Here is a 56,880-nt window from a genome sequence, read left to right on the forward strand (position 1 = left end):
TTGGCAGCGTGAAGAAAGTCAGTAGCACGGGCAATAGTATCACTAGTACCAGAAAACAGGTAAAAGGCTGCTACATGGGCATTGGCGATCGCACAAGTTGGATCTGCCTCAACTGCCTTCAGGATAACTTGGGAATCGTTTCCAACACTGAGCAATTGCTCAAAAAAGCCATTGATAGCATTTACCGCCTCTAATGAGTCAGTGGTAATTTCTAGTTCTTGAGAATCTGTTAACATCGTTTTTTCTGCACGATTCCACGATTATTGCTACTGGGTTCTCGATCCCTGAGTTTAAATTTACTTATAATTTATCAATTTACCGTATTTTATATTAATTTAGATATTAATTTCGCATAGCCAGCTGTGAAAAGCAAGCAATTGTACATAAGTCTACATAGAATTCCTGACTTTCCTAAAGTTAATATTATGCTAATCTAATATTACGCAAACAAATTATTTACAATTATAAATTATACAGGGGAGGCTAGACATTGTCACAATTGCAAGCACAACCTCTGACTTTGTCAAACCCTCAAAAAGTTTGGGTGTTAGTTGGTGTCGGACTTGGGGTGTTCATGTCAACTCTTGATGTGGGCATCATCAATGTCGCTCTGCCTTCATTAGTTCAAACCTTTCACACTGACTTTCCTACAACCCAGTGGGCTGTCTTGAGTTACCAGTTAGTTAGTTCTGGTTTAGTCTTGGGGGCGACTCGATTAGGAGATATGTGGGGTAAAAAGTATCTTTACCTGGGGGGACTCATTATCTTTACCTTGAGTTCTTTGTTATGTGGTATGGCACCTGGGATTGGATGGTTGATCGGCTTTCGAGCATTACAAGGGTTAGGTGGTGTCTTCATTTCAGGGCTAGGTTTGGCGATCGTCACAGAAATCTTTCCTTCTTCAGAAAGAGGTCGGGCTGTTGGTATCATCGGTAGTGTAGTATCATTAGGAATTGCTCTAGGTCCTTCTGCTGGAGGATTGTTACTAGATTGGTTCGGCTGGCGGACTATATTCTTAATCAATATACCTTTAGGGATTGTCACTAGTTTTCTCATAGCCCGAGTAGTCCCACCTTCTGGACGCATCGCAGGTAACCAAAAATTTGACTATTTTGGAGCTATGTTGGCTGTGTTGACTTTGGGCAATTTTGGGATAGGCATGACCTTTGGGCAAAGTCAAGGTTTCAGCAGCGTTAACGCACTGGTGTTACTGTCGGTTGCCGTTCTAAGTTTTCTGAGTTTTTTAGTAGTTGAGTCTATTTTAGAACAGCCATTGTTAGAACTGAACTTGTTTCGTAATCTCCATTTGAGTATGGGTTTACTCACTGGTTGGTTAACATTCACTGTCATTGGTGGAGCACTACTCATTACTCCATTCTTTTTAGAGCGGGTTAAGGAATATCCAACAGCAAAAGTCGGACTATTACTAGCGGTGTCGCCTGTACTGAGTGGGTTAATTGCCCCACTGGCTGGTTTACTTTCAGATCGGTTTGGCTCTCGGTTAATTAGCTCGGTTGGGTTAGCGTTGATGATTGGTGGCTGTCTGGGGATCAGCACCTTTGATGCTCAACTGACTGAGTTGGGTTATGTACAGCGTTATTTCATTTACGGCATTGGACTGGGTTTATTCCAATCACCGAATAATAGTGCTGTTATGGGAGCAGCGTCTCGGGAGCGTCTCGGTATTGCTTCTGGGCTATTATCTTTGTCGCGAACCTCAGGGAATACCGTAGGAGTTTCTCTGATTGGGGCAGTCTTTGGAGGGTTAATCGCCAGTGTAGCCGCAGGTGCAGATGTATCGGTTGCCCCTCCTGTTGCGATCGTTACTGGGTTTCAAGGAACCTTTCGCTTCGCAGCCCTGATACTATGTATTGCTGCTATTGCATCTGTTTTGAGGTTTGAGAAGCGGAAACTTTAACATCTTCAAGATAAGGCTGTAAACATTTTTTCTCTGGTCAAACACTGATATTGAAAGTTTTAATTTATATATAAATGTGTTGTAAAAATCCTTGATTACACAACGTTGTAAAATGTCTCTGAATTCCTTGTGAGAAAAATCCTTAAATTAAAACATGACCAATCTGATAGAATACGAAAACAGTACCGATGAAGTGCGTGCAATTTATGATGATATCCGTGCCACGCGCTCCTCTGACTATATCAACAACTTTTGGAAAGCCTTAGCCAATCATCCTCCCACCCTACGGCGAACTTGGGAAACGCTAAAGGAAGTCATGGCAGGTTCTGGAGAAATAGATCCATTGGTGCGGGAGTTAATTTATATTGCGGTGAGCGTCACGAATGGTTGTGAATACTGCATTGCCTCACACACGACTGCGGCACGCGCTAAAGGAATGAGTGATGATGTGTTCGCTGAATTGATGGCGATCGTTGCTACCGCAAACATGACTAATCGTCTCGCCAACGGTTATCAAATTCCAGTTGACGACAAATTTAAGACATAGCAGTTTTTCTGTCTTGTCAAACTGCGATATGGTTTCGGTTCTCTACAAAATTAGAAGAATCCTCGTTGCGGCAATGGTGTGCCGTTAATTTCGTAGTCGCCGATCGCACGAGCCTTAAAGTGATTTGGATTATGTGAGGACAAGGTGCGGGCGTTGCGCCAGTGACGATCCAAGTTGGCGCTTTTCTTGGTTGTGGAAGCCCCACCAACTTCAAACAACAAGGTAGCCGAACGTAATGCCAAATCATCAACAATCAATTTAGCCTTGGCTGCACTGAGAGAAGTTGCCAATGCCTCTGCTGTTTCTGCCTCCTCTCCCAAGGCTTTGGCAGCAGGAAGGCGATCTAGACCATCAGCTGCTGCTAAAACAATTGCCTCGGCGGCAAAGGCATTGGCGGCAATCTGTCCAACAGTCTGCTGTATAATTGGATCTTCTGTTGCTTGCTCGCTTACGGCATGGTAGAAAGTTCGGGGTCTAGTACGGACAAGATCTGTTGCATCACGCAGAATGTTGCGAATAATGCCAGCGTTAATTGCTGTTAGGAATAATTGCGGAATGATGTTGTATGGCAGGTAGTCTTTGTCTGTGTCTGTCTCAAAAATGACTTCATCTGCCTCTACACGGACATTAGTGAATGTAGTCGTTCCCGTGCCTGTAAGTCTTTGTCCGAAGCCATCCCAGTCATCCACAAGGTCAATCCCTTCTTGTTTGGTAGGAATGAGTATAAAAGCTGTATCGCCATCGGGTACTAGCACACGCACGAAAATTAAGTCCGCATAAAGGCTACCAGTGCTGTAATATTTCCTCCCATTCAAACGATAGCCGTTACCATCGGGTGTTAATTTTGTATTCACGACTTGACCGCCACCAGCCCGCTTGACTTCTAGCTCGGTGAAAGCGAGTCCAATAATTGCACCATCAGCAACAGCCTTGAGCCATCGGCGATTCCTTTGAGTGCGATCGGAACGCAAAATCCGCTCTGTTATGGAGAAATGATTCCGCACAATGTGAGCGACATTTGGATCGGCATCCCCCAGTTTAATCACTACCTCAAATAGTTCCCGTGCGGTGCTACCACCACCACCTTCAGCTACGGGGATTCGCAATGCACCTAACCGAGAACGTCGGATTAATTCAACCACATCAAAAGGCAGGATACGATCGCGATCGCGATCGCTTGCCCCCAAAGCAATAAAATCAAAAAGCTGTTGGAGTTCCGGTGAATTTGCTCTCACAGGAGCCGAAAACTGAATTGTGGTATCTGCAAGTTTCTCTAGACTTTTAATCATGAGTTTCTATCTCCGAATATACTGTGGAAAATCTATGTTGGTGAATGATGAGGCAATTGCTATTTCTGGTTGACGCCATGGCACTACAAAGTTGAAGAATGTTTCCAGCCTTGAGGCGATTACATCTAGTAACATATTCAAGCCATCGACTGCACTCGACAAAAACTATTTCTCTGTAAGGGTTTTAGATGTATTTAAGTTTTCTTAAGTACCAAAAATTTACCGGATTACCGTAATTTTATACTCCCAAATTTTCCCTAAGTTGTCAATCTGTTTACAGTGCTACTTGATTAAAAGTAGTTCTTAACTGACTTCTTTCATCTGTCATGTGTTTGTAGTCATACCATAATTTGACAAATGCTTAAGGCTTAACATCTATTGGAGTAAAAGCAGCATACTGTTCAGCCGAGAGAGTCGCATCCTTAACGTTGATGTTCTTTGTGATAAATTTTTGCTGATAGAACAAGTCAGCAATCTTCTGCTGTCCTGATAAAACTTCTTCACCCAGGGGTCTGAGAGTGTAACGTCGCCGCTTTGCAACTAATTCCAATGTAGGAACATCAATTTTTGCTTCAGGTGAAATTAGTTCGGCAACCTCTCGCGGGTTGCTTTCAGCCCATTTACCGATATTGTTAATCTCTTCCAAAATAACTTTGACTAGCTCAGGGTGCTTTTTAACAAAGTTACGTGAACCTAACCAGTAGCCTCCTTGAGTAGTAATATTTTTACCATTGCGGAGAATACGAACTCTAGCAGTTTTTTGAAATACAGCCAAATGGGGATCGCCAATCACTGCCGCTTCAACACTCTTACGTTCAAATGCTGCACGAGTTTCTAATGGTGTAAGGTTAATGTGTTTAACATCACTAAGTTTTAGTCCGGCTTCTTCTAAAACCTTGACAACGAAGTATTGTTGTGCTGTGGCTCTTTGAAAAGCTAGTTCCTTACCTTTTAAGTCAGCTACAGTCTTGATAGGAGAGTCTTTCTCCACTACAACAGCAGTTCCTTCACCAGTACCAGGTTTAGTACTAGCAACATAGACGAAAGGAACACCAGAGGCTTGAGCAAAGATAGGTGGAGTTTCACCAACAGAACCGAAATCCACACTTCCTACATTCATTGCTTCTAGAAGTTGCGGACCGGCGGCAAATTTCGACCACTCTACAGAAATACCAAGTGGGTTTAAACGCTTTTCTAGAACTCCTTTAACCTTGACTATATCTCCAGCCGACTGATAGCCCATTTTTAATACTTTAGTCTTGATATTATTAGAGGCAACAGCGGTTTTCTCTGTAGTTTGTTGGCTACAACCAACTAGGTTTGTAGACAGGGTAAATACTCCCGTCGCTAAAAACATTAGAAAGCTGTGTTTTTTAAATATTGCTACCATATTAAAATACGGGTACGATCGTCCCCTTGTAGTTGGTGTTGATAAAATCCAGGACTTACGCATTGACAGAAAATTGACTATGTGCATTCAAGCCTACCTGTTGTTTAAGGTGTTCTAGAATGAAGTCACGAGCTACGTGAAGAGACAAATTTCTCTGGACTTCGTACCAGTTTTCAATTAACTCTTCTATTCTCATTAATTCTAATTGGGTAAAGGCGCGGATAGCACTAAAAAAGTGAGTTCTAATTGCCGCAGATGTCCTCACCATAAATCGCTCAATTCCACACACTTGTTTAATAGCTCGATGGTAGCATTCAATTCCCCAATGAATTGAATGTAATTCTTTAAACTCTGCCATAGATATTGAAAAAAGTGCATCGAGGTCAGGTACATACATGATGTAATATCTGTGAGCTTCGTTTTTGAAATCTCTCCGAAATACTTTCACTTGCCCAAACTTTTTCAGATACACTATTAAACCAGTTTCGGGAATTTCTAGATTTTGGACTTGGATAAAATTTTTACCATCGACTGAACAGGAACGATTTTTAGCTATCCCAGTTAAAAACCCTAATTCCTGGTTTTTTAGGAACTTCAAGTTTTTCTGACTGGAATACCAAGCATCAGTAGTCACTATCTTTGGCTCCAATCCCCACTCCAAAACCTCAGTAATCATTTCTCGTAAGTAGTCATTTTTTGTTTTACCATCTTGTTTGTTATAAATGCGATAATTTACTGGTACAGACTTACCCGACACATCGGTGTAATACAAGGTAATTAGCTGAATTCCTTTGACTGTACGATGATGCCGCTGGTATCTCTTTAATTTGAATGTTTTTGGGATTTTCAATAATATCTTTAGGACTCGCCGGACGGACATTTGGCTTGAGTTTGATAAACCCTGATTCTTCCAACACTTTTAAAGCGCGATGGGCATTGCTAACATCATCAGGGATTGTGACTAGAGCTTTATTAGGTACATCTTTAAGAGACTTATATTTTTTAGAAAAAATGCCCACTGGATTTAAATGAATTTGGGGAGTAAAAGCATACATCTCAAAATTATGTTTTTTGCCATAGTCTTTCATAAAAGGGATGTGTTGAAAATAGTTAGCATCAATTACCCCATCTTTCAAAGCAGTATTATTCTGCACAAAGTCATTGAAAGTAATAATTTCGATATCTAGCCCAGCGTCAGGTGCTAAATTCTTTTTGACAAACTCTAAAATTTCTCCAGATGGAACTGGTGTGACACCAACTTTGATTTTGTCTTTGGCTACAGTTGTAGTTGTATTAGCAGCTGGGGTTGCTGATGGATTTGCAGTTGTATTAGCAGCAGAACTATTTTGAGGTGAACTACAGCTAGAAAATACTGTAGAAGCCGCAAAGGATGTAATGGCTATTAAAAAGAATCGACGGTTAACATTGATGATATTCATGCGATCGCCTACTATAATCAATAAAAAATGAACAAATATTAATATTTTATAAATTACGAATTATCTCGATTTACCACTTTTGCTCGGAAACCCAGTTGTAATTTTTATCTTTAACATCAATTTTTTTAGGAATAATTTTGAGTTCATAGAAGGTATCTGCCATACGTTGTAATCCACTCAGAATTTCATCTGTTACAGGTAATACTTGACGTTTACCACCACGTTCTTCTACAGTTTCCATTGTTTTTAAATCAATTTTGTACAGCTTAGAAAGGAGTTTGGCTGAATCATGATAGTTGTTTCTAGACCAAATTCCAGCCTTTTCTAGCTCTTGTAAAATTGTCTTTTTTCTAAACTTCCTTGCGCTTTTAAAATATTCAACAGCACCATCCCTTTTTGATGCCCCATTTCAGCACTATTAATTTAGGGACTTGCGGTTTTTGTGCTGGCGCATCAGTTGAATTACTGGGAGTGCAAGCTGCGATCGCTAAACTCAGCCCCACACCAAGAGCTTTTTGGCTCAACTGCCAATGGGTTCATTACCCCGCAGTTGCCGTAAACAGGAATCCAAATCCCATAGCGTGGTTTAGACATAGCTTTCTAGAACCTTTGTAGTCAGCACTAAAACTTTACTTTTGTAGCTGTTTTACTACTATAAATCGCTCAATTTACAGTAGTATTTTATGAGATTATCGTACATGAGGAGAAAAAACAAGGGTATATCTAAAATTCTATATCTATCTATTTCTCACTTAATTTGGAGGTAAAAATGTCACAACCACGCTACGGTATTTGGGCACCTGTGGGCGGTAACTTCGGTCCTCTCAATACGCCAGATGAACCGATTGATGCTAGTTATGAACGCACGCGATCGCTAGTATTAGAAGCAGAACGTTTAGGATATGTCACAACCTTAGTAGCACAGCACCTTGCTAACCCCCGCAGTCTAGAGTTAGATCAGTTAGAAACTTGGACAGCTTGTGCAGCGTTGGCTGAAGCTACAGAAAGCATAGAGATTATCGCTGCAATTAAACCTTTATTATTTCATCCAGCCGTCCTAGCCAAGATGTCCTTAGGAATTGATGCTATCAGTCGCGGACGTTTTGCCATAAACCTAGTTAGTGCTTGGTTTCGCCCAGAAATGGAGCGTACCAATATTCCCTTTCCACCCCATGATGAACGTTATCGCTACTCTGGTGAATGGTTGCAGGTTGTAGTAGCTCTGTGGAGTGGTGAGAAAGTAAACTTCGAGGGAGAATATTTCAAAATTCAAGATTTGAACCTTCGACCCTTTTGTGTTGCTCAACCCTATTCTCGTATTTATCTAGGAGGAGCATCAGACTCAGCGCAAATTTTAGCAGCCCAACAAGCCGATGTTTATTTCATCAATGGTCAGCCAATTGAAGATGTCCGCAAAGTAATTAAACAAGTTTTCAGCCGACCCCGCTTCCTACCTCAACCAATCCGCTTTGATCTGTCAGCCTTTGTCATTGCCCGTCCCACAGACGAAGAAGCACAAGCAGAACTAGAACAACTCATGGCACTGCAAAAGCTCGAAGAACAGTATAAATTAAATGTTGTTAAAGGAGTTGACCCAGAAGCCGTCATGTTCCAACTCTTCGCCAAAAATCCAGCTGTTGGCGGCAATGGTGGCACAGCCGCAGGATTGGTTGGTAGCTATGATACAGTAGCCACTCGCGTTGCAGCTTTCGTTGATGCAGGTATCGATACATTCATGCTGCAATTTAATCCCTTTGTAAGAGAGATGACACGTTTTGCCCAAGAAGTTATGCCTCGTGTACGACGCTTGCAAAAAGTTGTTTAGTTGTTGAGTTTTTAACCAACAATCACCCAACAGAAGCCCGAGGAGTGCATTATCACCCCCTTGGATTGCCATTATCTATGCCTGATTCTACACGATCTCTTGTACAGTTAGAGCCAACTTTCTCAACTTTTTTGAGTTTTGAGAAACTGGCGGATAGTACTTTTCCCCAAACTTGTCCAATGGTCATAGACTCTTTTGGTTCATTTTGGAGAGCTTTGAACCAGAAAACCGCTACTTAGTCATAGCCGATCGCAATACTGGGCATTTGCCAAAAAGTCAAGATTCAGCGTATTTGGAAGGTTATCTCAAAGGAAGACCGGAAGGATTGGATGGGATCGTCCAGTTTTTTCCTTCCCTTGAGGCATACGTGCAATGGAAATTCAAAGATTCACAATCTCCAAAAACTTGAACCGATTCCCATCCAAATAGGAGAGCGAAAAATTTCGGGTTCTCCCTGACTTTTGATATTGTGTCATCTGATTTAAGTATATTACAGTAGAAAAGGAGAAAGAGATAAACAGTAAGAACAAAGATGATACTATCATTCTTTTCCATTTATCCCCTTCTCGCGTGAGGAGAAAGCGTAAATTATTTGTTAGATAGAGTAATATCGGTATCAAATACGCTTAGTGGATCGGTTAATAGCGCCTCAAAAATGTTGCGGCAAGATGATTTCCCCAGATTTCAGTAATTTTACTGTCTGCTTACTACCTGTTTCTGCTATCCATCCTACAGATAGTCCAGTTGGCTCGAGCAAATCTTCCAGCAAATTAGGCTTTCGGCTCAGGATAAATACTGAAAGGCTATGGGAATGAACACCAATGCGAATAGAATTAGTCATAACACGATCTCCCCAGTAATAAAGAGTAAAAGCATCTTCTATTACTAGTTAAGTACGTTAAGTCTATAGACTTAACGTATATTTATAGTTGTACTATGGCACAGTCCCGCAAAAAACACAAGACATCATCCAAAGCAAGACATTCTTCTATATTTAGTTAATCTAAAAGTTAGTATTACGTAATTTCAGGTTAACATATATTTTGTTTACAAAAAATTTGTATTTCGCCCAGTGTTATGTCACAATACAAAAGTAATCACCTGTTAATCGGTCAAGGAATAGTATTTTAAATTTGTCAAAGGATTTGCAGATTTAAAATTCTGAGAGTAACCTTCGCACAATTGGTAAAGCGAGGTTTTGTCAAATATATCTGCATTCGATGTCATGTGCTTTAATTTTGGGCAGTGTTCGCCACCGAGTATCTAGGTGTTAATCACATAATGAGTTACACAAACACAGGTAAATAATCATGACTATCGCACTGGAGCGTCCCAAGAAGAAAACACGTTCAGCAGAGATTCGCGCACAACTGGGGTATCCCATCATTGATACTGATGTACATACCCAAGAATTTCCCCCAGCATTCTTGGATTATTTAGAGCAAGTTGCTGGTAGTGCGATTGCAGAACGTTTCCAAGAACACTTACCTGGTTCATCCCGCTCTAAGTGGTTCAAGCAAACGTGGGAAGAACGTCGGGCTTACCGCACTACACGTCCTCCCTTCTGGACTCGTCCTACTGATAGTGCCTTAAATTTAGCCACCATTAGCTTACCAAAATTGTTGCATGAGCGCTTAGAAGAAGCAGGTACAGACTTTGCGATCGTGTATCCCAACTTGGCAACTATGGGTCCGCATATTAACAATGAAGAAATGCGGCGAGCAGTATGTCGCGCTGCTAACACCTACCACGCTGAAATTTTCCGTCCTTATGCTGACCGCCTCACACCAATTGCTTCAATTCCCATGTATACGCCCCAAGAGGCAATTGAAGAGTTAGAATATGCAGTGAAAGTTCTGGGATTAAAAGCAATTCAAATTCCCGGTCACATTCGCCGTCCAATTCCCGCCTTCGAGAAGTATGGCGAGGAAGTCGCGAATGAAGCTATCTGGATTGATACCTTTGGCTTAGATAGTAAATATGACTATGACCCATTCTGGGCGAAGTGCGTAGAACTGAAAGTTGTTCCCACTACCCACTCTAGTGGCATGGGTTGGATAAATCGCCGCTCCATTTCTAACTACCAATACAACCATATCGGTCACTTTGCTTCTGCTGGTGAAGCATTGTGCAAATCACTATTCTTTGGAGGTGTGACTTACCGCTTCCCCACTTTGAAGTTTGCCTTCTTGGAAGGTGGTTCGGCTTGGGGTACTAGCTTGTACGCCGATTTGATTTGGCATTGGGATACCCGTAATAAAGACCACTTGTTGGAAAATAACGATCCCGCCAAGGTGAATCGTGAAGAACTGCTAGAGTATTATATGCGCTACGGTGGCGAGCAAGTACACGGTCGTTTAGATGGACTAGGTAGTGGTTTAGGCTTCCATGCTGACTTGATATCTCCACTCGACCCAGGCGAACAGGATGAATTTGCACTAGCAGGAGTTAAGAGTCCAGAAGATGTGCGCGATCGCTTTCTCGATCGCTTTTATTTCGGCACAGAGTCAGATGATACCCGTGTAGCCCATGCCTTTAACCGCAAAGCCAATCCCTATGGCGTCCGGATTAAAGCCTTCTTAGGTTCTGATTCCGGTCACTGGGATGTACCTGATATTACTGCTGTGACTGCAAATTCATACTCCTTTGTCGAACGGGGTATTCTCACAGAAGAAGACCTGCGCTATTTCCTATCCATCCACCCATTAGAGTTGTACACCAGCCTAAACAGTGACTTCTTTAAGGGTACATCTGTGGAAAAAGCAGCTTCGGAGTATTTAGGGAATAGGGATTAGGGATTAGGGATTAGGAAAGAGTCTGACTAATACTTAGTACTCAAGCCCAACATATTAACAACAATTTGAACAATTAGGGTGAAATATCATGACTATTGCTCTAGACCGTCCGACACAAAAAACCAAGTCTGCTCAGATTCGGGAAAAACTGGGTTATCCGGTGATTGATACTGATGTTCATACCCAGGAATTTGAACCAGCAGTCTTGGATTATTTAGAGCAAGTTGCAGGAAGCGCAATTGTTGAACGCTTCAAAGAACATTTACCAGGAGCTTCTCGCTTTAAGTGGTATAAACAAACTTGGGAAGAACGTTTCAATTATCGCACTAACCGTCCTAACTGGTGGGGTCGTCCGACTAAAAATACCTTAAATTTGGCTACCATCAGCTTGCCTAAGCTATTACACGAACGCTTGCAAGAAGCAGGTACAGACTTTGCTGTCGTGTACCCCAATTTAGCAACTATGGCTCCAAATATTGGTAATGAAGAAATGCGAAGAGCAGTGTGCCGCGCACTTAACAACTATCATGCTGATATTTTCCGCCCCTATGCCGATCGCCTCACACCAATTGCTGCAATTCCCATGCATACGCCCCAAGAGGCAATTGAAGAGTTAGAATATGCGGTGAAGGTACTGGGACTAAAAACAATTCAAATCCCAGGTTACGTCCGTCGTCCCATTCCTGCTTTTGAGAAGTATGGCAAGGAAGTTGCAAATGAAGTGGTTTGGCTTGATAACTTTGGCATAGATAGCGAATATGATTACGATCCATTCTGGGCGAAGTGCGTAGAACTTAAAGTTGTACCCACTACCCACGCTTCTAGTCAAGGTTGGACAACTCAACGCTCAGTTACCAACGCTCAGTACAACCACATTAACCACTTTGCTTTTGCTGCAGAAGCACTGTGCAAATCTCTATTCTTCGGTGGTGTTACCCGTCGCTTCCCCACTTTAAAATTTGCTTTCTTGGAAGGTGGTTCAGCTTGGGGTGCTAGCTTGTATGCTGATATCATTTGGCATTGGGAAACCCGCAACAAAGAACATTTGTTAAAAAATAATAACCCCGCCAATATCGATCGCGAAGAACTGATGAGATTATATGCTCTTTATGGTGGTGAATTAGTGGATGGTCGCTTGGATAAACTAGGCAGTGGTTTAGGCTTCCACACTGATTTGATAGCTCCCTCTGAACCAGGCGAACTAAATGAATTTGCCGATGCCGGAATTGAGAAGCCGGAAGATGTTCGCGATCGCTTCTTGAATCATTTTTACTTTGGCACTGAATCAGATGATACCCGTGTAGCACAAGCCTTTAACCGCAAAGCCAATCCCTATGGCGTCCGGATTAAAGCCTTCTTGGGTTCTGATTCCGGTCACTGGGATGTACCCGATATCACCACCGTCACTGCTAACGCTTACGCTTTAGTAGAAGGGGAAATTATCACTGAAGAAGATTTACGCCACTTCTTGTCGATTCACCCATTGGAGTTGTACACCAGTCTCGATCAAGACTTCTTCAAAGGTACGGCTGTTGAGAAAGAGGCAGAAGAATATTTAGTGAGTGTTGGGCGTTAAGATTTCCAGTTAAGGGGCTTCCAAACAAAAAAATAATCAACTTTTTCTTGTGGTGCGGTGCTCACAGCCTGCCAATAGTAAGGGACGGGCGAGGACGCCCGTACCACAAGATTGAGTATTTTATTTCTTGGACATCCTAATGTGCAAATCAACTTGGCATCGTCGGTCAAACAGAATGTAGCGCCCCTAGTCGGCGTAATTCCGGCAGTAGCAAGGTCATGATTAACACAACAATAATCGTGCCAATTCCACCGCCAACGACAGCTAGAGTCGGTCCAAACAAAGCTGCTGCTAAACCAGATTCAAAACTCCCCAACTCATTAGATGTGCTAATAAACACGCTATTCACAGCCGAAACACGACCGCGTAGTTCATCTGGGGTACGCAGCTGTACTAAGGTGTGACGGATGACGACGCTGATGTTGTCAAAAGCTCCACTCAGTGCCAACATCAGTAGGGATAGCCAAAAAGAACGCGACAAGCCAAAGACGATCATTACTGCACCAAACCCAACAACTGACCACAATAAAGCAATCCCTGCTCTTTTCATTGGTGGTAGATGTGCCAAGGATACTGCCATTAACAATGCGCCAACTGCTGGTGCTGCACGTAACCAACCCAATCCAGTCGGACCAACTTGCAAAATGTCTTTAGCAAAGACGGGTAACAATGCCGTTGCTCCCCCCAACAACACAGCAAACATATCAAGAGCGATCGCAGCGAAAATGACTTTATTGTGCCAGACAAAATGCATTCCCGCGACTAAAGTTTTAAAAGAAGGTGTTTGCGGTGATAAACGAACAGTTTTACTGTAAGGGATAGCTGCAATTAAACCCATACAGATCATAATTAGTGCTCCGTCAATGATATAGATTCTAGTGGCACTTTTTTGTAGGGCGATGAGCGCTCCACTTAACGCTGGACCAAGTACAGCTGCTAGTTGAAAACCACTGCTATTCCATGTGGCTGCATTGCTAAATACTTCTAGGGGGATAAGTTGGGGTAGCAGAGCATTACTAGCTGGATTGTTAAAAGCTTTAGCAACACCACCTAAAAATAGGCAAGTAAAAAAGAGAAAAATAGAGCCGTGAGAATAAGAGAGGATTGCTAAACCAAAGGAGCACAAGGCAAGCATCAAATCGGTAAAGAATACAGTACGCTGGCGGTTCCATCTATCGGCAATATGACCTGCAGGTAATATCAGTAAAATTACTGGAATTACTTGTACCAAACCTACTCCACCTAAGATGAGTGCTGAACCAGTGCGTTCGTAGAGTTCCCAACCAATGGCTACACTCTGCATTTGAGTACCAAACAGGAGAAGGTTGCGAGCAATGGCAAAGAGACGGTAATTACGATAGCGCCATGCGGCATAAGGATCGTGAAGTTGTTGGGACATTCTAAATTGCTTTACAGTATAATTTGTTCGTCGAACAACCGACTAAAAAAGTGATTGACCAACCCACACGGGAGCTGGTTGACAGATTGCGTTAATCGATTAGTTTGTAATACTTAATGTTTGATTTACTAAATATTAGTATATAATAATTTGGTGATTAAGAGTACAGATTTTTTTGTATCTATTTAACTGACACTTAGATGAAAAGGCTTTAACCAAACGCAAATCAGCAAAAAGAAAAAAGCTTATGAGCCAAACACGCAAGTTTCGTTTAGGTGCGTTCATTCAAGCCACCGGACATCACGTCTCTGCTTGGCGACACCCCGATTCACAAGCAGATGCTGGTCTGAATTTCGAGCATTACAAGGAAATTACCCAGACTGCGGAACGCGGCTTGTTCGATGCAGTTTTCCTAGCAGATAGCCCAGGAGTCTGGGGCGATGCTCCAGAAACTCAGCATCGCAACGGTAAAGTCGTCCATTTCGAGCCGGTCACCCTCTTCTCAGCTTTGTCCTCGGTGACCCAAAATATCGGCTTTATTTCCACCGCCTCGACTACTTATGAAGAACCTTACACCCTAGCACGTAAATTTGCCTCCCTAGACTACTTGAGTAAGGGAAGAGCGGGCTGGAATGTAGTCACTACAGGCAATGAGAATGCCGCACGTAATTTCGGACTCGAGCATCACCCGGAACACAGCCAGCGTTATGAACGTGCTGAAGAGTTTGTGGAAGTGGTGAAAGGTCTGTGGGATAGCTGGGAAGACGATGCCTTCATCCGCGATAGAGAATCTGGTGTCTATTTCGATCCGAACAAACTGCATATACTAAACCACAAGGGCAAACATTTTTCTGTAAAAGGTCCTTTGAACGTTGGTCGTCCGCCTCAAGGCTACCCGGTGATCGTTCAGGCTGGAGCCTCGGAAGCCGGACGCGATTTGGCTGCACGCACTGCTGAAGTAATCTTCACCGCCAATCAAACCCTAGCCGATGCCCAAGAATTTTATGCTGATGTGAAAGGTAGACTGGGGAAATATGGACGCTCCCCAGACGATTTAAAAATCATGCCTGGTGCCTTCCCGATTATTGGGCATACCGAAGAAGAAGCTCAAGAAAAGTACGAATTCTTGCAATCGTTAATCCATCCTAATGTGGCCTGGAGTATTTTAAAGAACTATTACAAAAATGTCGATCTGTCGAAATATTCCTTAGATGATGTGGCTCCTGAACTGCCCAGCGACACCAACACCAACAAGAGTCGCCTCAAACTAGTCAGAGATTTGGCTACTCGCGGCACTCTGACACTGCGTCAGTTGTATCTCTCTCTTGCAACCGCACGAGGTCATCGCACCATACTTGGTACTCCCGAAACCATTGCCGACCAACTAGAGGAATGGTTTAACAACGGTGCGGCAGATGGCTTTAATATCATGCCGCCAATCCTGCCTACAGGATTAGATGACTTCGTTACCCTAGTCGTTCCTGTCCTACAGAAACGCGGACTGTTCCGTGTTGAATACGAGGGTAGTACCTTGCGTGAAAACCTGGGACTGCGCCGTCCAGGCAATTCTTTTGCCACCAAACAAGTGGATAAGACATTCGTGTTGGCGTAAGTAAATTACCTACTCTTGCCTGACAGGTGAGTGTTAGCAAAAACCTATAATTTTTTGAAGGAAAAAAACATGAGTGACTATAGCCGATTGAAAACCTCGCGCTCTGCCGCCGTCAAAGCAACCCTTGATTATCCGGTCATCGACACTGACGTTCACACCAATGATTTTACCCCAGATCTTGAGGATTACATCGCTAATTACGGCGGCGCAAAACTCGTGGACGAATTACGCAAGGCGGAATCCTCTCGTCTCAACTCAAAGAGCGGTGGTAAAGACTGGTATCAACAAACTCCAGAAGAACGTCAATACAACCGCACAATTCGATCGCCTTGGTGGGCGAGAGTTACCCGCAACACGTTGGATCTCGCGACTTATACCCTCCCAGAACTGTTCTATGAGCGTCAGGCGGAGCAGGGATCGGACTATTCGGTGCTGTTTCCGAACAATGTCCTCGCACCGGCAGGGGCAAGTCAAGAAAACCGTCAGGCACTGCAAAGAGCAGTCAATCACTATCATGCTGATATCTACCGCAAATATAGCGATCGCCTAACACCAGTGGCTGGCATCCCTACAACGACTCCGCTTGAAGCTATTGAGGAGCTAGAGTTTGCCGTGAAAACACTGGGATTGAAGGTAATTAATATCCTTGGTGGTGTGAAACGACCAATTAAGGCGATCGCTGATAAGTATCCGGCAGATAAATTTCCGGAAATTGTCAAGTATGCAAATTATATCGACTTTTACGGAATAGATAGTGAATACGACTACGATCCTTTTTGGGCTAAGGTCGTCGAACTAGGCGTACCTGTCACCACCCATTACGGTAGTCAAGGATGGACTGGACGCTCTTCCATCAGTAACTACATGAACAACCATATCGGTCACTTTGCTGACGGCTCGCAAGCATTTGCGAAAGCGCTATTCTTTGGCGGTGTGACCAAGCGTTTTCCACAGTTGCGCGTAGGTATGCTAGAAGGTGGTGCAGATTGGGGTGCTCACGTCTACATTCATTTAGTAGATCGCTTCTCCAAGCGCAATCTCAAGGCACTGCAAAACTACAACCCAGACTTGACAAATGCCTCCGAACTGTTCGATCTGTTTGAGCGCTACGGTGGCGAAATTACCCAAGGGTATTCCCTTAACAAAGAGGAATTGACCAAGAGTGTATTGGGTTCTTCCTTCACCCGTCATAGCCGACAGCCAATTGGTAGCGAATTGGAAGATTTTGCAGCGGCTGGAATTGAAACAATTGAGGATATCCGCGATCGCTGGGTAAACAGTTTCTTCTTTGGTTCTGAGTCTGACGATCGCACTATAGCAGCAGCATTCAACGACAAAGCCAATCCGTTGGGTGTCCAGATCAACGCGATCTATTCCTCGGATGTTGGTCATTGGGATGTGCCCGATCTTACCGCCCCACTCGCCGAAAGCTGGGATCTCGTGAAAGAAGGCGTCCTAACCGAAGCTGACTTCAAGTCCTATGTATTCGCTAATCCCTACAAGTTTTATACCGAAGCCAACCCAAATTTCTTCAAGGGTACGGCAATTGAATCCAAGGTAGGTAACATCCAATCTAAACAAGTGGACAAGAACCTGGTGGTAGCGTAACTCTCAAGAAACACATCCCATCGCAGCTTTATTTGGTAAGGGTGTTGCTATACGTACAAAGCCCACCCGAGTTTACCCTTGAGCACGAAGGGTGGGCTAAGCCAAATCAAGGGTTTCATAGCCCGCCGAGGCGGGCTATCACGATTGGCTAATGCGTTTTGCTGATGGTTACACAAAGTTTGTTGTAAAAAATTAGCAGGAAGGGTAAAATGCCCATTGGTAATAGCATTACGTAAAAAGCATTATGAGTATTAAAGTTCTTTGACAAAAAACCGATGGTTGATACACCATTAGCTATACCAACTTGTGAAGAAATCACAATAATTCCACTCATGGTACTGTGACGAACTTTAGGTAGATGACTAAATTTCCAGCTATAACTTCATCAACACCATTGTTAACTACTAACTGCAGAATAACAATACTCAAACTACTTGTAAATATAGAAAGTACAAAGTAGTTTAAGTATAATATTGTCTGAATTTTAAAAATTGACATCGGTTCAGTCCTTGAAATTTTTGAGAACCGCAGATGAACGCAGACAAACGCAGATAAATCTGTATTTCATTCAAGTGAGAACCGCTGTATTAATGTTCGCAGCTTATGACCAAGCGCGATAAGCCGGGTACGGCTTGCGCTTCGCGAACGTATTGCACGGGCCAAACTTTATCCTGTCCTAACTTTTTAGCAGCATCAGATGCCCAGTATGGATTGCGTAGAAACTCCCGCCCTATCAAAACAATATCGGCTTGACTCGTGCGGATAATATGGTCGGCTTGTTCTGGAGTTGAAATCAAACCCACAGTCCCAGTCAAAATATTTGCTTCATTGCGGATTCTCGAAGCAAACTGAGTTTGATAACCAGCACCAAAGGGAATTTTTATGTTTGGTAAAGTACCGCCACTCGAACAATCAATCAAATCTACGCCTAGCGATCTGAGTTTATCCGCAAGCGCTATACTTTGCTCGATGTCCCAACCATTTTCAGCCCAATCGGTTGCCGATATTCGTACCCACAAGGGGTATCCTTCTGGTAAAACTGCTCGTATTGATCGCACAACTTCTCTTAGCAGACGAGTACGGTTTTCAAAACTACCTCCATAGTCATCGTTGCGGTGGTTACTGAGAGGCGAGAGGAACTGGTGCAAGAGGTAGCCGTGAGCAGCATGAATTTCAATCACCTTGAACCCTGCTTCAAGAGAACGTTTGGCGGCTTGTACGAAAGCCGTGGTAATTTCTTGAATTCCAACAAGATCTAAGGCTTCAGGAACGGGATGATTTTCACTAAAAGCGTTCGCACTACTAGAAACGACAGGACGCCAACCACCGTTGGATTCATCTAATATTTTTCGCTCGAACCAAGGTGCTGCAGTGCTGGCTTTTCTCCCTGCATGAGCCAGTTGAATACCCGCGAACGCTCCTGAATTGTGAATAACAGTCACAATTTTAGCAAGCTCTTCAATATGTCCGTCTGACCAAATCCCTAAATCTTGTGAACTAATACGTCCGCGTGGTTCTACCGCCGCCGCTTCTGTAAAAACTATACCCGCACCGCCAACTGCACGACTTACCAGATGAACCAAATGCCAATCATTAGCATAACCATCTGTACTGGAATATTGACACATTGGTGAGACCGCAATGCGATTGCGAAAAGTGACTGTACCAATAGTGAGTGGTTCAAATATATGTGCCATCTTTATCTTTCTAATACAAGATATCTATATGTAGTGGTTTGGGATTTTTCATATCTCCCTTATATAATACTATATATCTACCTAATTACCGTTTTTTCAGTTAAGTAGGTTTTTTTACTAACGTACTTCGAGATCTAAAAATATGGCTCATGCGTGTTGTGGTCCCGGTTACGCTTCTCCCGAAGCAGCAATAAAAGCAGATCGTGAAAAAATACTCTATACAATTGCACTTTATACGGGTACAAATATTCAAGAGCCAGATTATTTAGCAACTGTAGACGTTGACCCTAATTCCCCAACTTATTCCCAAGTTATTCATCGCCTGCCAATGCCTTACATTGGTGACGAACTACACCACTTTGGTTGGAATGCATGTAGTTCTTGTCACGGCGACACTAGTAAATCCCGGCGCTTTTTAGTGGTTCCTGGTCTACGCTCTAGCAGAATTTACATTATTGATACAGCAGATGTCAAAGCGCCAAAACTTCATAAAATCATTGAACCCGAACAAATCAAAGAAAAAACCAACCTCACCGCCCCCCATACCGTACACTGTCTGGCTGATAGTCACGTCATGATTTCAATGTTGGGTAACAGCGAGGGGAATGGTCCGGTGGTTTTTTGTTATTAGACGAAAATTTTGACATTGCTGGACGGTGGGAACACAAAGCTGATGGTATGCGCTTTAATTATGACTTTTGGTATCAGCCCCGTCATAATGTTATGGTGAGTAGTGAGTGGGGCGCACCCAAAACGTTTTATCCCGGCTTCGATCTTAACGATGTGACGGCGGGAAATTACGGTCATCAATTGCATTTTTGGGATTGGTCTCAACACGAAATTATTCAAAGCGTTGACTTAGGTGAAGAAGGGTTAATTCCTTTGGAAGTCCGGTTTCACCATAACCCTGATAGCACTCACGGGTTTGTCGGTGCAGCACTGAGTAGCAACGTCTGGCATTGGCACAAGTCTAACGTTCATTGGGAAGCAAAGAAAGTCATTGACATTCCATCACAAGAGGTGGAAGGTTGGCCAATTCCCGTACCCTCGTTGATTACCGATATTTTACTTTCAATGGACGATCGCTATATCTACTTCTCCAACTGGCTACACGGAGATATTCGTCAATATGATATCACCGATCCTTTCGCTCCCAAACTCACAGGGCAAGTTTGGTGCGGTGGCTTACTCGGTAAAAGTAGTGAGGTTCAGGGCAAAAAGCCAGTTGGTGGACCGCAGATGCTGCAACTCAGTCTTGATGGTAAACGGCTGTATGTCACTAACTCCCTATTTAGTACCTGGGATAATCAGTTTTATCCTGACTTATCCAAAGATGGTTCATACTTATTGCAAGTTGACTGCGACACTGAAAACGGAGGATTGAAAATCAACGAGAACTTTTACGTTGACTTTGGCAAAGAACCAAAAGGTGCATCCCGCGCTCATGAGATGCGTTATCCTGGTGGCGATTGTACTTCCGATATTTGGGTTTGAAAATCTCAACCATTGCTCAGATGATTTGCAGGCTTATCAGAGGTGGAGTTAGAAGCTTAGGGAATTCAATTATTTGAGGAGCTTTATACGATATTTTCATCCCAAAGCCAGCAAGAGTTTCATAAGTCTACAAATACTCAAAGTGATAAAACAGGAGGAAATATGACATCTGAAAATCAGGATGTAACCACAACAAAAACGTCAGCAGAAACAAATAAGAGATTGAACCAAGGACATCTCAAAACACTTGAGGAAGTGATTCAATTTAATCCCGAAGCATATGTGAAACGACCAATTTTCAACACAGAGACGCTGCAATTTGGTATGTATTGTCTTGAACCAGGACAAATCAATCCTCTACATCAGCATCCTCAAACTAGTGAAATTTGCTACTTTGTTCAAGGTACAGGAGAAGTTGTTATCGGAGATGAAGTCGCCTTTGTACAACCCGGAGTATCGATTCACGTCCCTGAAGCCGTGCGTCACGAAATCAGAAATACAGGAACCGAGCAAATGCTTGTAGTTGTAGTTCAATCGCCGCTTCCGTGCAAAACTGAACGAATTACCCCTTAACTTCTTCAAATAGAACCATGATTTTTTCATTACTGATCTGCGTGCATCTGCGTTCATCTGCGGTTCCTTAATTATTTAATATTAAATTTTCGGGCTTCACTACACCGTAATAGCGTCCCCTGGCGAGCAGTTTCAATTTTTTCTAGCGCATCCCGGTAGTTTAGAAACTGTCCCAAGGCGGTATGAAATTATGAAACATTGGACGGACTAATAAAACTGGCAATGGATATTCTTTCAGGGAAACAAAATATTTAGAAATGGGGAGCGATAAGCGAAGCCGCTCCGTCACCAGAGCGACTTAGTTTAATGCTCTTCTCCCTTTGTGCAAAACTTTTCTTTAAGCCGTTTCCTCTTTTTCTTTTGGCTTAACTTCAAAAATTTTGATGCCTGCTTCATGCACCTCAAATCCCTCTTCGGTTAACTTGCCTAATTTTCCAGAAATGTTGCCTGCATACTTTGGGTAAGTAGCAGCTGCCTCACACGCCTTTCTGTAGGATTTAGCATTCAGCAGAACGATAAACTTATTGCTGTTTTCGTCCGACAAAACCATCTTCACTTTTTTATCTGGTGCGGGATCGGCTGACGGAATTTCATTGAATTTGAGTGTGATTTCAGAACGCACGTTCTTACCCTTTTCTTGAGTTCTCTTTATTGATTCAACGACTATTGACTATTCTAAAATTAGACCATAGCTTGAGCGGATACTCTCAAAAATTTAACAGTTAATAAGGTTTGAGTAGTGGTTGTACTTTCTACTGTTGAGCTGCCAGCCAGCCCCGAACGGATTGCCGGAGTTGTCTTGGTGGTGTTATGTGTTTCCCTGTTGACGGAAGCAAAGCGATGAGTTTAATTTGCTCTGTAGGCTTTTGGTGTGATGCCTGTGAGTTGGCGAAACTGTTTACTTAAATGACTATGGCTATTGAATCCACACAGAAAGGCAATATCCATGATGGAACGGATGCAAGTCCGCGTGGTGAGCGATCGCACTCTCGCCGCATGACCAGAGAATTTGTTGAACAATGGAAACAAACTCATCCCAACGATACCGTCACCTATCGGGATATTGGTCGCAATCCCATTCCCCACGTCGATGAACCCTGGATTGCCGCTGCATTCTCGCCACCGGAGCAACACACGCCTGAACTGCGCGAAGCAATTCGCCTCAGTGATCGACTCGTAGATGAATTCCTAGAGGCTGATGTTTACGTCATCGGCATTCCCATGTACAACTTTAGCATTCCTAGTGGATTCAAGGCGTATATCGACCAGATTGTGAGAATCGGACGAACCGTTGCCTATGAACCGAATGATGTTGCCGATGTTTACAAGCCGCTGGTACTGGGCAAAAAAATGTTCATCATCGAAGCACGGGGGGATTCTGGCTTTGAACCTGGTGGGCGGTACGAGAAAATGAACCACCACGATCCTTACCTGACCACCGTTTTCGGGTTTATGGGCATAATTCTTCCGGTTTCTGCATTTGATACACGAGTAGCGTTCCTGCTACCCGCGCTAAGGTCAGTGGTTCGCACCGGATGCCACCGAGCAGAAGACTGGCATCTTGATACAGCCGTTCTGCTGCTACCTCATCCAGTGGTTGCCCCATTTGCGAAGCAATTTCTTGTAAGCTTTGTTGAATCGATAGCTGAATATCTGGTGGAAAAGAATCGTTCATAAATTTGCTTCAAGTTGACCGTACTTTCTGGGTTCACATATTTATATATTTTAGCGACACACTCGAATCTGGGGAATCACAACAAACTAGTCTTCCATAACTGTACCAGTAATTTCATCCATTTTTGAATGTCTGTATATGCTTCTTACAGTCACCTCCTGGGGTTGAAATTGGAATTGTCCTGGTTTAAATCCCCGATCGCATAATTTCCCATTTTCTTTTCTAGAAAAACCTCCAATAATTTGACCTTGTATTGTACAAATTTTCCAGCCATCATTGTATTTATTCGCTTTGAACTTGAGGGGAGATCCTTCAGTAAGTTTTGGTAAGAGTTGCGATCGCGCTGTTGTTGACAAAAATCTCAGCCAACAGTTTTGAGGTATTGAACTATAGGAATCCTACTTGAATCTTGCTCAGTATACTTATAAGGAAAGCTTTGTACGTCAAGCTTCTAGGCAGCTTAGTTGTTCAAAAATCAAATAGGATGTCCTATATAATTACTTTAAGTAGGACTTGATTGTTAATTTAAGGTTCCGTAAAAGATGTTTATTAGAGGAAATTGGACGCAAGCCGTTCGATTTCCATCAAATCATGATTGAGATTATTTATGACCTTGATTAACTGCTCGATCTGATTTTTCAGGCTATTAGCAGTTTGTTGATAAATATACTTACGATTCAACGCCGAGCGTGCCAAATCCAAACATTCTTTTTTCATAGCTAGCACAGCGACTCGATACCATGCTTGGATTTCATTTTCAGCTTGCTTGTACTGTAATTCTAATTGCTTAACGTTTACTGTAGTGCTATCAATACTTTGCTGTATGCTGCATTTTATTTTGTTCAAAGTGTCGGGGTTGTCTAGAAATCTTGACAAACCGTAAACCCCAAGTCCAACCACTGCGCCCGCAGACACGACATGAGCCATGCCTATACTGAAACCCGTTCCAGCTAAAACTAATCCATTCAGATATCTCAATCACAAATCTGGGGCGCTTAGAGATACCAGTTCATCGAGGTTCGTTTGAATTAGAAAAGCTTTATTTCACAGTCACGGGATTAAGGCATGAACCAATAATTGTGGCAATTGCAACAATAGCGGGTAAAATGTGCGTGACATTTCGATATCTGGAGTCGCTAATATCCTGTGGGAGCGCACAAAGAATCAATGCTGGAGCAGTGGCGCGATTACGTCAGGCAATGGAATAACCATGCCCCCTTACCAGAGCGACTTATTAGTACTCACATTATAGCAACTCTAGCCAAGCGCCCTTATCGAGTGAATCAACCAAATAAAGCTTTTGAGCGCTTACTTGCCTCCAGAGGAAAAACTATCCAAGATTTACCGGATTCGTTTCGACCGCAAAAAACATCATGAGAATAGTTAAGAAGCTCCCACCTTGTTGCATCATCGGTAGAACTTCAGTTGAATTTTCAGCCCACAAAACAAGCTTTACGCTCTGAGAGCCTAATCCTTTACAAAGCTCGATCAATAAAAAGACAGGAAGTACGAGAAGAGCGATCGGCCTGATGGCATTCCATTTCTTACAACCCTATTATTAGCGACTCTTATGGATACTATTGATTTTTCTACGTCAATCACTCTTGATATTTTGTAACAATATCGTTATATTTATTTACATAAGTTAATAAATAAGGAAACGGGCTATGTACACTACTGTTAATGAAGACGGCGTCCTCAACAACTACCCAACTGAGACAAAAATGCAGTTTGCTGAATACCCTGCAATTTGGGAACAACGTCAATATGTTATCCAAGGCGTATTTGCGACATTATTGGTCACTACTCTAGTTCTGGTAGCTTTTGCGGCTGGTTAAGATTTGTGGATTTCGCTTCAAACTTTAATCAACATTTGGGGTTTTTATTTTCTCCCTGGCTTGATAGCCGGGGTTTTTCCATTGAAGCCAAAGGCAACTACCCCTGGCGATCGCTCTTCTGACGTTTAAACACCCAAGCCATTGTTCCTTTGTTGTGGCAGATAGTACTAGCGGGCGCGGAAATAAGGCAACCATTAGTAACAGACAACAAGCTTTTATTGTCAGCTTTTGCGCCTTCAGCATAACTGCCTCCGTACTTCTGCCTTCACGTACTAGATTTTTCGTAAGAGATGCTGAGTGCGATACGGCTTGCAGCCGTTAAGCTTCGCTTATCGCTACACTTTAGGTCACTTGAACAAGAAGGCAATAGGGAAAAAGGAGGAATATTTAGGACGCGCGATAAGCCCTTGGCTTAACGGAGTACAGCCGGCTCTCGCTCATAGTGGTTGCTTCACAATCATCGCCTCCGCAATTGCTTTGCTTGTTAGCGTATTCTAGTTAACAAAGGAAAAATTATGTGAAACTAGACTTGTAGGTAAAATTATCTCAAGTCATAGGAGTCCTTAGCGAATGATTCATCACATTTCTATCCCTGCTAAGAATCCATATCATGTTGCTTCGGTATTGGCTGAACTGTTCAATGGGTATTCTGCTCCTTTCCCATCTCATCCAGACAGCTATGTGGCATTTGCCGTTGATGAGTATGGGACTCTCATTGAAGTGTATCCTCTTGGAACTGAGATGATGCCAGGAAAAGGCGATGAACCGATACAATACCAAAACCAAAATCTCTCAAACCCATTGATTGCGACTCACGCTGCTATCTCAATACCCCTTAACCAGTCGCAAATCGAGTCTATTGCTAAGCGTGAAGAGTGGCGGTGCTTGAGGTGTAATCGCGGTTACTTCGAGATAATTGAGTTTTGGGTTGAAAATGCCGTGTTGCTCGAACTAGCACCTCCGGAGTTAGCACAACAATACATTACCGCTTTAGCACCAGAGAAATTAGCCGCATATTTTGCTCAAAGAAATTCTTAGTTAGTTATCATTCAAAAGGTTTCAATTATCGGTTTGAATTGTGAGTTATTTGATACCCGATCGCATCGCCTCACAACTCCCAATCCAGTGTAAAACTCTCCTCACCATCAACGGATTCAAATTGGGGGTCATGTGGGGTATTAATTGGCTGATCCATAGTAGACTTATTTTGTTCTCTGGGGGTTGATTGGGGGTTAACTACTACAGAATGTACTGGTAACACACCCTGCTTAAACGCAAAGTAGCAATCCACAATAAAGTAAAGCGTTTCAAGGTAACTTTTACCCAATCGTTGCGATTCTGCAAAGATGCGCTCGCGGTAACTATCTTTGATTCTAACTTTTTCCGGAGTTTTGTCTTGCTGAGAAACCATACTAAAATAATTCGTAATTCCTAAACTTCGTTAGTAGAGGAAGAGGTAACAATGGTTTTAGCCATTTGTAAGAGTCCATAAGAATTAGCCTCTACTGGGTTACTTAAAAGCAGGGGCTGTCTTACCGTATGAGCCGATGGCACAGAGGATTTTTTTGTATAAAATCTTACATTGCTTCCTTCTGCCCTCTGCCTTTCTGCGGTAATTTCCGCTCTTCTTGGCTTACGTCCACCTCAACATAATTGCTTCTCGGTCGAGTCCTGAATTCTTTTCTCCACGTTCAAAGTGCATTTTGTCCCACACTAAATAAATTTCTTCCCATTCAGCATCAGTCGGTGGCTGGTCTTTGGTAGTCAGTTCAAGAAACCGAGTTAGATGACGATAACGAGGCTTATCCTTAAACAAAGCGATTAAATTCCGATCCAAAACTGGGTCGAATCCTTTAGCTAGACAAGCAACATACTCGGTATCAAGCATACCAAGGTCTTGAATTTGGTCGTCCATAATTATTTAGAGAATGCAGTATATTAACTTTACATTATCGTCATGACTTCATGACAGCTTATCAATCTCTGCCTTCATGACAGCTTATCAATCTCCGCTAACTTTTCTACAAGGAGACTCCGCAACTCTTGCAGTTGTTCTTCACTGACATCAGCCAGGGATTCAGTTGAAAGTTCTCGTACTTTTTGAATGACTGTCTTAACCTTATTTGATTCCGTCTTCTCCTGCTTGAAATACTTAGCCTTGATTTGTTTAATCAGTTTGCGGGTTTCCGGTACTGTTAAATTTTCTTTTAGCACCCGTTCTGTTGCTTTGACGCGTTCCTTGTTTGCTTGCAATACCACTCGACCAAGTTATGCTGACCGTTTGGCTAGTCGTTTACAAGCAGAAGAACTTGAGACTGTAGAGCAACTCTTTATCCAACACTTACTCAACCAAACAGTCACCTGGGAAAGTACCATTAAGCGTGCATCTAGTACTATGGACACTTTATCCAATTGTATGGATTCTCAGTCCAGAAGGCTTCAGCGCTTTTGGTCAAGGTTTAGAGACAATGTTTTACACGCTATTAGATATTGCCTCTAAAGTTGGTTTTGGTTTTCTGTCTTTAAACACTCTGCATACTTTAGAACAGGCAAGAGAACCAGCAAAAGAATCACAACTGTCATACTAAACTATGAATTAATATCTACAATTACCAATTTCACTCCTGCATAAGTCAATTGAACGCACCCCCAACCAAATAAGAGCGATTATGGTTGGGGATTCTTACGCTATGAAGACAAGCTCCACAACGTCAAGAGCGTTATCGGCGTCCGCGATTTATTCGTTGAATTTCTATCTACGAATACAAAGCGAGAAGGTACTATCACCTATTAATAAATAATACCAATATCTGGCGGCAATGTTATATGAGGCTGAAAGGTCTGCATTGTAAAATTTGCCATTAGAGAACTTAGCAATAGAATAATTGGTTTTATTGCGCTTGACTTTCCCACTGCCATCATAAGCATAAGCCGAAGTGTATTCTAGGATTGACAGCTTTCACAATCCCTCCCAACTCTGACCATCTCTGGGTTAATGTCTCCACTATTTTCCGGTGACACCACAGATGGAATTTTTGTTTAGTTAAGGATTTTTTGCGGCCTGCCTTAGCTTTCCAACCCTCAAGGTTTTCGATAACAATCACCTGAACACCGTGCAAATTGGCAAATTCTAAAATCCTCTGACTAACCTTCCTCGCTATCTCTAAATTAATGTTTGAAGATTTGCGATACATCCCCTGACAAAAACCTTTGGGGAGTTTTTTATCTTGACCAATTCTTGCAGCTGTCTGTTTAGCTTTGTGAGCTATCATCATACGTCGTTGGTTGCGTCGGTCTATGTCTCTAGCTGGATTGATAAACCCTCTCGCTTTTACAGTACCATCACGACCAACGATTGAACAAGTGGCGGCATTATTTATACCTAAATCCACACCACAAACGTCATCCGAGTCCTCCTTATTCACTTTGACAATTTTGACAGGCATCGATAACTGACAAGTCTTTTTGTTCGCTACTTTGTGAAGTGGAGCCGAAATTTCTCTGCTGCATATTGACTTGCCGAAATCGTCTGTTTCCAACCATAATCTGTCTTTCGACAGAGCGATTTGCGCGCTTAGTTGTCTGATTCTAAAAGCTTGCCGAGGGCTTCAACTGACTGACGCCAGCCGCTTTCCATTCCGCTTGCGACCATGCCGTCACGGTCTTCTTGGCTCATCGCGGTGCTATGTGTATGAATCTCAGTCGTATGTTCGTCAATTGCTACAAACTCGGCTTTTTCCAGCATGACATGTCCGCGTTCCGGCATACCCAAGAATTCAAACGTCTGCACGATTCGTCTATTTTTAGCGACTTCATGAAAACAGCCAGTAAACTCATACTCATTGCCGTCTTCTGATTGCTCAGCAATGTGCCAGTTCCCACCGTCTCTACAATCAAAGTGATACACTTTCATCGGATTACCGCGACACCACCAGATCGCAAAGAGATCCTATGATGGTATACGCTTCAAATACCTTTTCTAACGGAGCGTTGATTGTGACGATGCCCAGGATATTTTGTGAATTTTCTGGGACTGTTACTTTTAGATGTGCCATACTGTTAGGCTCCTATTGTGTTACCGATCTTCTAGTAATTTTTCCAACGCATCAAAACGGGCACTCCAGATCTTTTCATACTCGCTGAGATGGGCTGCGGCTACTTTGATAGTGTCTGATGTAACATGAATAACTTTCTCCTTGCCACTTCGACGCTTGGTAATGAGTCCTGCTTTCTCCAGCACACTGATATGCTTCGCAATAGCTGCCAAAGACATATCATATGGTTTTGCTAATTCGCTGATGGTGTATTCTTCTCTCGATACACGCTTAAGGATGTCTCGCCGTGTAGCATCGGCGAGAGCACCAAAAATCCTATCAAGAGCCACATTTGATTCAACCATATGGTTGAATGATAGGCGAGGATACATACTGTGTCAAGTATTCTGAGCATCTGATGTCTGATATTGGATATGACTGGTTCGCCAAGACCGTGATTTTGTGCTGTCTTTCACCAATGCGATCGCTCAATTTGCGCTTCATACATCAAACCAGTGCAATTGCAAGGGACGCAAGCTGTCAGCGTGATCGCGAAGCGCAAGCTGTACCCAGCTTATCGCCAATCCATGCCGGGAGTCTAAGCGTGAGAGTGCATAACCAGACTTGACTCAAACCTATAGAATATTAAACATTGGCGTAACCTCAGTATCCAGAAATTGATGAATGGTCGCACTGCCACTGCCCGCAAAATTCTAATTCTCACCACCATTCCAGACGGTTTGCGTAAGGTTTTGATGCATATAGTTCAGTAGATGCATCTTTTAACAAGCTTCAGACAAGCGTTTTGGTTTTAGCGTACAAAAAGAAATTTATATAAAAACTGGAAACAAACTGGATATAAGTCCAAAAGACTGGAGTGACAAAGATTTTGAGAATTATATTCAGTTTGCTAAAGCAGTTGGATGGTATGATGATGAGGTGTCAGAACCCCGGTAACTCCTGCGAAACCGGGGTTCTAATTTCCGCTATCCCTTGTAGTATTGGATAGCAATTGCATCTTCTATATCCAACAAACTTGCGGATTTACATTAATTTTTAGATCTATAATCGGGATAGACCTATCCGTAAATTACGGTAAAACTCATATTTGAGGACAAAACTTTCTCAGTAAATTTCCGGGTTACTTTGATGGATAGGTAATCTTCTTATCGGTAAGAAAATGCACTGCAAGCGCAAAAATCCTAATATTTTGAGTGTGGCTAGACTTGCGATCGCGGGATTAGGTCTAGCATTTGTAGCTTTAGCAACCACAACCATCATTTCTCCTGGGTTAGTAGCGGCTAAAGAAGATAACCGACTTGCAAAAGCATCTACAGAACTACCAATTGTAAAATCGGCAGCCCTAGGTATAGATATGGATGTACCTTGGTCAAAACCGGTTAAGATTGAAGATCCCTTTGAAGGGAATTACGTCGGTATATTTGACCACCACTCCTTCTATAAAACTTTTCTAAATGTTAACTCTAAGTTTGAGGTGATTAGTCTCTGGAGGCAAAACTCTGTTCGCATTCTTTTATCCTACCGCGAACGCGATTGCTTTTCCGGGTATGGCTTATCCCCTTACAGCAAGATATCAGGAACGGGATGTTTGGGAGCTAAAAATACCCTGAAGGTAACAAACCTTTATGTCAAACTCGGAGAGAAGGTGTTTCGCCTTGAGGGTAACAACAGTACTTTTGATGTAAGTCATGAGTTAGCAACAGCCCTCAAAAACTCACCGGCTGAGAATGTCGATATTAGGCTTGTCGCTGAAAGTGGAGAAGCAGTAGATAGTGAAATTGGCAAAAGAACCGTTGAAGCGTGGAAAAATATTTTTTAACATTTATTATTTTGTCTTCAACAATAAATTCAGGGGCTTTAACCATGTGACTAAGTATATGCAAATACATTTGTATAAATTGAGACAAAATCTCTGCTTTTTGCCCTCTGCCTATCTTCGGTAATTTTTGCTTCTTCTCAATCCTGACTCTCAAGGTAACGGTACAATAATCCTAATTTTCAAAGCCCTAAAAACCAAACTATGACGATGCATCCTTTATTGCAACGTGCATTTACTAACCGCAATGTCCTCAAAGTGATCGCTGGCTTGAATAACTTCGATTCCAAGCGTGTAGCCGCGATCGTTAAGGCAGCCCATCACGGTGGTGCGACTTTTATTGATATTGCCGCCAGTCCAGATTTGGTAAAAACAGCCAAATTTTTGACAAACTTGCCAATTTGTGTATCAGCCGTAGAACCAAAAAAATTCGTACAAGCTGTAGAAGTTGGTGCTGACTTAATTGAAATTGGTAACTTCGATTCTTTCTACGCTGAGGGACTGAGATTTGAAGCAGAGGAAGTTTTAGAACTGACTTACCAAACTCGTGCTTTGCTTCCCGATATCACCCTCTCTGTCACCGTTCCTCATATTTTGACACTAGACCAACAAGTACAACTGGCAGAGGAATTAATCAAAGCGGGCGCGGATATTATTCAAACAGAAGGTGGGACTAGTAGCAATCCTACTCACCCCGGAGTTTTGGGGTTGATTGAAAAAGCTGCTCCCACTCTAGCAGCAGCTTATGAAATTTCTCGTGCAGTTTCAGTTCCCGTACTCTGCGCCTCTGGTATTTCCAACGTAACAGCACCCTTGGCGATCGCATCTGGTGCAGCTGGTGTTGGCGTTGGTACTGCCATTAACCAACTCAACAGTGAAGTCGCAATGATTGCGGCTGTACGTGGTTTGGTAGAAGCCTTAAGAACAGCAACTGTAGTTAAGGGTTAGTTGTTATAGCAATCCTATTTGATTTTTGAACTACACGTAGGTAGGGAAGACAGCCCACCGCAAGCTTTAGTTGGTGGGCTACACGTAGGTAGGGCATTGCTAACCCTGTCAAGGTGACTCATAAAATTTTGATTCAGGCGGCAATTTCTCATCTTTTTCCTCTGCGCTCTGGTGCGCCCTCTGCGGTTCAAAAGTCATTTATTTAACCGCCGAGACGCAGAGGACACAGAGGGAAGAGGTGAGGCAGCTATTAATTTCCTAGAGTTTTTCTTCACCTTGACAGGGCTAGTAGGGCATTGCCCACCGCAAGCTTTAGTTGGTGGGCATTGCCCACCCTACAGTACTTAAAGTTTTTCATAAATCATTTAGGATTCCTATAGTTGTTGGTTGTTGCTACTATCTACTAACAACTAACCACTAACAACTTCCTTTAAAGCAAATATCACTTGATTTTGTTGTTCTTCTGACAATTCGGGGAACATGGGTAAGGATAAAACCTCTTGACAGGCTTGCTCTGCAACTGGCAATTGTCCTACTTGATATCCCAAACTTTCATAGACTGGCTGTAGGTGTAATGGATGGGGATAATAGACCATTGTATTAACACCTCGTTCTTGTAATTGATTGCGAAGCCAGTCTTTCTTATTATCTAAGACGCGAATGGTATATTGATTCCACACTCCCATGCCCCCAGCCAATTCTTGGGGCGTTATGATATTGGCTAGTTGACTCAAAGACTGGTGATAACGAGCAGCAACTTGTCGCCGTTGGTTATTCCAAATATCTAGATAACGTAACTTAATTTGTAAAATAGCAGCTTGAATCGCATCCAATCGGCTATTAACACCGATTTCCTCGTAGTGATAGCGATTTCTTTGACCGTGCTCTTTTATAATTCGTAGCTTGGCTGCAATTTGCGGATCGTTGGTTGTTATCGCCCCTCCATCGCCACAACCCCCCAAATTTTTTGTAGGGTAAAAACTAAAGCACCCTATATGCCCAATACTTCCAACTTTCTGCCCTGCCCAACTTGCACCTGTAGACTGAGCACAGTCCTCTATAATGACTAAATTGTGAGCTTTTGCAACATCAATTAAACTCGTCATATCAACAGGTTGACCAAAGAGATGAACTGGAATAATCGCTTTGGTTTTTGGTGTAATTGCTGCCACAACTTGTTCCACATTTAAATTAAATGTGGTCGCATCAATATCAACAAATACAGGCTTTGCACCTACAGCACTCACAACTTCTGCAGTGGCAATAAAAGTAAAGGGTGTAGTAATAACTTCATCACCCGCTCCAATATCAAAAGCTCTAAGAGCCAAATATAATGCATCAGTTCCAGAGTTACAGGCTACACATTCACTAACACCAGTATATGCAGCAAACTTTTGCTCAAAACCTTCTACAATCGGACCACCGATGTAGCGACCAGAAGCTAAAACCTGTAAAACGGCTGTACTTACCTCTGCTTCAATATTGGTGTATTGTTGTTTAATGTCAAAGGCAGGAACGGAATGAATGCTTTGAATCATGAGTTTTTTTAATGATAAATATCAGCAAGGGATTTTTGTTGATTGAATTCTGAGTCAAAAAGCTGAGGCTAGACTGTTGTCTCAAATACGTAAAGCAAGAGTTTTTACGTAGTTTTCTCTACTAAGAACCAATACAGGGACTTAAAGTTCCTGAATTATTGGGTTGTTTTAAAGTAGTTAGTAGTTAGTTGTTAGTTGTGAGTAGTTAGTGGTTCTACTAACGACTAACCACTAACGACTAACCACTCACAATCAACCAAGGAAGTATAAAACTCATGCAGGATTTAATAAAGCTAGATTTTGTTGATTTGGCTTTGGCTGTTGCATTCATGGGCGTAGCCATAGGTTTGTCTGCATGGGAAAAAATCGGACTAGAGTTGAATTTAGCTCTTGCCACTGGAAGAACCATCCTACAACTGGCAGTCTTGGGATATGTTATGGAGTTCATCTTTGCTCTTGACACTCCTTGGGCTGTTTTGGGGACTTTAGCAACGATTCTGACGATTTCGGCAGTTGTGACACGAAATCGCATTGATAAAAAAATACCTCAAATTTTGCCTCTCGTGTGGGGTTCAATTTTTATCAGTACAAGCCTGACTCTGATTTATACCACTATCTTGATAATTCAACCGGATAAATGGTACGAACCACAGTATGTTATTCCATTAGCAGGTATAGTTTTAGGCAATGCTATGAATGCGGCGGCGATCGCAGGAGAACGTTTCGTCAGCACTATTGATGCCAGTCAATTGGAAATTGAAACGCACTTAAGCTTGGGTGCGACTCCTTGGCAAGCAGTTGCACAATATCGCAAAGAAGCTGTCCGTGCTGCATTCATTCCTACACTCAACCAGATGATGGTCATAGGTCTGGTGACACTACCGACAATCGTGTCAGGACAGTTATTAAGTGGTGTGAACCCTCGCGAAGCTGTTTCTTACCAGATTCTGATAATATTTACGATCGCTTTTACCAATCTGCTGACAACACTGTTGCTGACTCGAGGGCTGAGTCGGCAATTTTTTAACTCCGCCGCTCAACTTGTGAGGTAGAGAGTAGGGAGTAGGGGTGAGAAACTGTCATTTAATTTTTAGACAAAGTTACCCATCGTTAGACTTTTTGGGGCACTTTTCTCGTGCCATGCGTTCAATCACATCACTCAGGCTATTTGCTCCCAGATCCCGGTGTTGTTGTTCCAACCATTGAATAGCTGTTTCTGTAAGAGTCATAGTAAATCTACGCTTTGATTCGTTATAGATTTTTTTGCCTGCCATGTTGACAACTTTAAATTACTCATATATGATATGAGTATAACAGATTCAAGAAGTTAAATCAAGAAGTAAAATGGCGACTCTCACCTATGTTAAAGGATTACCGACGCCAGTAGAAGAATTAAACAATCTGGGACTCACAAAGTTTGAGATGTTTCTAACTGCATACAGTCCGGTATTCCACTCTTCAGCGTGTGAGACAGCCAATTATCTTCTTTCTGGTCAATCATTCAATCAATCCAGTTGGAATACCTATTTACAAAAAACTTACAAAATTTCCAAACGTCATGCAGCTGGTGCGATCAGTTATGCTCAAGGTGCAGTGGATGCATCTAAAGAAAATCGATTAAAACATATAAAAACAGTCGAGGGTAAGTTAAAATCAATTAATGGTTGGATTGCCAAATCGGAAAAAAAGCTGAAAAACGCTTCATCGTTTTATGCTAAGAAGAATTGGCACCAATCCAAGACAGGATGTAAGTTTCCTTTATCTTGTTCAATTAAATATAAAAACACCAATTGGCAACACTTACGGTTTCAGATCCACAATAAAAAACGTCGTGCCGATCGGCTAAGTAAACAAATTGAGCATTTAAAAGCTGCACCTATTCATACAGCCATTCCCAAAAATCAAGTATTTGTAGTTGGTTCTAGAAATGAATCGTTTGGTAATCAAGCTTGCCAATGGGATGGTACTACCCTGAAATTTCGCGTTCCTGCTTGCTTAGAATCAAAATTTGGTAAATACGTCCAAACCAAGTTAGGTAACTTCGATCGCAAAGTGAACCGATTACCCAAAGATGGTGCAAAAACCTGGCATTTTTTCCGGAAAGCTGATAAATGGAATGCTGCGGTGCAGTTTACACCATCGCCAGTAGAACAAGTTTCCAGGCATTCAGTTTACGGTTGCATTGGAATAGATCTAAACCCAGGCTCTATCGGTTGGGCATATGTGGATGCTAACGGCAATCTGAAAGCTCACGGTAAAATTCCATTACAAATGGGATTGCCATCAGGTAAACAGAATCCACAAATTGTGGAAGCTTGCTTGCAATTGGTAAAACTTGCTTTAAAATACGCTTGTCCAATTGTTTGTGAGCAATTAGAATTTTCTGCTAAAAAAGAACAACTTCGTGAGCATGGTAGAAAATCTGCAAGAATGCTATCTGGTTGGGCATATAGCCGATTTTACGAATTACTAGAAAGCATTAGCCGTAATCGTGGTATTTACCTGATGAAGGTAAATCCTGCATATACTAGCATCATTGGTTTAGTAAAATATGCACGTCAATATGGATTAGCCAGTGATGAAGCAGCTGCATTCGCAATTGCTAGACGTGGTATGCGGCTCACTGAAAATATTCCAGACTCCATAACCGCCTATCTTGATGTGAAGTCGGGAAAGCACGTATGGAGTCTGTGGAATCAACTTAATAAAAAGATTAAGTCTCGTGCTGTCATATCATCTCGTCATGATTATTACAGTATCTCTAACTGGGAACTGGTGGTCAAGGAACCTTCGTCACAAGGCAACGGAACCAAGCAGCGATGCGCTTCTAGTTGAGCGAACTTATACCGTAGAGTTAGGTTTGTCCAAATTTATCTAATTGTGGGTAACTTTGTCCAAACTTTTAGAAGCGGAAACAGAGAAGGGATAGGAAATTAATAAATTCCTCATTCCCCATTCCCTACTCCCCATTCCCTACTCCCCATTCCCTATTCCCTACTCCCTTCTGGATTGTGAACGTAAATCGCATTGCCTTGAATATCGTAAATAATTAGGGGTAAGCTAACGTTGTCACTAATAATATCCAAATTTTGCTGCAACTTTTGTAAATACTCGGATGCGTTTGTAGCAGTATTAGCACTACTTTGATTGCTTGCAGCAACATCAGTAGTGCTTTGTTCGCTTGCATTTGTGACGCTACTTTGTATTATTTGTTGGTACTCTGGGGTCAACTGAACAGTAATTCCTTGATTATCCACCTTATAATTGCAGATGCGAATTGTACTGTAACAGGTTTTATTTAAGTCAGTACGAGTTCTTTGAAACAAACTAACGGTTTGTAACTTATCTTGCGCTTGCTTAAGGGCAGTAGATAATGGTGCTACTAAAGTCTGTGCCTGACTGTAATACATACTATCATCAGTCACTTGCTTGGCAGAGTTCACAGCTTGATTCCAATGAGTGACAGCCGCTTGCCATTGATTTTGTTGTTCGTATCGTTTAGCAAGGTTGGCTGACGTCACAGCTTGGTTATAAGTTTTAGCGGCTAATAATTCCTTAGTCGCATGAATGCGTGCTGTCGCTAAGTACGGTTTATATTCCCCTAAAAGCTTTTGTGATTCTTTGTAGACCGAACTGCTAAGTGGAATCACTGCCAAAGCACTCACTGCAACTTGCCAAGTTGCTTGAACTTTTTGTAATTCTTGTAAGGTTTTGGCAGTTGCTTCTCGTTTGGAAGCCTCCACAGCCACAGCTTTTGCTGCAGCTAGCTTTTTAATCCATTTTTCTTCCGCAAGTAATTGGTGCTTTACAACTTTTAAATGAGCACGATAAATCAGTAATTTAGGTTGTACTAATTTATAGAGTTCGCTATTATAATTAATCACTTCTAGTGGTGCGATCGCCTGCCGCCATAACTGCTGTCTTGCTTGTAAGTCCTGCATACTAGTTGCTGGAGTTTTACTTTTTTGTACAGCTATTGCACCCACCCCAAATGCTTTAATCACCTGGTTAACTTTTTCAGACTGTCCAGAAAAACTGGTTAAAAGTTTTTCTGCTTCTTGATGATAAGGCGACCAAAAAGGAATTTCTTTTAGAGATATACTTGTTTCTTCTAGTTGTTGTTGCAATTTTGGTAATTCTTTTTCAGACCGAGCATTGAGCTTAAGTCGATCCAATGACTGTTGTAACTGCCTTGCTGTTTGTATTTCTTTACACTCCAACATAGAGCAAGGACGAGTCAAAAAGTAAGTAGCACCACTTAATAAAGCAATGACTGCAAGGGCTGCGCCTACCAAAACAGTTTTTATTTTCCGTGTTGGCTTTGATGACGAATAAGTAGACAAATCCGGAGCATCTGCCATTGGATCGAATGGTTCATCGTCATCAGAGATGTCTGGGAGTGAGGAATTGAGAAAAGATGAAGAAAAACTTCCTCTGTCTCCACTGTTAATAGACAGTTCTCCAGAACTTGAGGAGAATCCCCGCAGGTGACTGTCTTCCTCAATTGACATATCGTGAAAATTGCGAGTTCTCGGTGTCCTGATGTCCTCTAATTCAATATCTTCGGGTTCTTCAATTTCCTCAACTTCAAATGGAGCGTATGTTGCTGGTGTCCTCAGCATTAGAGAATGTTTGGTATAAGGCAGCTTTTGTCCAACCACTCTTAAAAAAAGTTCGACCTGCTGTTCTTGGCGACCTGGTAGCGATTGTAGTACTTCCTCCAATACCGCAAATACTGTTTCTGTATTAGCCATCACACCTGCAGAGTGTTGAGCTAAAACCATTAACTGGTCATCTTTTACAGCACACTTAACTTGGAATAAATCGCCAGATGGAACTTCTGCACGTAACTGTTCCTGCAAAATTTGTGCTAAGAATTGTAAATCTTCTTGTTGGGCTGCTACTTTCATAGACCCATCCTGCTCTTTTATATTTTTTTTATCGAGAGTGCTAGATGCACGGGTTCCGTTTTTTGAATAGGGATACACAGCTTAACCAACCATCGTTATAAATACAAGTGGACAATTTTCTAACATAAATTAGTAATTATTACCAAGAGAAAAATAGTTTTTAAGCATTGCACTCAACCTCAGCAAAACACCCTAAGTGTAGTATTCCAATCTTTTGGTCTAAACTAACAACAGTTTGAAAAAAAGAATTTTGAGGGGTTGCAAGATCCTCGACAACTTCTGCGATGTCGGATATCTGAGCAAACTTACCTACCAGAACTTATGCAACAGACCACTAGGTTGAGCAGGACATTCTTGTGCAGGGCTTCTCTCCCAGGAGGGCAGAACCCCTATATTCGTGACCTATTTGATTTCTCTAAAGAAATTCATCTATATCATTGAAAACACTGATATGCTTGATTTCTATTGAAACCAAGCGTCTGTGCCATAATTAGGGGTCAGTCAATACAAATGTTGTCATTGTTAACCTGAACTATGGATTGGCTCACAGGTTAGTGTTCTAAAAATTAGGAGGGAATACTCAGTTAAATAACTTTATCAAGGTTTTTTGACATTATGTCTTGTACTTTTCTACTCTAGGGTGATTGCAAGACCTCCACAAACGCGCAACGCTTGAAGTGCGTGACCATTTACTGCATTCAATAAAATTGATAGCGTCAATAAGTATTTATAGCTAAATTAAATTTCTTAATCGGGATGCAGCATTTATGCTTTAGACTTCCCCGCAGCAACCCTAAAATTGTGGCAAAAAAGGTGTAAGGCAATGGATTTGTTAGAGTATCAAGTTAAAGAATGGTTTTCGGAAATCGGCATTCCTGTATTGCCGTCTCAACGAATTGACCATCCTACAGACCTAAAACGGTTAAAAATTAGCTATCCTGTTGTGTTAAAGTCCCAAGTGCATGTGGGCGGACGAGCAAAAGCTGGTGGGGTCAGATTTGTAGAAACAACAATTGATGCGATCGCCGCCGCCCAACACATCTTTAATTTGCCAATTTTTGGTGAGTTACCAGAAGTGTTACTAGCAGAAGCAAAGTATGATGCCGAACAGGAGTTTTATTTAGCCGTTGTTGTGGACACTGCTGTTTGCAGACCCATCCTATTAGGTTGCACGGAGCCTGATATTGATTGGGATTGGGAATCAGCAGGAGAAAAGATGCAACACGTGATTGTCGATGGAGAATTTTCGCCATTTTATGCTCGACGATTAGCACTAAAAATGGGCTTGCAAGGCTCATTAATACAGTCGGTTAGTGCTGTTGTAGAAAAAATGTACCAATTGTTTGTAGACAAAGACCTAGATTTGATTGAAATTAGTCCCTTGGGAGTCAGTGCTTCCGGTCAAATTATGGCTCTTAATGGTACTGTAAGCGTCAACGAACGAGCCATTGGGCGTCATCCAGATATTACCGAAATTGCGACTAAAATTGCTAACCGCCGTACCAAGAGAGAGATAGCAAGAAACTTGGGAGACTGGGATGTTGTAGAAATGCACGGTAAGATAGCAATTCTGGGTAATGGTGCAGGCTCGGTGATGGCGACTTTAGATTTAGTCGTGAATGCTGGTGGTAAACCAAGTGTTTGTCTCAATCTGCGCCATGCTTCCGTGACCGATCCCTCACCAACAACTTTGACAGAACGTCTGGAAAAAGCATTAAACAGCTTGGCTGTTGACAAAAGTATTCACGTGATACTGATTAACTTCTTGGGTAGCATTCCTCAAAGTGGAGAAGTTGTAGAAATCATTGGAAACTTTGTGGAAAATAGCGCCAGCACATTTAAGCCACAATTAGTCAGGTCTAACGGCGGTAAAAACCGTCGAGACAATCATTTTCCCCGCTTGGTTGTCCGTCTTGCTGGTTCTGAGTTCAATACAGCTAGAAAATATCTAGCAACTTTAAAAACCCCAGGTGATGCACCTGTGGTGGTGGTAGAAAATCTAGATGAAGCAGTGGCAGAAGCAGTCCGTTTTGCCAAAGCAACGACTGCACATAGAAGGTTTTGAAAAAGCTTATGAATTTAACACCAGATAGCAAAGTATTAATTCAAGGATTTTGTGAGTACATTACAGTCACTCATGTGACACAAATGAAAGCATACGGCACCAATGTGGTAGCAGGGGTCAATCCAGGATATGGCGGACAGGAAATATACGGTTTGCCAGTCTATGATTTGGTTGAGGAGGTCGTAGGAGAATATGGCGTCATTGATACAACAATTATTTGCGTACATCCGTACCAAGTTTTAGATGCAGCATTAGAAGCGATCGCATCTGGTATCCACCAACTCATTATTATCTCTCCTGGCGTACCACCGTTAGATATGGTAAAACTCTTGCGTAAAGCAGAGGCAACAGAAACCATAGTGGTAGGTCCCAATAGCCCTGGTATTATCGTACCGGGAAAAATTCTCTTGGGGACTCAACCAAGCGAATTTTATATCCCTGGTTCGGTGGGAATTCTCAGTCGCAGTACAACTCTCACTTATGAAGTTGCTAGGGAATTAACTCATGCTGGGTTAGGACAGTCAATCAGCGTTAGCATTGGTAGTGATGCGATCGTCGGTTCATCTTTTTTGCAATGGTTGGAAATCTTGGATGAAGATGAAGCAACTAGGGCGATCGTCTTAGTTGGACAACCTGGTGGAGGTCGTGAAGAAGCAGCAGCCCATTACATTGCTGAAGCCATTGACAAACCAGTGATTGCTTACATTGCAGGAACACAAGCACCACCTGTCAAGCAATGGCGTCAAACTGGGACTTTAGCAGCTGCGATCGGACGCGATCCTGATTTTGGGACAGCAAAAAGCAAAGTATCTGCTTTTTCTCACACAAAGGTTCCAGTCGCTGAACGTCCTTCTCAGATCCCAGAATTGGTGAAGAAGGTTTTGGCGTAGATGTTATGAGATTTTGGATATATGAAAGTAGCTGATTTACCTGCTTCGATTATCGAAGACTTAACCACAAGTGAATACTGGCGACTTGATATTGACCCCGGTTTTGATGCAAAACACGAATTTTTCATGCGATGGAAGTATTTACTGCCAAACCCGCATACTGAAGAGTATGAGGAAGACGAACTAGAGCGCCGGTCGAGTAGAAGGTGTTGACAAATCACGCATACTATGGATAAGCAGGAATGTGGATTCCTCAAGGCTTTATACAACCCTGGCGGTTTGATAGCTTAAAAAAGCAAAGGTCTGGGAAAGGTGCCCTCCGGGTTCTCAGGAAAGCGTTCTGGGGAAACCGAAAAGGGCAACTGATTCACAGCAATCAATATCAACACATATTTACATTTACTATTTCCCTAAAATTGCTCGATTCTCGTAAATTGTCAACTCAAAACTTTATCTAAAACTCCAAAAATTACATAGATAAATACTATCAAAAATACACCATGAAAGCGAAGGGCGCGTTATTAAATCCGCGCCGACAAAGACGGTGACCGTGGAAAGGAATGAATACTTCTTTTTTTTAAGATAAGTGTTTTGCAGTCTTCACGAAAAATTTTCATACCTAATAGTTTGTTATCTGTATGGCAACAACAAATAAGGGTAGGATACTACCAAAAGTTATTAAACGTTTTCTAACGGTGCTATTTAGACATAGTATGTGTTAATAAAATTAGAGATTTTAAACAACGTTAGTTTCAGACATACGAGCAAGAACGTGGAGATTGTGGACAACAGCCATACGTCGAAGATCAAAAAGATTTTTGCGTAAACCAATGTAGCGAGCGTTATCTCCTTGCCATTGACCAATATGAGCTAGAGCGTGCTCAACACTAACACGTTCGCGAAGTTTTGCACGCCCGCTCTCAGTAGTTTGACGTTCACGCAGTTCTACAAGTAGAGACTCCGAAGCATGGATAGAAATACTACGACCTTGCTTACTCTCTGTACATTGAGAGCGTAGAGGACATATTTGACATTCCTGTTTTGGGAAGTGAACAACAGTTCCTTCATTAAATGGCAAACTAACGCCATTCGGACAGTAAATTAAGTAATTTTCCCAATCAAGAACAAAAGCTGTTTTATTTTACCTCGCATCTTCAATACTTTTATTTACCTCGGTAGTTGTTTGAGCTGATAACTCTGTTTTTTGTTTGACCCAAGACTCAACTGAATTCAATGTTTGTAATATTGTAGATAACGCTAAGGAGCGAGCTTCTGGGTCATCCCAATCTAAATCCAAAGCTGCTTTAAGGCTGGTTTCTGTTATTATATCCGCACCAGCACTTACTGCAACAGTCATTAAATCTTGCTGATAATCTTGAGCTATTACTTGTAATGCTTTCTTAAGTGCGTGACCTAACAAATTGTATGTGTCTTCAACTCTTGCCGCTCCCCATAGTGGGCTGGAATAAGCGTGCAACTTTCAACGACTTAGGATTATAACCTTCATATAAATGTGCCATTTCGATTGTTTTTTCGATTAACCTTCTATCAAAGGACTTTGATATTAAAAGCGCACGGAATTTTACTAGTGTTCCTTTGCCAAAAGGTGGTTGCTCACAATCTAGACAATAAGACAGCTAGCTGCCATCGTCTATCCATTTCAATTGCTTCGATGGCTTCATCATCTGAAACTCCTGTATATGCTTGTAGAATTATGAAGAGTGCTAATTGTGCTGGTGGTATTGGCGATAAACCAACGCTACTATCCTTGAAAACTGTTGCCAGTTCCATTTGAAATTCATCATCAAATAATTCATGACGAATTTGCCTTAAAAATACAAATAATTTGGCTTTACGTACACGTTTTGCCACTTTTTCTTCTTCGGCTGATAGTTCTATTGGTGGGTTCCAAACTTCCGGACGCATAGTATTTGCACTCCCAATACTATTTTTATTTATCTTTACCATCGCCAAAAAATGTACATCTTGTCAATACCCCTTACTCAACCTCTGAAGAAATGCCTGCACCCTCCGAAGACTGTGATATATTTTTCCTGATATTTATAAATATATTATTTGGAGTTTTAGATAAAATATGGAGTTAATAATTTATGATAGTCGAGCAATTTTAGATAGACAGTAAATATAAGTATGTATTGATATTGATGGCGGTGAATTAGTTGCCCTTGTCGGTTTCCCCAGAGCGCTTTCCTGAGAACCAAGAGGGTGCCTTTCCCAAACCCTTGCTTTTTTAAGCTATCAAACCGACAAGGTTGTATAAAGCTTTGAGGAATCCACATCCCTGCTTATACATGGTATGCGTAATTTGTCAACACCTTCTACTCGACCGGCGCTCTAGCAGAATTTATCAACTTTAATGGTTATGAAATACTTTTACCCATTGAGCGATCGCATCATCCCCATCTCAATTTGTTGCGGTTAAATGTGAGTGAAGATGAGACATCGTTAACTTTATTTCTTTTTGATACCTATCACTCGAGAGGATGCTTGGCAGCAGTTACCAGAAACGAACCCGTTTTTAAAACGTCTATTTCAAGGTGTTTCTAAGCGATCGCTACAAGTAACACCTTACAATTTTCTTCAAGAAAGAAATCATAGAAATGGTTTAAAGCGACAACAAATATTTCGGTTATTTGCTCCATCAGCAACTTGTAAAACGGTGGCAGAACGACCATCCAAAGAAGAAGAGATTTCTGTTTTAATTGGTTCTGAAACTCTATCAGTAGGTCAAAATCTTCAAGATGCTGATTATTTAATAAATATAGATTTACCGTGGAACCCAATGATTTTAGAACAGAGAATTGGTCGAATCGACCGACCCAAGCAGCATAAATGTAAAAATATATATATTTACTATGCTAATAGTGAAAGCCAGTTATTGCGACAAGCCAGCCGCTTAAACAACCTCAATAAAAAACTGGTAGGAGATCTTGTTGGTTCTGATGGAGAAATTCCTAGTATTTCTAGTGTCGATACACTAGGAGCTTCTATTTATGGAGACACCTTGTTTGATGATGAAGTTCTCCCAGGATACATTGATTTTCTTAACAGCTTAGTTAAAGCAAGACGTATGGAGCAACGTAACCTTCAAGAAGAAACTTTTCAAAAACAGGAAACAAATCGCGATCTTTACACTCAAAACGAAATCTTACATAGTGAAGAACTCAGCAAACTAATTGAGCAATTGGGGGAAGATTACCAAGCTAAACCGATTGCTTTAGGACGGCGTACAGGAGAAAAAGATGAGCCAACTGGATTAGTAGCGATGACTGTAGAATACTTTGGACCAAACGGCGAACCAATTCCTCAACAGCAACAAACTGTTTACTGGAATGACCAAACTTTTGAAAGGGACGGATACGGAGTAGCCATAGCCACTGCCTTTAAAACCCCAGAAGCAGGGGATGTGTTTTCTACTAAATATCTTCTGTCTGAACTGCAAAAACTCTACAACCAACTAGTCACGCTCAAACAACAACGTTCTACAGAACTAGCACAACCGGAGACACTGGAAAATATTAATATTACCTCAGAACGCATTACTCGAATCCAGCGCCGAGTCAGTATGCTCGATAGTTTTCCCTCTGGGCTGGATAGGGCAACGGTCAGAAATTATTTTAAAAAATTAAATGCTTGGAAAGAGACTAAGGGTGTACAAAAGCTCCTGCGCGAATACACAGATGGAGACAAAGTAAAACTGAATGATGCAACTTTTGTTATCAGCCTAGTACAAGATACTGATACTTTAAACTTAATTGCGGATGAAGGAATCAAGCCTACTAGCCTGAAATTTTCCTTGGCTGCACTCCTGCTCAGAGCCTAGTTTCCGCTATAGAACTCTGGTTGGGAAAAACCGTGTTTACGGTATATCTTCATCATTAGTGCGGTCAAATACTATTTGGATAAGTCATATATTTTTATGTTTTTATAGACGAATATTATAAAAACTTGATAATTTCTTCTTTAAATGATAAATAACTATTTGACAATAAGGTTTATACTTACCGTCCTGTTGTTTATTGTTCCATTCGTTAATTTTTTGAGTTAACATTGCTACTGTCCAATTTCCTTGGGGACGTTCTTTAGTCAATTGTTGAATTACAATCTCTAAAACTTCTTTTCGATTATTAGCCAAAGTTTGCATATTAAGATTTAAAACTTTCTCTAACTCATCATTTATAGTTACCTCATCAGAATAAATTTGTCCGTTACCACGATATCTAATTAAATCTTCGCAATTTCTATTATTATCAGTAGGATTTATAGTAATCTCTGTATTGCCCTTCCTTGTGTCACAATGCTGCAAGTGCTTTGGCGAACCTTGACCACCTTGACAAGCACCAAGTAAATTATTGTAATCTAATTGTAATTCCGGATAATCATCTTGTGATTTCCAATGTTCAATTTTCATTCTAGAATCACTAATGCGTTGCATACAATAGCAGCAAATATGCCCTTGTTCTGTTAGTAGCGATACTCGTAGTTCATCTTTTTTAGGAAAATTATCATAATCGGAAAAATTTTTTACCCTATGTTCAAGTAATGATTGAGGTTCCTTATCTTTGACAATCCGCTTCATACTATTTATTATTCTAAAAAACCAATAAGTGTATTAGCTCTGACGACTTCTGAATCATCTTCACCAAGCAAATCAGATAATTTGTGTAAAGCCGACTTAGCATCTTCTAAACGACCGTCATCTATTAATTGAAAACAGGAATCTATCTGCTGCTGTACTTCATCTGGTCTTTCTTTTACATTCATTAATTCATATAAAATAGAGTTACTATCTTTGCCGTAAGTATGAGGTGTATTCTCTATTAGCTGAGAATTTTCTAAAATAAATACATTTTCTCTTCTAACTCCACTCAAGACTTGTGGCGAGTGAGTAGTCACAATAAATTGACAGTTGGGAAAGGTTTGTGTCAAACTCCGAATTACAGTCCTTTGCCATTGAGGATGTAAATGTAGGTCTATTTCATCAATTAAAACTATTCCTTCACCTGACAATGCATCATTAGAACTTGGGTTAGCGATCGCCAATCGCCTTGCTAAGTCCGTGACTAACATCAATAACATCTTTTCACCGTCCGAGAGTTGCTCTAACCTTAAATCTTGACTATTTTTTGTAATAGTCAATGAAGGTTGACTGGAAATCTGGTCGAAATTGGCATTCCTCTCTGTTATTGACCTCACGACTCGCAAGTCAGAAAAATGACTGTTAGAAAATCTCTCTAAAAAATTTATAATAGCTCTTCTTACAATCTCTAATTTTGGGTTTCTGTAATCGGAATTTCCCCTTAATCTAATTTCATTTTCATAATCTTCTTCTTCTTTAAACCAATCAAAAAAATCTTGGAAGTTATTAACTCCAGTAGAAAAAGCTTTTTCATAAGCATAGAATTGATAATGGACTTCTTTTTTAGCTTTCTTACTGCCCTTGCTATTCAAGGTATAGGGATTTTTCAAAACCATTCTATGAGTTTGATAATAAACCATGACTGGCAAATTTAAATTAGGTTGTTTTTTGAAATTTTCTTGTAAGCGTTTAATGTAATTGTTAATTTCATCATAGTTACTGGGATTTTGTCTATATACACGTTCTTGAACCATTCTCCAAGATAAGCTTTCTCTCTCTCCTGTCAAAATTGTTATAGTATTAGCCGTAAAATCTGAATGAATGTTTATATCATTTTCTGTCAACCGCACTTCTACTTTTTTACTGTTGCGGAGTCTAGCTACAAATTGAGCTAACATTATCGCCATGCAATCTAAAACCGATGATTTTCCTGCACCATTAATACCAATTAACACAATTAAGTTGGTTTGAGGGAAATTTAAGATAACTTCCCGTAATCCTCTAAAATTTTGAATATGCAGCTTTTTAAGACGCATGATTTAATTTTGCGTGCATTCAATATTTATTTGCAGAGTACATAATAACGTATTACATCGGCATATTTATATTTATGTAGTTATTGTGTTAATATATTGACTATCAAAAATTAACAACCTCGCTCTAGTACTAATATATATTCAAGTTGATTTTGAGGGGTGTAGATAGTTAACAATCCATCAGCGATCGCATTATCCACCTGGAAAGGTTCTACAGTCGCAGTTGTTTGGATTTGAGGTAGTTCTTCCAGTTTTTCTAAAGATTTTTGTAACCAGGGGTGCTTGGGTTGCATGAGAGAAGCGGTTTAGATAATTCTTGATAGTAAAGATACAGTAACTATTTCTATGATATAGGATTCCTAATTTATTGACTAACTACATAATAACGTGTTATATTATAGTGTCAATTTATATAAAACTCCTATTTGATTTTTGAACAATTAGTGAGACTCAGAAACCCGGTATCTTCCAGATACCGGGTTTCTTTATTTCACGATTCAAGTAGAATTGCTATATGGAGTTATTTTGTTGATAACTCGTCAGCTTTTTCTAATTGCTGCTTCAACTTAAAAACTAATAGTCCCACAATTGCCCACTGACACAGAATAGCTATCAAAACTTCCATCGAAGACAGTGCGTAGCTTTCAGAAAATAAGGCAATAAGTGGTGCGGCTACTGAGAACAACCATGAAAAATAGTTGTTTGGCGTGTTCGCACCAAACATGAATGCAATTATTACTGGTAGTACGATCGTGGTAGTCAGTATACCTATCGTCCAGAAAATGCGATATCGATTTTTCATGAACAACATAAATTGTGCTAAAGCTGCATAGACCATAGCTAAACTACCAGCTAAAGCAAGAGCAAAAAAAGGACTACTTCTGTTAGTATCTCTTTCATAATTTAGTAAACTTAACAGAATTAAAGGAGTTATCAGAATTATTGCATTTAATGCGATCGCAACTAGTGCTGGGCTTTTTTCACCCCAAATTAAATCGTGAATTAATGAACGTTTCAGGAAAGTCTTACCACTGGGACTTTTTCTGTAGCGTATCCAATCTTGTAATAATTGGCGGTGAGGTAAAATCGCAGCTATCAGAAATAAAAATAGCCACAAATTTAAGAACAAAATACACACAATCTTCTCACGCAAACCTAATGACTGGTAATATGAATTGTCAACAACCCTTTTCCCTTCGACAAATCCTAAAGTGTAGAAGGCAAAGTATGCGGTCAGCCAATAACTTTGCTGCTTGCTCAGCATAGTAGAGTTTGGATCGCGGAAACAGCGCCATAAAGCCTGCCAAATAAAACAAGCAAGTATGCTGTAATTAAAGACAAAAAAGATAACAACAGTGACAAAACTAACTCCTAACGGAAACGTAAACCAAGACAACTCTTTCCACAAATGAACTCCTGTGAAAAAAGAGCTTTTATCTAAATTGGGAATTAAATAAAATGGGTTGAGACCTTTTATATAAGCTATGGGAGAATCCGTTGGAAAATTGGCAAACCACAGTCTAGTCAGGATAAGAAAGCCAAGAACTACACCACTTGCTAACCAAGCTTGAAAGCCGCCTAACCAAGACCCAACTAAACCAAAGAGTAGAGCAGCACTGTAATAAAAAATACAGGCAGCTAATACAAGAGCGTAAAAACTTAGAATCCACCAAAAGGGGGTTTTTGCCCCTAATCCCGACCATAAGTGTAAAGGAACTGTTAGGGCTACTGCAATATACAGCAAAATAGGAACACCCAACAGTTTGCCCCACAATACATTTTTTGGGGATTGAGGGCTGAGTCGAATAAAGTTGAGAGTTTCTCGCCGTTGTTCTGTTGCTAAATCACTTGTCAGCAAATAGGTTCCGGCTACCAAAAGAGCAGCAATGACAATAATACTCAACCATGTGAATATATCCTGCCAGAAAAGCTGCCAATTGATAAGATAATGACCCAAGCCATCGTGCAGGCATCTGTATTCACCATTATTTTGAGATCCCGTACAATATACGGAATAGTTGGAAGCGGTAGTAATACGATTTGGTGGTAGCTTGACTGCAAAAAATACACATAATATAAGCTGAGTTAGTAGAGATGTTGAAATTGTAAGTAGGACATTATGTATTTTCAACCGTCCTCTAATTTCTCGTAAAAGTTGAGGATTCCAGTCTCCTAATCGCTCAAGAAAATTTTGCATCATAAAAACTTTGGATTTTAGATTTTAGATTTTGGATTGAGAAAGACTTTTTTAGGCTTAACTCTCACCTAATACCATTTCTGTATGAAGATGCATCTCATTAGCCCGCGTAGGCGGGCTTTGTTTGTATAGCCTCACATTAGAAATGTGAGGCTATATTGCAGCCCTCAAAATCGTGACATTCTTTTTTCAAATTGGTCTAATCTTTGACTAGCAATGCTTTTGTAGCAGATTCTCCTAAAATCTTCACTTGCTCGACTAACTGCCAAATTAACAACCCTAAAATTGCTAACTCTCCCAACCAAGCTACAAAAATCGTAGGTGTTGAACTAAATTCCAAACTGACCCATGGCAAAGTAGAAAATAACCAAAAAATGGGATATGTAGAAGGTTTCAGATGAAAGATTGCTAGCGCGAATTGAGGTAAGAAAAACAGTGCAAACACAATACCAAATGCCCAGAAAAACCGTTTTTTCGTTTTCATCAATAACGCTCTTTGTACGATCGCAGCACAAACCATCATCAAGGTGATAAACATAGCTACCCCTAAAATTGCGTTTAATCTATCAACCTGATTAATCCACAAATTTAAACTAGAGGTATGCTTAACATTTAAAGCGGGTACTAGTAAAAGCCAAATCATGAACGGAGTAGTTGCGATCGCAAGATAAATCAATGCTGCTACTAGTATCGGGCTTTTTTCACGCCAAATTAGATCGGTTAGCCAGAAGTTATTTTTCACACTTTGATTGCCAGAAACATTTTGGTGTCGGTATCTTGCCCAATCCTGTACGGTTTGACGGTGAGGTGAGAGAGTTGCAAGTAACCCAAAAAATAGAAATAAGTTAAAGAATAGAATCCATCCAAAATTTTCAGAAATTTGATAATTCACATCGTAAAAACTAACGCAAGCACCATTTGGAGTACAGGGCTGCGAATAATTTTTCGTATACTGTAAAGTAAACCCCCAAAGAAGAACTTGAGTACAAGCGACCAGAAAATAACTTTGACCCTTACTTAAGAGACTTGTATTTGAGTTACGGAAGCAGCGTGTTAGTCCTTGCCACAAACAGTAAATCCATAACCCGTAATTTAATAAATGCAAACTCACTAAGCCTAAAAGACTTTTTCCTACTGGTAGATAGAAAAACTGCACGTTTTGCAGCATTTCCCAATTGTACCGATGGAGAAACAAATTTGGAAAAAGGTATGCTGTTATGTCCAGTGGACTGAACAGTTGAAACCAGATAGCTGAATACCTGACGTATGGACTAGACCATATCGACTGCATTGTAATTATCAGAAACAGTAAAACTGCACCACTACCCAACCAAGGCTGAAAACCACTAAACCAACGGCAATATAAACCAAAGAGTAGTGCAGCACTGTAGAAGAAAATACAACAAGCGATTGTGACTGCCCAGAAATTTAAAATATGACTGGTCGCTATATTGGCACTACGTCCTGTAAATAGATGAAAGGGCAATGCTGCTAAGATAACGAGATAGATTAATATTGGAACACCTAGCATTTTGCCAATCAAAATACTTGTTGCTGGCTGAGGGCTGAGACGAATAAAATTGAGAGTTCCTCGCCGTTCTTCTGTGGCTAAGTTATCGATCAGCAAATAAGTGCCTGCTACTAACAACGTGAAGAGAAAAACTACAGTGAGTGTAGAGAAAATGTATTGCCAGTGGTCGCGCCACCACATTTGCATATTAATTTGGTCAACGGGGCAATACTGACTTGATAGCTCGGAGACTTTTTGATGTAATCTATCGACTTGCGATTGTAATTCAGCAATTTTGTTTTTTTCAAAAGGGTCAGTCCTGCTATATTTACTTATTTGTTGGGAAAGGTTTTCTATTTGCCGACTAAGAATCTGCCGTTTTTCTATGGCTTCCGAACGGAAAAAACAGTATTGTCCTTCTATTGAATAAAATTCAGTGGGTAGTTCCCGCAATTGATAGAGAAATAGCACTAGTTGACTAAAAAACGATACAGCAACTGCGCTCGCAACATTAAAACCCTTTAAGCGTCCTTTAATTTCCCTAAAAAACTGTGGGTTCCAATCACCCAGCTTATTTATTAAATCATTCATATTTCAGATTTTGAATTTTGGATTATTTAAGATGCTTGCTTGTGACCTAAGTTGAGAAAAATCGTTTCTAAATCTTCTTGAGTGGTGTGAAAATCAGTGAGGGGAATATTGGCTGATATTAGCGATCGCAACAAATCCGCACCATCTTCTTGTTTTCCAGAAAAATTAACACGCACGCTATTCTTAGCAGGTAAAACTTCCCATTCTTGTACGAAAGGATTATTTTTTAATTCGCCTAATAGTTCTGGTAATTTTCCTAAAGTAGAGATCTCAATTTGTTGACGAGAAAGGCGCTGATAGAGTTGTTGGAGAGAAGTACTTTCCACTAAAAAACCAAGTTCCATGATTCCCACAGATGTACACAGTTCTGCTAAATCGCTAAGAACGTGAGAGGAAATTAATATTGTCATTCCCGCTTCTTGCAAAACTTTAATGATTTCACGAAACTGCATCCTAGCAATAGGATCGAGTCCGGAGACTGGTTCATCTAATAGTAATACAATGGGTTCGTGGATGATGGTTCTTGCAAGACACAGGCGTTGTTTCATCCCTCGTGACAGGGTAGAAATCAGACTATTTCGCTTGTTACCTAATTGAATAAGTTCTAAAACCTCATGTAGGCGTTGAGTGCGACGTGGATCGCGCAACCGATACAGGCGGGCAAAATAATCTAAGTAGTCCCAGACAGTGAGTTCCTCGTAAAGAGGATAGTCATCTGGTAAGTAACCCAAGCGTCTTTTGAGAGTGGGGTTGCTTTTGTCCCGTAGTAAGCGATCGCCGTTTATATAAATCTCACCCGTTGTCGGCTCTTCAGCAGCCGCCAACATCCGGATGAGAGTTGTTTTCCCTGCACCATTAGGACCGATTAACCCATAAACTTCACCTGACAGGATTTCCAAGTCGATATTATTGACAGCAACGTGTCTGTCAAATTGCTTAGTCAGTCCACGGGTATGAATAGCCAGTTCTTTTGTCATAACTAATAGGCTTGGAGTTTGCAATTATACCGATTGGTTTTCCGCATCATACTGACTGTTCTTTTGATACAAAAAACGCCATTACCCGCACAGTAAATAACCGTACTGATGCGTTAGTGATTTTACTTGAGATGTTCAACTCGAATAATTGAGTACAGCAAGCTTAGCCTTTAATTTCAGAACTTGTCAGGATGGTTTCGGAAAATGCAACCAGCTTTAAAGAAAGTATTTTTTTGTACTAAAAAAATTTATCAAATTTTTATATTCAGTTAAAAGTATTACATTTTGTAAAGTACTAATAGCATGGCATTCAAAATTCGTGTATGGTTTTTACTTAATTTTCTAAACTTAAGTAAGTAATTTTTATTACTTTTTTGAGTAATTCTAACTAAATAGTTCAATTGTGCTAAGGTGTGAGAAAGTGATTCCAGAGTTTGATGAGAACGGTAATTTACCACCAGGAGTACACTGGGTAGAATGGGAGGAATTTAAGGAAAGATTTGGGAGAAGTGCGTGAAACGAAGTAATTCGTAAGAAATCGAAGTAATTCGGCTTTTGGCTTCACCAGACTCAGTGTAGAACTGTATATTCTACATTATCCAATTAATTGGATTTAAGTCCGCTTAAAGGTCATGATTTAATGAGATTAGCCAGTCTCAAGCATCGGAGAAGGAACATGGCTGCTCACGACAGTGCAAAACCGTAATCCATTTACAAGCCTTTAAGCCGTGTCAAGGCAAACTATACCCCGTATGGGAGTTAATCAAATGATTACAAACTCTATATTCGTTTTAAGTAAAAATGGCAAAATACTAAAACCAACAACACCCGCTAGAGCAAGGATTTTACAATCTGTTGGCAAAGCTAAGAAACTCAAATTATTTCCATTTACTCTAATTCTAGATAAGGATGTTGATGAAAATGTAGAACCGTATTTAGAACTTAGGATCGACCTTTACTTTTATCATATTGTTCCATGATTGATGCTGCACATAATATCAATTTGAAAAAAGAGTGCGACACATAATTAAGTGAAAGTTAGTCTGGTTAAGACTTTCACAATCCAAAATCTAAAATCTAAAATCTAAAATGGTATTACGTCAATTTGCCGTAGTCAAGTTTAATCAAACGATCGGCAAGGTGAAAATAACGGTCGTCGTGACTAATGACAAATACTGCCTTTCCTTGACGCTTCATATCTGGTAAAAGTTGGTGGTAAAAGATGTCTCGGAAAAAGGGGTCTTGATCTGATGCCCATTCATCAAACACATAAATTGGACGATTTTCCAAGTAAGCTGTTAGTAAAGCTAGACGTTTGCGCTGACCTTGGGACAAATCGATTGTAGAAAGTACACCTTCTTTAATTTGCACTTTATGTTCTAGCTGAAGTTGTTTAAGATAGGTTCGTGCTTGGATATCAATATCGTCTAAATGAATACCTAAGATTCGCTCAAATAAAAAGAAATCTGAAAATACGGTGGCAAACAACTGACGATAAGCTTGACGATTTTGATTAGTAATTAGTTTGTCATCAACATGAATCTCACCTGCTTCAGGAACGTATAATCCAGTAATTAACTTTGCAAGGGTTGATTTTCCGCTACCATTGCCTCCAACAATAAAAATCAATTTTCCTGGTTGAAATTCTAAATCAATCGGTCCCAAAGTGAAGCTCTGTTCATCACGTTTATTATGATAGATATGTGTAATTCCCTGTAGTCGAATGCGTTGAAACTGTGGTGGAAATGGCTGTGTAAAAGTTGTAGTTTCCGAGCGCTCTACAAGTGATAAGCCTAATGTATCAATTTTTTGCAAAGCAACGGTGGCTTGGTTCATCTCAGGTAAAATTTGGAAGAGGCTCTGAAGAGGTCGCATTATAAAGGTAATCGTTAAGATGTAACCGGAGAGAATTGGATTACTGACTGGTGTGAGTTTGGGCAAACCGAAAATTAATACACCCAAAAGAATGAAAAATCAAACCTCTCCGAGACTCATAGCGATCGCTAAAATTTTTAAGCTTGTGACTCGATAATTGCGGACAGATTTAGCGGTATATGTGAGTTCCTCATGAAAAAAAGCTTCTTCTCGCTCGGCATGCAACTTGAGTTCCTTAATACCTGCCGTAATTGTGCGAAAATGCTGAAAGAGTCGATCCTGTTCATCGCGTGCAAACTTCATGTAGTACTTTGCCCGTACTATTAGCAATTGAACGCCACCAATTGCCAGTGCTAAAAATAGGAATGTGAATGCGAAGACGAACCAAGATAGCCAACTTAAATAGATTAAACAGCCAACTATAACTGACACATCAATGCAAATAAAGGGAAGATTATAGACAGCAAATGAAATCGCTTGAACATCATCAGTTAAGGTTGCAAGTAAACGGCTTGCACCAATTTCTTCAAGGTGACGTAGTGGAGAGGCGAGAATCCAACGACTTAAGCGAAGTCTTAACCGATAAACAGCATCTTGAGCAAGGTCAACCAGTAAAAATCGAGAAATCAGACTGCTAAAGAGAGTTGCAATTGCAAGACCGAGAAAACCCAAAAACAAAGTCTCAATTGATGTATCTTGACGATTGAGAGCGCTATTGATAAAGGCAAGCAAAGCCGCACTACAGATACCGCTAATCGATCCAGTCAGTGCTGCTATTGCAATATGCTTCCAAGATTCCCGCAAGAGAAATTGGGTGAGATTCATGAAAATTTATTTCAAAATATGTTCCTCTTCGGTCATATCGCTTATGATATCTTGCCGATCTAACCTATGAGTATCTTTACTTTTGTCATATTGTTCCATAAACCGTAGCATCCCAACATGACCCAAGGCTTCAGTCAATGCTTTTAGTCCCATTTGCCTAATTTGCTCTTGAGTTAACTGGCTAACATCTAGCGTTGGCATAGGTGTGTATTTAAGTGATGTATCTGAACCTTCCACTTGTGCTTGCTGTCGTCTTGCCTTGATTTCAGCAACAATTTCGCTAAGAGTAGGATTGCCCAAAATTTTATCCCTATCTCTTGTATAATCACCGCTGCCTTGGTTATATTGCTGCATAAATCGTAGCATTCCTGCAGGACCGAGACATTTAGCTAGCGCCTCTAGTCCTATTTGCATAAGCTGCGATTGAGTCAAGTCACTCAGGTTTGTCATTTGTCACCTCTATTAACCATTGGCATGGGTTTCCTACTCTTACTTTTAACAATTTCTGATGCCTTGCTGCTAAACGTAACATTCTATCATCCGTTGTCAGCAAAATATCGGCTTTTCCTGCTTCTGCACAGGCAATGTGTAATGCATCAAAATCTTTGAAGCCTATTTCAATGAGTTCTAGACCACGAGTTTCAATTTGTTCTGCGATCAGTATTTTAGCTTTCGCTGAAGCTATCCATAATTGGATCTGCTTTTTTCTCTCAGCATCAGAAGCACCTTTCAACTCAATGTCTATCGCTTCACTTCCAAGTAACTGCCATTCACCTCTTTGACATCCAGTTAAAATTGCCGCTACTGCTTCGGATTCCAAGCGAATTCTTTCTTGCGCCTGGTCATCAAAGGGACGGTTGAAGCAGCATACATCTAAATAAATTGAAAATGTCATCGGTACACTTGCTAGGTATTATATTTAATCTGCATGATTTTCTGCACGGTTAAACATTTATCTAGTAAACATGAACTATGGCACAGAAATACCGCATTACCTTACTTCCTGGCGATGGCATTGGACCTGAAATTATTGCAGTGGCGGTAGACGTGCTGAAAGTGGTGGGTCAAAAATTTGATATCCAGTTTGAATTTCAAGAAGCACTGATTGGCGGCTCTGCTATTGACGCAACGGGTGAACCCCTACCAAAGGATTCTCTAGAGATTTGTCGCAACAGCGATGCTGTCTTACTAGCAGCTATTGGCGGTTATAAATGGGATTCTCTACCATCTCATTTACGTCCAGAAGCGGGTTTATTGGGGCTGCGATCGCAATTGGGGTTATTTGCCAATTTGCGTCCTGCAACAATTCTGCCCCAGTTGATTGATGCTTCGTCCTTAAAACGAGAGGTGGTTGAAGGGGTTGATATTTTGGTGGTGCGAGAACTCACTGGTGGAATCTACTTTGGTCAACCAAAAGGCATTTTTACTACTGAAACGGGTGAAAAGCGGGGTGTAAATACAATGGCTTACACCGAATCCGAAATCGATCGCATTGGACGTGTAGCTTTTGAAGCATCAAGAAAACGTAATCGTAAACTTTGTTCTGTTGATAAGGCAAACGTTTTAGAAGTTTCTCAACTTTGGAGAAGTCACATAACTCAACTTGCTCAAGAGTATCCGGATGTGGAGCTAACTCATATGTATGTAGATAATGCAGCCATGCAGTTGTTACGCGCCCCCAAGCAGTTCGATACCATAGTTACGGGAAATCTGTTTGGCGATATTCTTTCGGATGCAGCTGCTATGCTGACTGGCAGTATTGGGATGTTACCTTCTGCGAGTTTAGGTTCTTCTAACCCAGGAGTTTTTGAACCCGTACACGGTTCCGCCCCAGATATTGCAGGACAAGACAAAGCAAATCCTTTAGCGCAGGTCTTGAGTGCCGCAATGATGCTCCGTTATGGCTTAAACCAGTCGGCAGCAGCAGATTATGTTGAAAAGGGAGTGTTACAAGTTTTACAGAGAGGTGCTCGCACTGGAGATATAATATCTCCGGGTATGAATTTATTGGGCTGCCGCGCTATGGGTGCTGCCTTGATTCAAGTTCTTGAAGAAGAGTAATTTCACCTATCAAGAACAAGGAAATTTTGGC

At 41.1% G+C, this 56,880-nt stretch carries 57 protein-coding genes and 6 pseudogenes (1 of these 63 running past the window's edge); 27 read left to right on the top strand and 36 right to left on the bottom strand.

What is annotated here, in order from left to right; genetic code table 11:
- On the bottom strand, window positions 1-236 hold the beginning of the coding sequence (locus tag WA1_RS33820; RefSeq protein WP_017743618.1) for a tetratricopeptide repeat protein. 1,066 nt of this gene lie to the left of the window's left edge; only the first 236 of its 1,302 coding nucleotides appear in the window; the start codon lies at window positions 234-236; its stop codon lies beyond the left edge, outside the window.
- A gap of 254 nt (window positions 237-490) precedes the next feature.
- Here WA1_RS33820 and WA1_RS33825 point away from each other — a divergent pair, with 254 nt between their 5' ends.
- Window positions 491-1,918 (top strand): MFS transporter, encoded by a 1,428-nt coding sequence (locus tag WA1_RS33825; protein ID WP_017743617.1) that lies wholly within the window; start codon window positions 491-493, stop codon window positions 1,916-1,918.
- 154 nt (window positions 1,919-2,072) lie between these two features.
- On the top strand, window positions 2,073-2,465 hold the full coding sequence (locus WA1_RS33830; RefSeq protein ID WP_017743616.1) for a carboxymuconolactone decarboxylase family protein: 393 nt from the start codon (window positions 2,073-2,075) through the stop codon (window positions 2,463-2,465).
- A gap of 50 nt (window positions 2,466-2,515) precedes the next feature.
- On the opposite strand, the gene WA1_RS33835 is transcribed toward WA1_RS33830, so the two are convergent.
- The 6 genes and pseudogenes from WA1_RS33835 to WA1_RS60545 all read right to left on the bottom strand — a co-directional run bounded on the left by WA1_RS33835 (window position 2,516) and on the right by WA1_RS60545 (window position 7,177).
- Window positions 2,516-3,754: an acyl-CoA dehydrogenase family protein gene (locus WA1_RS33835; RefSeq protein WP_017743615.1), complete on the bottom strand. Its 1,239-nt coding sequence runs from the start codon at window positions 3,752-3,754 to the stop codon at window positions 2,516-2,518.
- A gap of 361 nt (window positions 3,755-4,115) precedes the next feature.
- Window positions 4,116-5,144, bottom strand: a complete 1,029-nt coding sequence (locus tag WA1_RS33840; protein WP_026134669.1) for an aliphatic sulfonate ABC transporter substrate-binding protein — start codon at window positions 5,142-5,144, stop codon at window positions 4,116-4,118.
- A 55-nt stretch (window positions 5,145-5,199) separates the two neighbouring features.
- Window positions 5,200-5,961, bottom strand: a pseudogene (locus WA1_RS33845) (IS701 family transposase); the annotation flags it as partial.
- A complete protein-coding gene (locus WA1_RS33850; protein WP_066613108.1) occupies window positions 5,891-6,583 on the bottom strand; it encodes a MetQ/NlpA family ABC transporter substrate-binding protein in 693 nt (230 codons plus the stop codon). The gene WA1_RS33850 and the pseudogene WA1_RS33845, both read right to left, overlap by 71 nt.
- Window positions 6,584-6,653: 70 nt before the next feature.
- Window positions 6,654-6,824, bottom strand: coding sequence for a hypothetical protein (locus WA1_RS57455; protein ID WP_017743612.1), 171 nt, complete (start codon window positions 6,822-6,824; stop codon window positions 6,654-6,656).
- A 221-nt stretch (window positions 6,825-7,045) separates the two neighbouring features.
- The gene (locus tag WA1_RS60545; RefSeq protein WP_272819293.1) at window positions 7,046-7,177 is read right to left on the bottom strand and encodes a hypothetical protein; all 132 of its coding nucleotides are present in this window, start codon (window positions 7,175-7,177) and stop codon (window positions 7,046-7,048) included.
- A 175-nt stretch (window positions 7,178-7,352) separates the two neighbouring features.
- On the opposite strand from WA1_RS60545, the gene WA1_RS33860 reads away from it, so the two are divergent.
- Together WA1_RS33860 and WA1_RS33865 are read left to right on the top strand one after the other, a co-directional pair.
- Window positions 7,353-8,408 carry an LLM class flavin-dependent oxidoreductase gene (locus tag WA1_RS33860; protein WP_017743610.1) on the top strand — a complete coding sequence of 352 codons (1,056 nt, stop codon included), beginning with the start codon at window positions 7,353-7,355 and terminating at the stop codon, window positions 8,406-8,408.
- A 205-nt stretch (window positions 8,409-8,613) separates the two neighbouring features.
- Entirely contained in the window at window positions 8,614-8,817 is a 204-nt protein-coding gene (locus WA1_RS33865; RefSeq protein WP_201789136.1) for a hypothetical protein, read from the top strand.
- A gap of 240 nt (window positions 8,818-9,057) precedes the next feature.
- Here WA1_RS33865 and WA1_RS33870 read toward each other — a convergent pair whose 3' ends face one another.
- Window positions 9,058-9,249, bottom strand: a complete 192-nt coding sequence (locus WA1_RS33870; RefSeq protein ID WP_017743608.1) for a hypothetical protein — start codon at window positions 9,247-9,249, stop codon at window positions 9,058-9,060.
- A 469-nt stretch (window positions 9,250-9,718) separates the two neighbouring features.
- Between WA1_RS33870 and WA1_RS33875 the strand changes: the two genes are divergently transcribed.
- Both WA1_RS33875 and WA1_RS33880 read left to right on the top strand, forming a co-directional pair.
- Window positions 9,719-11,203: an amidohydrolase family protein gene (locus tag WA1_RS33875; protein ID WP_017743607.1), complete on the top strand. Its 1,485-nt coding sequence runs from the start codon at window positions 9,719-9,721 to the stop codon at window positions 11,201-11,203.
- Window positions 11,204-11,291: 88 nt separating this feature from the next.
- The gene (locus WA1_RS33880; RefSeq protein WP_017743606.1) at window positions 11,292-12,779 is read left to right on the top strand and encodes an amidohydrolase family protein; all 1,488 of its coding nucleotides are present in this window, start codon (window positions 11,292-11,294) and stop codon (window positions 12,777-12,779) included.
- A 166-nt stretch (window positions 12,780-12,945) separates the two neighbouring features.
- On the opposite strand, the gene WA1_RS33885 is transcribed toward WA1_RS33880, so the two are convergent.
- A complete protein-coding gene (locus tag WA1_RS33885) occupies window positions 12,946-14,178 on the bottom strand; it encodes an MFS transporter (RefSeq protein ID WP_017743605.1) in 1,233 nt (410 codons plus the stop codon).
- A 247-nt stretch (window positions 14,179-14,425) separates the two neighbouring features.
- Here WA1_RS33885 and WA1_RS33890 point away from each other — a divergent pair, with 247 nt between their 5' ends.
- Window positions 14,426-15,790 (top strand): LLM class flavin-dependent oxidoreductase, encoded by a 1,365-nt coding sequence (locus WA1_RS33890; protein WP_017743604.1) that lies wholly within the window; start codon window positions 14,426-14,428, stop codon window positions 15,788-15,790.
- Window positions 15,791-15,859: 69 nt separating this feature from the next.
- Window positions 15,860-17,398: an amidohydrolase family protein gene (locus tag WA1_RS33895; protein ID WP_017743603.1), complete on the top strand. Its 1,539-nt coding sequence runs from the start codon at window positions 15,860-15,862 to the stop codon at window positions 17,396-17,398.
- 587 nt (window positions 17,399-17,985) lie between these two features.
- On the opposite strand, the gene WA1_RS33905 is transcribed toward WA1_RS33895, so the two are convergent.
- Window positions 17,986-19,095, bottom strand: coding sequence for an NADH:flavin oxidoreductase/NADH oxidase (locus WA1_RS33905; RefSeq protein ID WP_017743600.1), 1,110 nt, complete (start codon window positions 19,093-19,095; stop codon window positions 17,986-17,988).
- A gap of 142 nt (window positions 19,096-19,237) precedes the next feature.
- Here WA1_RS33905 and WA1_RS33910 point away from each other — a divergent pair.
- Both WA1_RS33910 and WA1_RS33915 read left to right on the top strand, forming a co-directional pair.
- Window positions 19,238-20,589 (top strand): annotated as a pseudogene (locus WA1_RS33910) (selenium-binding family protein).
- A gap of 162 nt (window positions 20,590-20,751) precedes the next feature.
- A complete protein-coding gene (locus WA1_RS33915) occupies window positions 20,752-21,162 on the top strand; it encodes a cupin domain-containing protein (RefSeq protein WP_017743599.1) in 411 nt (136 codons plus the stop codon).
- A gap of 337 nt (window positions 21,163-21,499) precedes the next feature.
- On the opposite strand, the gene WA1_RS33920 is transcribed toward WA1_RS33915, so the two are convergent.
- Both WA1_RS33920 and WA1_RS53670 read right to left on the bottom strand, forming a co-directional pair.
- The gene (locus tag WA1_RS33920) at window positions 21,500-21,784 is read right to left on the bottom strand and encodes a hypothetical protein (protein WP_017743598.1); all 285 of its coding nucleotides are present in this window, start codon (window positions 21,782-21,784) and stop codon (window positions 21,500-21,502) included.
- 224 nt (window positions 21,785-22,008) lie between these two features.
- Window positions 22,009-22,110, bottom strand: coding sequence for an AraC family transcriptional regulator (locus tag WA1_RS53670; protein WP_419183601.1), 102 nt, complete (start codon window positions 22,108-22,110; stop codon window positions 22,009-22,011).
- Between WA1_RS53670 and WA1_RS33925 the strand changes: the two are divergent.
- A pseudogene (locus WA1_RS33925) lies at window positions 22,075-22,623 on the top strand (FMN-dependent NADH-azoreductase); the annotation flags it as partial. The gene WA1_RS53670 and the pseudogene WA1_RS33925 overlap by 36 nt on opposite strands.
- A gap of 300 nt (window positions 22,624-22,923) precedes the next feature.
- Here the strand turns inward: WA1_RS33925 and WA1_RS33930 are convergent.
- Both WA1_RS33930 and WA1_RS33935 read right to left on the bottom strand, forming a co-directional pair.
- The gene (locus WA1_RS33930; RefSeq protein ID WP_017743596.1) at window positions 22,924-23,193 is read right to left on the bottom strand and encodes a hypothetical protein; all 270 of its coding nucleotides are present in this window, start codon (window positions 23,191-23,193) and stop codon (window positions 22,924-22,926) included.
- 193 nt (window positions 23,194-23,386) lie between these two features.
- Window positions 23,387-23,815 carry a PspA/IM30 family protein gene (locus WA1_RS33935; protein WP_148662819.1) on the bottom strand — a complete coding sequence of 143 codons (429 nt, stop codon included), beginning with the start codon at window positions 23,813-23,815 and terminating at the stop codon, window positions 23,387-23,389.
- Between the two features lie 168 nt (window positions 23,816-23,983).
- Here WA1_RS33935 and WA1_RS33940 point away from each other — a divergent pair, with 168 nt between their 5' ends.
- Together WA1_RS33940 and psb34 are read left to right on the top strand one after the other, a co-directional pair.
- On the top strand, window positions 23,984-24,214 hold the full coding sequence (locus WA1_RS33940; RefSeq protein ID WP_148662820.1) for a hypothetical protein: 231 nt from the start codon (window positions 23,984-23,986) through the stop codon (window positions 24,212-24,214).
- A 290-nt stretch (window positions 24,215-24,504) separates the two neighbouring features.
- Window positions 24,505-24,675, top strand: coding sequence for a photosystem II assembly protein Psb34 (gene psb34 / locus WA1_RS55745; protein ID WP_017743593.1), 171 nt, complete (start codon window positions 24,505-24,507; stop codon window positions 24,673-24,675).
- 24 nt (window positions 24,676-24,699) lie between these two features.
- Here the strand turns inward: psb34 and WA1_RS33945 are convergent, their stop codons facing one another.
- Window positions 24,700-24,918, bottom strand: a complete 219-nt coding sequence (locus WA1_RS33945; protein WP_017743592.1) for a hypothetical protein — start codon at window positions 24,916-24,918, stop codon at window positions 24,700-24,702.
- Between the two features lie 327 nt (window positions 24,919-25,245).
- Here WA1_RS33945 and WA1_RS33950 point away from each other — a divergent pair, with 327 nt between their 5' ends.
- Window positions 25,246-25,713, top strand: coding sequence for a hypothetical protein (locus WA1_RS33950; RefSeq protein WP_017743591.1), 468 nt, complete (start codon window positions 25,246-25,248; stop codon window positions 25,711-25,713).
- Between the two features lie 70 nt (window positions 25,714-25,783).
- Here the strand turns inward: WA1_RS33950 and WA1_RS33955 are convergent, their stop codons facing one another.
- The 3 genes from WA1_RS33955 to WA1_RS33965 form a co-directional block, all read right to left on the bottom strand.
- The gene (locus tag WA1_RS33955; protein ID WP_017743590.1) at window positions 25,784-26,086 is read right to left on the bottom strand and encodes a hypothetical protein; all 303 of its coding nucleotides are present in this window, start codon (window positions 26,084-26,086) and stop codon (window positions 25,784-25,786) included.
- Window positions 26,087-26,308: 222 nt separating this feature from the next.
- On the bottom strand, window positions 26,309-26,590 hold the full coding sequence (locus WA1_RS33960; protein ID WP_017743589.1) for a hypothetical protein: 282 nt from the start codon (window positions 26,588-26,590) through the stop codon (window positions 26,309-26,311).
- Window positions 26,591-26,664: 74 nt separating this feature from the next.
- Window positions 26,665-26,928: a hypothetical protein gene (locus tag WA1_RS33965; RefSeq protein WP_272819294.1), complete on the bottom strand. Its 264-nt coding sequence runs from the start codon at window positions 26,926-26,928 to the stop codon at window positions 26,665-26,667.
- 128 nt (window positions 26,929-27,056) lie between these two features.
- Here WA1_RS33965 and WA1_RS33970 point away from each other — a divergent pair, with 128 nt between their 5' ends.
- A complete protein-coding gene (locus WA1_RS33970; protein ID WP_017743587.1) occupies window positions 27,057-27,263 on the top strand; it encodes a bacteriorhodopsin in 207 nt (68 codons plus the stop codon).
- Window positions 27,264-27,593: 330 nt separating this feature from the next.
- Here the strand turns inward: WA1_RS33970 and WA1_RS53675 are convergent, their stop codons facing one another.
- The 4 genes from WA1_RS53675 to WA1_RS33985 all read right to left on the bottom strand — a co-directional run bounded on the left by WA1_RS53675 (window position 27,594) and on the right by WA1_RS33985 (window position 29,074).
- Window positions 27,594-28,121 carry an IS200/IS605 family accessory protein TnpB-related protein gene (locus tag WA1_RS53675; protein ID WP_148662821.1) on the bottom strand — a complete coding sequence of 176 codons (528 nt, stop codon included), beginning with the start codon at window positions 28,119-28,121 and terminating at the stop codon, window positions 27,594-27,596.
- 128 nt (window positions 28,122-28,249) lie between these two features.
- Window positions 28,250-28,588 carry an SRPBCC domain-containing protein gene (locus WA1_RS33980; protein WP_017743586.1) on the bottom strand — a complete coding sequence of 113 codons (339 nt, stop codon included), beginning with the start codon at window positions 28,586-28,588 and terminating at the stop codon, window positions 28,250-28,252.
- Between the two features lie 4 nt (window positions 28,589-28,592).
- A complete protein-coding gene (locus WA1_RS57460) occupies window positions 28,593-28,730 on the bottom strand; it encodes a hypothetical protein (RefSeq protein WP_158516725.1) in 138 nt (45 codons plus the stop codon).
- Between the two features lie 20 nt (window positions 28,731-28,750).
- Window positions 28,751-29,074: an ArsR/SmtB family transcription factor gene (locus tag WA1_RS33985; protein WP_026134667.1), complete on the bottom strand. Its 324-nt coding sequence runs from the start codon at window positions 29,072-29,074 to the stop codon at window positions 28,751-28,753.
- A 436-nt stretch (window positions 29,075-29,510) separates the two neighbouring features.
- Here WA1_RS33985 and WA1_RS61910 point away from each other — a divergent pair.
- The 3 genes and pseudogenes from WA1_RS61910 to WA1_RS33995 form a co-directional block, all read left to right on the top strand.
- Window positions 29,511-29,666, top strand: a pseudogene (locus tag WA1_RS61910) (hypothetical protein); the annotation flags it as partial.
- Window positions 29,667-29,889: 223 nt separating this feature from the next.
- Window positions 29,890-30,549 (top strand): hypothetical protein, encoded by a 660-nt coding sequence (locus tag WA1_RS33990; protein ID WP_017743584.1) that lies wholly within the window; start codon window positions 29,890-29,892, stop codon window positions 30,547-30,549.
- A 201-nt stretch (window positions 30,550-30,750) separates the two neighbouring features.
- A complete protein-coding gene (locus tag WA1_RS33995) occupies window positions 30,751-31,494 on the top strand; it encodes a DUF561 domain-containing protein (protein ID WP_026134666.1) in 744 nt (247 codons plus the stop codon).
- A gap of 410 nt (window positions 31,495-31,904) precedes the next feature.
- Here the strand turns inward: WA1_RS33995 and WA1_RS34000 are convergent, their stop codons facing one another.
- Window positions 31,905-33,032: a DegT/DnrJ/EryC1/StrS family aminotransferase gene (locus WA1_RS34000; RefSeq protein ID WP_017743582.1), complete on the bottom strand. Its 1,128-nt coding sequence runs from the start codon at window positions 33,030-33,032 to the stop codon at window positions 31,905-31,907.
- Window positions 33,033-33,307: 275 nt separating this feature from the next.
- On the opposite strand from WA1_RS34000, the gene WA1_RS34005 reads away from it, so the two are divergent.
- A complete protein-coding gene (locus tag WA1_RS34005; RefSeq protein WP_017743581.1) occupies window positions 33,308-34,084 on the top strand; it encodes an ABC transporter permease in 777 nt (258 codons plus the stop codon).
- A 48-nt stretch (window positions 34,085-34,132) separates the two neighbouring features.
- On the opposite strand, the gene WA1_RS58880 is transcribed toward WA1_RS34005, so the two are convergent.
- Entirely contained in the window at window positions 34,133-34,261 is a 129-nt protein-coding gene (locus WA1_RS58880) for a hypothetical protein (RefSeq protein ID WP_272819295.1), read from the bottom strand.
- A gap of 115 nt (window positions 34,262-34,376) precedes the next feature.
- Here WA1_RS58880 and WA1_RS34010 point away from each other — a divergent pair, with 115 nt between their 5' ends.
- Window positions 34,377-35,867 (top strand): IS200/IS605 family accessory protein TnpB-related protein, encoded by a 1,491-nt coding sequence (locus WA1_RS34010; protein ID WP_017743579.1) that lies wholly within the window; start codon window positions 34,377-34,379, stop codon window positions 35,865-35,867.
- 152 nt (window positions 35,868-36,019) lie between these two features.
- On the opposite strand, the gene WA1_RS34015 is transcribed toward WA1_RS34010, so the two are convergent.
- Window positions 36,020-37,942: a hypothetical protein gene (locus WA1_RS34015; protein ID WP_017743578.1), complete on the bottom strand. Its 1,923-nt coding sequence runs from the start codon at window positions 37,940-37,942 to the stop codon at window positions 36,020-36,022.
- Window positions 37,943-38,765: 823 nt separating this feature from the next.
- On the opposite strand from WA1_RS34015, the gene WA1_RS34020 reads away from it, so the two are divergent.
- From WA1_RS34020 to WA1_RS34030, 3 genes are read left to right on the top strand one after another with little or no spacing between them, the layout of a single operon-like run.
- The gene (locus WA1_RS34020) at window positions 38,766-40,007 is read left to right on the top strand and encodes a succinate--CoA ligase subunit beta (RefSeq protein ID WP_017743577.1); all 1,242 of its coding nucleotides are present in this window, start codon (window positions 38,766-38,768) and stop codon (window positions 40,005-40,007) included.
- Window positions 40,008-40,015: 8 nt separating this feature from the next.
- Window positions 40,016-40,897 carry a succinate--CoA ligase subunit alpha gene (locus WA1_RS34025; protein WP_017743576.1) on the top strand — a complete coding sequence of 294 codons (882 nt, stop codon included), beginning with the start codon at window positions 40,016-40,018 and terminating at the stop codon, window positions 40,895-40,897.
- Between the two features lie 21 nt (window positions 40,898-40,918).
- On the top strand, window positions 40,919-41,110 hold the full coding sequence (locus tag WA1_RS34030) for a hypothetical protein (RefSeq protein WP_017743575.1): 192 nt from the start codon (window positions 40,919-40,921) through the stop codon (window positions 41,108-41,110).
- A gap of 523 nt (window positions 41,111-41,633) precedes the next feature.
- On the opposite strand, the pseudogene WA1_RS34040 reads toward WA1_RS34030, so the two are convergent.
- Window positions 41,634-42,823: pseudogene (locus tag WA1_RS34040) on the bottom strand (transposase).
- A 556-nt stretch (window positions 42,824-43,379) separates the two neighbouring features.
- Here WA1_RS34040 and WA1_RS34045 point away from each other — a divergent pair.
- Window positions 43,380-44,741, top strand: a complete 1,362-nt coding sequence (locus tag WA1_RS34045) for a C-terminal helicase domain-containing protein (protein ID WP_017743573.1) — start codon at window positions 43,380-43,382, stop codon at window positions 44,739-44,741.
- A 102-nt stretch (window positions 44,742-44,843) separates the two neighbouring features.
- Here the strand turns inward: WA1_RS34045 and WA1_RS34050 are convergent, their stop codons facing one another.
- From WA1_RS34050 to WA1_RS34075, 6 genes are all read right to left on the bottom strand, one after another.
- A complete protein-coding gene (locus WA1_RS34050; RefSeq protein ID WP_017743572.1) occupies window positions 44,844-45,497 on the bottom strand; it encodes a retron system putative HNH endonuclease in 654 nt (217 codons plus the stop codon).
- 8 nt (window positions 45,498-45,505) lie between these two features.
- The gene (locus WA1_RS34055) at window positions 45,506-46,813 is read right to left on the bottom strand and encodes an AAA family ATPase (protein WP_017743571.1); all 1,308 of its coding nucleotides are present in this window, start codon (window positions 46,811-46,813) and stop codon (window positions 45,506-45,508) included.
- Window positions 46,814-46,923: 110 nt separating this feature from the next.
- Entirely contained in the window at window positions 46,924-47,106 is a 183-nt protein-coding gene (locus WA1_RS34060; RefSeq protein ID WP_017743570.1) for a hypothetical protein, read from the bottom strand.
- A gap of 227 nt (window positions 47,107-47,333) precedes the next feature.
- A complete protein-coding gene (locus WA1_RS34065; protein WP_017743569.1) occupies window positions 47,334-49,013 on the bottom strand; it encodes a hypothetical protein in 1,680 nt (559 codons plus the stop codon).
- A 196-nt stretch (window positions 49,014-49,209) separates the two neighbouring features.
- Window positions 49,210-51,111, bottom strand: a complete 1,902-nt coding sequence (locus tag WA1_RS34070; RefSeq protein WP_017743568.1) for a BAR domain-containing protein — start codon at window positions 51,109-51,111, stop codon at window positions 49,210-49,212.
- Window positions 51,112-51,137: 26 nt separating this feature from the next.
- Complete coding sequence (locus WA1_RS34075) at window positions 51,138-52,088, bottom strand: ABC transporter ATP-binding protein (protein WP_017743567.1); 951 nt, start codon at window positions 52,086-52,088, stop codon at window positions 51,138-51,140.
- A gap of 421 nt (window positions 52,089-52,509) precedes the next feature.
- Between WA1_RS34075 and WA1_RS61915 the strand changes: the two are divergent.
- Both WA1_RS61915 and WA1_RS34080 read left to right on the top strand, forming a co-directional pair.
- A pseudogene (locus WA1_RS61915) lies at window positions 52,510-52,593 on the top strand (DUF6932 family protein); the annotation flags it as partial.
- Window positions 52,594-52,855: 262 nt separating this feature from the next.
- Entirely contained in the window at window positions 52,856-53,068 is a 213-nt protein-coding gene (locus WA1_RS34080; RefSeq protein WP_272819296.1) for an RRXRR domain-containing protein, read from the top strand.
- A gap of 115 nt (window positions 53,069-53,183) precedes the next feature.
- Here the strand turns inward: WA1_RS34080 and WA1_RS61410 are convergent, their stop codons facing one another.
- Genes WA1_RS61410 through WA1_RS34095 form a run of 4 tightly spaced genes read right to left on the bottom strand, consistent with a single transcriptional unit; the run spans window position 53,184 to window position 55,683 of the window.
- Entirely contained in the window at window positions 53,184-54,050 is an 867-nt protein-coding gene (locus tag WA1_RS61410) for a cyclic peptide export ABC transporter (protein WP_017743565.1), read from the bottom strand.
- A gap of 12 nt (window positions 54,051-54,062) precedes the next feature.
- Window positions 54,063-54,788, bottom strand: coding sequence for an ABC transporter transmembrane domain-containing protein (locus WA1_RS61415; RefSeq protein WP_017743564.1), 726 nt, complete (start codon window positions 54,786-54,788; stop codon window positions 54,063-54,065).
- A gap of 6 nt (window positions 54,789-54,794) precedes the next feature.
- Window positions 54,795-55,238: a hypothetical protein gene (locus WA1_RS58885; RefSeq protein WP_017743563.1), complete on the bottom strand. Its 444-nt coding sequence runs from the start codon at window positions 55,236-55,238 to the stop codon at window positions 54,795-54,797.
- Complete coding sequence (locus WA1_RS34095; RefSeq protein WP_017743562.1) at window positions 55,222-55,683, bottom strand: PIN domain-containing protein; 462 nt, start codon at window positions 55,681-55,683, stop codon at window positions 55,222-55,224. The genes WA1_RS58885 and WA1_RS34095 overlap by 17 nt, the downstream gene beginning before the upstream one ends.
- A gap of 77 nt (window positions 55,684-55,760) precedes the next feature.
- Here WA1_RS34095 and leuB point away from each other — a divergent pair, with 77 nt between their 5' ends.
- The gene (gene leuB, locus WA1_RS34100; RefSeq protein WP_017743561.1) at window positions 55,761-56,849 is read left to right on the top strand and encodes a 3-isopropylmalate dehydrogenase; all 1,089 of its coding nucleotides are present in this window, start codon (window positions 55,761-55,763) and stop codon (window positions 56,847-56,849) included.
- Window positions 56,850-56,880: the final 31 nt, after the last annotated feature.

Source organism: Scytonema hofmannii PCC 7110, assembly GCF_000346485.2.
GTDB classification, from domain to species: Bacteria; Cyanobacteriota; Cyanobacteriia; order Cyanobacteriales; family Nostocaceae; genus Scytonema; species Scytonema hofmannii.

What these genes read in the sequence shown, in the direction of transcription:
- WA1_RS33830 (WP_017743616.1), top strand. Translation starts at nt 2,073, where the DNA reads ATGACCAATCTGATAGAATACGAAAACAGTACCGATGAAGTGCGTGCA.
- WA1_RS33835 (WP_017743615.1), bottom strand. Translation starts at nt 3,754, where the DNA reads ATGATTAAAAGTCTAGAGAAACTTGCAGATACCACAATTCAGTTTTCG.
- WA1_RS33840 (WP_026134669.1), bottom strand. Translation starts at nt 5,144, where the DNA reads ATGGTAGCAATATTTAAAAAACACAGCTTTCTAATGTTTTTAGCGACG.
- WA1_RS33850 (WP_066613108.1), bottom strand. Translation starts at nt 6,583, where the DNA reads ATGAATATCATCAATGTTAACCGTCGATTCTTTTTAATAGCCATTACA.
- WA1_RS57455 (WP_017743612.1), bottom strand. Translation starts at nt 6,824, where the DNA reads ATGGAAACTGTAGAAGAACGTGGTGGTAAACGTCAAGTATTACCTGTA.
- WA1_RS60545 (WP_272819293.1), bottom strand. Translation starts at nt 7,177, where the DNA reads ATGTCTAAACCACGCTATGGGATTTGGATTCCTGTTTACGGCAACTGC.
- WA1_RS33860 (WP_017743610.1), top strand. Translation starts at nt 7,353, where the DNA reads ATGTCACAACCACGCTACGGTATTTGGGCACCTGTGGGCGGTAACTTC.
- WA1_RS33870 (WP_017743608.1), bottom strand. Translation starts at nt 9,249, where the DNA reads ATGACTAATTCTATTCGCATTGGTGTTCATTCCCATAGCCTTTCAGTA.
- WA1_RS33875 (WP_017743607.1), top strand. Translation starts at nt 9,719, where the DNA reads ATGACTATCGCACTGGAGCGTCCCAAGAAGAAAACACGTTCAGCAGAG.
- WA1_RS33880 (WP_017743606.1), top strand. Translation starts at nt 11,292, where the DNA reads ATGACTATTGCTCTAGACCGTCCGACACAAAAAACCAAGTCTGCTCAG.
- WA1_RS33885 (WP_017743605.1), bottom strand. Translation starts at nt 14,178, where the DNA reads ATGTCCCAACAACTTCACGATCCTTATGCCGCATGGCGCTATCGTAAT.
- WA1_RS33890 (WP_017743604.1), top strand. Translation starts at nt 14,426, where the DNA reads ATGAGCCAAACACGCAAGTTTCGTTTAGGTGCGTTCATTCAAGCCACC.
- WA1_RS33895 (WP_017743603.1), top strand. Translation starts at nt 15,860, where the DNA reads ATGAGTGACTATAGCCGATTGAAAACCTCGCGCTCTGCCGCCGTCAAA.
- WA1_RS33905 (WP_017743600.1), bottom strand. Translation starts at nt 19,095, where the DNA reads ATGGCACATATATTTGAACCACTCACTATTGGTACAGTCACTTTTCGC.
- WA1_RS33915 (WP_017743599.1), top strand. Translation starts at nt 20,752, where the DNA reads ATGACATCTGAAAATCAGGATGTAACCACAACAAAAACGTCAGCAGAA.
- WA1_RS53670 (WP_419183601.1), bottom strand. Translation starts at nt 22,110, where the DNA reads ATGGATATTGCCTTTCTGTGTGGATTCAATAGCCATAGTCATTTAAGT.
- psb34 (WP_017743593.1), top strand. Translation starts at nt 24,505, where the DNA reads ATGTACACTACTGTTAATGAAGACGGCGTCCTCAACAACTACCCAACT.
- WA1_RS33945 (WP_017743592.1), bottom strand. Translation starts at nt 24,918, where the DNA reads ATGCTGAAGGCGCAAAAGCTGACAATAAAAGCTTGTTGTCTGTTACTA.
- WA1_RS33950 (WP_017743591.1), top strand. Translation starts at nt 25,246, where the DNA reads ATGATTCATCACATTTCTATCCCTGCTAAGAATCCATATCATGTTGCT.
- WA1_RS33955 (WP_017743590.1), bottom strand. Translation starts at nt 26,086, where the DNA reads ATGGTTTCTCAGCAAGACAAAACTCCGGAAAAAGTTAGAATCAAAGAT.
- WA1_RS33960 (WP_017743589.1), bottom strand. Translation starts at nt 26,590, where the DNA reads ATGGACGACCAAATTCAAGACCTTGGTATGCTTGATACCGAGTATGTT.
- WA1_RS53675 (WP_148662821.1), bottom strand. Translation starts at nt 28,121, where the DNA reads ATGCCTGTCAAAATTGTCAAAGTGAATAAGGAGGACTCGGATGACGTT.
- WA1_RS33980 (WP_017743586.1), bottom strand. Translation starts at nt 28,588, where the DNA reads ATGAAAGTGTATCACTTTGATTGTAGAGACGGTGGGAACTGGCACATT.
- WA1_RS57460 (WP_158516725.1), bottom strand. Translation starts at nt 28,730, where the DNA reads ATGGCACATCTAAAAGTAACAGTCCCAGAAAATTCACAAAATATCCTG.
- WA1_RS33985 (WP_026134667.1), bottom strand. Translation starts at nt 29,074, where the DNA reads ATGGTTGAATCAAATGTGGCTCTTGATAGGATTTTTGGTGCTCTCGCC.
- WA1_RS33990 (WP_017743584.1), top strand. Translation starts at nt 29,890, where the DNA reads ATGCACTGCAAGCGCAAAAATCCTAATATTTTGAGTGTGGCTAGACTT.
- WA1_RS33995 (WP_026134666.1), top strand. Translation starts at nt 30,751, where the DNA reads ATGACGATGCATCCTTTATTGCAACGTGCATTTACTAACCGCAATGTC.
- WA1_RS34000 (WP_017743582.1), bottom strand. Translation starts at nt 33,032, where the DNA reads ATGATTCAAAGCATTCATTCCGTTCCTGCCTTTGACATTAAACAACAA.
- WA1_RS34005 (WP_017743581.1), top strand. Translation starts at nt 33,308, where the DNA reads ATGCAGGATTTAATAAAGCTAGATTTTGTTGATTTGGCTTTGGCTGTT.
- WA1_RS58880 (WP_272819295.1), bottom strand. Translation starts at nt 34,261, where the DNA reads ATGACTCTTACAGAAACAGCTATTCAATGGTTGGAACAACAACACCGG.
- WA1_RS34010 (WP_017743579.1), top strand. Translation starts at nt 34,377, where the DNA reads ATGGCGACTCTCACCTATGTTAAAGGATTACCGACGCCAGTAGAAGAA.
- WA1_RS34015 (WP_017743578.1), bottom strand. Translation starts at nt 37,942, where the DNA reads ATGAAAGTAGCAGCCCAACAAGAAGATTTACAATTCTTAGCACAAATT.
- WA1_RS34020 (WP_017743577.1), top strand. Translation starts at nt 38,766, where the DNA reads ATGGATTTGTTAGAGTATCAAGTTAAAGAATGGTTTTCGGAAATCGGC.
- WA1_RS34025 (WP_017743576.1), top strand. Translation starts at nt 40,016, where the DNA reads ATGAATTTAACACCAGATAGCAAAGTATTAATTCAAGGATTTTGTGAG.
- WA1_RS34030 (WP_017743575.1), top strand. Translation starts at nt 40,919, where the DNA reads ATGAAAGTAGCTGATTTACCTGCTTCGATTATCGAAGACTTAACCACA.
- WA1_RS34050 (WP_017743572.1), bottom strand. Translation starts at nt 45,497, where the DNA reads ATGAAGCGGATTGTCAAAGATAAGGAACCTCAATCATTACTTGAACAT.
- WA1_RS34055 (WP_017743571.1), bottom strand. Translation starts at nt 46,813, where the DNA reads ATGCGTCTTAAAAAGCTGCATATTCAAAATTTTAGAGGATTACGGGAA.
- WA1_RS34060 (WP_017743570.1), bottom strand. Translation starts at nt 47,106, where the DNA reads ATGCAACCCAAGCACCCCTGGTTACAAAAATCTTTAGAAAAACTGGAA.
- WA1_RS34065 (WP_017743569.1), bottom strand. Translation starts at nt 49,013, where the DNA reads ATGATGCAAAATTTTCTTGAGCGATTAGGAGACTGGAATCCTCAACTT.
- WA1_RS34070 (WP_017743568.1), bottom strand. Translation starts at nt 51,111, where the DNA reads ATGAATGATTTAATAAATAAGCTGGGTGATTGGAACCCACAGTTTTTT.
- WA1_RS34075 (WP_017743567.1), bottom strand. Translation starts at nt 52,088, where the DNA reads ATGACAAAAGAACTGGCTATTCATACCCGTGGACTGACTAAGCAATTT.
- WA1_RS34080 (WP_272819296.1), top strand. Translation starts at nt 52,856, where the DNA reads ATGATTACAAACTCTATATTCGTTTTAAGTAAAAATGGCAAAATACTA.
- WA1_RS61415 (WP_017743564.1), bottom strand. Translation starts at nt 54,788, where the DNA reads ATGAATCTCACCCAATTTCTCTTGCGGGAATCTTGGAAGCATATTGCA.
- WA1_RS58885 (WP_017743563.1), bottom strand. Translation starts at nt 55,238, where the DNA reads ATGACAAACCTGAGTGACTTGACTCAATCGCAGCTTATGCAAATAGGA.
- WA1_RS34095 (WP_017743562.1), bottom strand. Translation starts at nt 55,683, where the DNA reads ATGACATTTTCAATTTATTTAGATGTATGCTGCTTCAACCGTCCCTTT.
- leuB (WP_017743561.1), top strand. Translation starts at nt 55,761, where the DNA reads ATGGCACAGAAATACCGCATTACCTTACTTCCTGGCGATGGCATTGGA.